This window comes from Shewanella waksmanii, from assembly GCF_043643685.1.
In the GTDB taxonomy this organism is placed as follows: domain Bacteria; phylum Pseudomonadota; class Gammaproteobacteria; order Enterobacterales; family Shewanellaceae; genus Shewanella; species Shewanella waksmanii_A.
Window position 1 is genome coordinate 115,344 of sequence record NZ_JBHZSN010000009.1, and the last position, 57,671, is coordinate 173,014.

At 44.4% G+C, this 57,671-nt stretch carries 42 protein-coding genes (2 of these 42 cut by a window edge); 22 read left to right on the forward strand and 20 right to left on the reverse strand.

The window, feature by feature from the left end; all coding sequences use genetic code 11:
* The 5 genes from ACHUFW_RS14655 to ACHUFW_RS14675 all read left to right on the forward strand — a co-directional run.
* On the forward strand, nucleotides 1-817 hold the 3' portion of the coding sequence (locus ACHUFW_RS14655) for an MFS transporter (protein ID WP_394204081.1). 344 nt of this gene lie to the left of the window's left edge; the window shows 817 of its 1,161 coding nt (coding positions 345-1,161); the start codon falls outside the window, past its left edge; the stop codon is at nucleotides 815-817.
* 30 nt (nucleotides 818-847) lie between these two features.
* A complete protein-coding gene (locus ACHUFW_RS14660; protein WP_394204082.1) occupies nucleotides 848-1,984 on the forward strand; it encodes an ATP-NAD kinase family protein in 1,137 nt (378 codons plus the stop codon).
* Between the two features lie 45 nt (nucleotides 1,985-2,029).
* Complete coding sequence (locus tag ACHUFW_RS14665; RefSeq protein WP_394204083.1) at nucleotides 2,030-2,305, forward strand: YfcL family protein; 276 nt, start codon at nucleotides 2,030-2,032, stop codon at nucleotides 2,303-2,305.
* A complete protein-coding gene (locus tag ACHUFW_RS14670) occupies nucleotides 2,305-2,856 on the forward strand; it encodes an RNA methyltransferase (RefSeq protein WP_394204084.1) in 552 nt (183 codons plus the stop codon). Before ACHUFW_RS14665 ends, ACHUFW_RS14670 begins: the two co-directional genes overlap by 1 nt.
* An 867-nt stretch (nucleotides 2,857-3,723) precedes the next feature.
* Nucleotides 3,724-4,416 carry a DUF3313 domain-containing protein gene (locus tag ACHUFW_RS14675; protein ID WP_394204085.1) on the forward strand — a complete coding sequence of 231 codons (693 nt, stop codon included), beginning with the start codon at nucleotides 3,724-3,726 and terminating at the stop codon, nucleotides 4,414-4,416.
* Nucleotides 4,417-4,502: 86 nt separating this feature from the next.
* Here the strand turns inward: ACHUFW_RS14675 and mnmC1 are convergent, their stop codons facing one another.
* Nucleotides 4,503-6,434, reverse strand: a complete 1,932-nt coding sequence (gene mnmC1 / locus ACHUFW_RS14680) for an FAD-dependent 5-carboxymethylaminomethyl-2-thiouridine(34) oxidoreductase MnmC1 (RefSeq protein ID WP_394204086.1) — start codon at nucleotides 6,432-6,434, stop codon at nucleotides 4,503-4,505.
* A gap of 217 nt (nucleotides 6,435-6,651) precedes the next feature.
* Between mnmC1 and fabB the strand changes: the two genes are divergently transcribed.
* Complete coding sequence (fabB, locus tag ACHUFW_RS14685) at nucleotides 6,652-7,863, forward strand: beta-ketoacyl-ACP synthase I (protein WP_394204087.1); 1,212 nt, start codon at nucleotides 6,652-6,654, stop codon at nucleotides 7,861-7,863.
* A 110-nt stretch (nucleotides 7,864-7,973) separates the two neighbouring features.
* Here the strand turns inward: fabB and ACHUFW_RS14690 are convergent, their stop codons facing one another.
* Nucleotides 7,974-8,711, reverse strand: a complete 738-nt coding sequence (locus ACHUFW_RS14690; protein ID WP_394204088.1) for a YciK family oxidoreductase — start codon at nucleotides 8,709-8,711, stop codon at nucleotides 7,974-7,976.
* A gap of 259 nt (nucleotides 8,712-8,970) precedes the next feature.
* Between ACHUFW_RS14690 and ACHUFW_RS14695 the strand changes: the two genes are divergently transcribed.
* The 5 genes from ACHUFW_RS14695 to ACHUFW_RS14715 all read left to right on the forward strand — a co-directional run bounded on the left by ACHUFW_RS14695 (nucleotide 8,971) and on the right by ACHUFW_RS14715 (nucleotide 19,059).
* Nucleotides 8,971-11,466 (forward strand): VolA/Pla-1 family phospholipase, encoded by a 2,496-nt coding sequence (locus ACHUFW_RS14695; protein WP_394204089.1) that lies wholly within the window; start codon nucleotides 8,971-8,973, stop codon nucleotides 11,464-11,466.
* 156 nt (nucleotides 11,467-11,622) lie between these two features.
* Entirely contained in the window at nucleotides 11,623-12,654 is a 1,032-nt protein-coding gene (gene sohB, locus ACHUFW_RS14700; protein WP_394204090.1) for a protease SohB, read from the forward strand.
* 642 nt (nucleotides 12,655-13,296) lie between these two features.
* Nucleotides 13,297-14,679: a TolC family protein gene (locus ACHUFW_RS14705; RefSeq protein ID WP_394204091.1), complete on the forward strand. Its 1,383-nt coding sequence runs from the start codon at nucleotides 13,297-13,299 to the stop codon at nucleotides 14,677-14,679.
* Complete coding sequence (locus ACHUFW_RS14710) at nucleotides 14,672-15,916, forward strand: efflux RND transporter periplasmic adaptor subunit (RefSeq protein ID WP_394204092.1); 1,245 nt, start codon at nucleotides 14,672-14,674, stop codon at nucleotides 15,914-15,916. The genes ACHUFW_RS14705 and ACHUFW_RS14710 overlap by 8 nt, the downstream gene beginning before the upstream one ends.
* Nucleotides 15,913-19,059, forward strand: a complete 3,147-nt coding sequence (locus ACHUFW_RS14715) for an efflux RND transporter permease subunit (protein WP_394204093.1) — start codon at nucleotides 15,913-15,915, stop codon at nucleotides 19,057-19,059. The genes ACHUFW_RS14710 and ACHUFW_RS14715 overlap by 4 nt, the downstream gene beginning before the upstream one ends.
* Nucleotides 19,060-19,246: 187 nt before the next feature.
* On the opposite strand, the gene ACHUFW_RS14720 is transcribed toward ACHUFW_RS14715, so the two are convergent.
* Nucleotides 19,247-19,900: a methyl-accepting chemotaxis protein gene (locus ACHUFW_RS14720; RefSeq protein WP_394204147.1), complete on the reverse strand. Its 654-nt coding sequence runs from the start codon at nucleotides 19,898-19,900 to the stop codon at nucleotides 19,247-19,249.
* On the opposite strand from ACHUFW_RS14720, the gene ACHUFW_RS14725 reads away from it, so the two are divergent.
* A complete protein-coding gene (locus tag ACHUFW_RS14725; protein WP_394204148.1) occupies nucleotides 19,899-20,138 on the forward strand; it encodes a helix-turn-helix domain-containing protein in 240 nt (79 codons plus the stop codon). The two genes, ACHUFW_RS14720 and ACHUFW_RS14725, sit on opposite strands and share 2 nt — an antisense overlap.
* Before the next feature lie 64 nt (nucleotides 20,139-20,202).
* Nucleotides 20,203-20,592, forward strand: coding sequence for a VOC family protein (locus tag ACHUFW_RS14730; RefSeq protein WP_394204094.1), 390 nt, complete (start codon nucleotides 20,203-20,205; stop codon nucleotides 20,590-20,592).
* Nucleotides 20,593-20,661: 69 nt separating this feature from the next.
* Here ACHUFW_RS14730 and ACHUFW_RS14735 read toward each other — a convergent pair whose 3' ends face one another.
* Nucleotides 20,662-22,455, reverse strand: a complete 1,794-nt coding sequence (locus ACHUFW_RS14735; RefSeq protein WP_394204095.1) for an aryl-sulfate sulfotransferase — start codon at nucleotides 22,453-22,455, stop codon at nucleotides 20,662-20,664.
* Nucleotides 22,456-22,768: 313 nt separating this feature from the next.
* Here ACHUFW_RS14735 and ACHUFW_RS14740 point away from each other — a divergent pair, with 313 nt between their 5' ends.
* Nucleotides 22,769-23,800, forward strand: a complete 1,032-nt coding sequence (locus ACHUFW_RS14740) for a helix-turn-helix transcriptional regulator (RefSeq protein WP_394204096.1) — start codon at nucleotides 22,769-22,771, stop codon at nucleotides 23,798-23,800.
* Nucleotides 23,801-23,821: 21 nt separating this feature from the next.
* Here ACHUFW_RS14740 and ACHUFW_RS14745 read toward each other — a convergent pair whose 3' ends face one another.
* From ACHUFW_RS14745 to ACHUFW_RS14760, 4 genes are all read right to left on the reverse strand, one after another.
* Nucleotides 23,822-25,015 carry an SO2930 family diheme c-type cytochrome gene (locus ACHUFW_RS14745; protein WP_394204097.1) on the reverse strand — a complete coding sequence of 398 codons (1,194 nt, stop codon included), beginning with the start codon at nucleotides 25,013-25,015 and terminating at the stop codon, nucleotides 23,822-23,824.
* A 69-nt stretch (nucleotides 25,016-25,084) separates the two neighbouring features.
* The gene (locus ACHUFW_RS14750) at nucleotides 25,085-27,739 is read right to left on the reverse strand and encodes a parallel beta-helix domain-containing protein (RefSeq protein ID WP_394204098.1); all 2,655 of its coding nucleotides are present in this window, start codon (nucleotides 27,737-27,739) and stop codon (nucleotides 25,085-25,087) included.
* Nucleotides 27,740-28,075: 336 nt separating this feature from the next.
* Nucleotides 28,076-29,182, reverse strand: coding sequence for a DUF481 domain-containing protein (locus ACHUFW_RS14755; RefSeq protein ID WP_394204099.1), 1,107 nt, complete (start codon nucleotides 29,180-29,182; stop codon nucleotides 28,076-28,078).
* A gap of 132 nt (nucleotides 29,183-29,314) precedes the next feature.
* A complete protein-coding gene (locus tag ACHUFW_RS14760; protein WP_394204100.1) occupies nucleotides 29,315-29,965 on the reverse strand; it encodes an arylesterase in 651 nt (216 codons plus the stop codon).
* On the opposite strand from ACHUFW_RS14760, the gene ACHUFW_RS14765 reads away from it, so the two are divergent.
* Nucleotides 29,928-30,647: an ABC transporter ATP-binding protein gene (locus ACHUFW_RS14765; RefSeq protein ID WP_394204101.1), complete on the forward strand. Its 720-nt coding sequence runs from the start codon at nucleotides 29,928-29,930 to the stop codon at nucleotides 30,645-30,647. The genes ACHUFW_RS14760 and ACHUFW_RS14765 overlap by 38 nt on opposite strands.
* Entirely contained in the window at nucleotides 30,647-33,103 is a 2,457-nt protein-coding gene (locus ACHUFW_RS14770; RefSeq protein WP_394204102.1) for an ABC transporter permease, read from the forward strand. The genes ACHUFW_RS14765 and ACHUFW_RS14770 overlap by 1 nt, the downstream gene beginning before the upstream one ends.
* A gap of 65 nt (nucleotides 33,104-33,168) precedes the next feature.
* Here the strand turns inward: ACHUFW_RS14770 and ACHUFW_RS14775 are convergent, their stop codons facing one another.
* Nucleotides 33,169-34,077 carry a TIGR01777 family oxidoreductase gene (locus ACHUFW_RS14775; protein ID WP_394204103.1) on the reverse strand — a complete coding sequence of 303 codons (909 nt, stop codon included), beginning with the start codon at nucleotides 34,075-34,077 and terminating at the stop codon, nucleotides 33,169-33,171.
* 149 nt (nucleotides 34,078-34,226) lie between these two features.
* Nucleotides 34,227-34,601: a dihydroneopterin triphosphate 2'-epimerase gene (gene folX / locus ACHUFW_RS14780; protein ID WP_394204104.1), complete on the reverse strand. Its 375-nt coding sequence runs from the start codon at nucleotides 34,599-34,601 to the stop codon at nucleotides 34,227-34,229.
* A gap of 75 nt (nucleotides 34,602-34,676) precedes the next feature.
* On the opposite strand from folX, the gene ACHUFW_RS14785 reads away from it, so the two are divergent.
* Nucleotides 34,677-35,762 carry an AI-2E family transporter gene (locus tag ACHUFW_RS14785; RefSeq protein ID WP_394204105.1) on the forward strand — a complete coding sequence of 362 codons (1,086 nt, stop codon included), beginning with the start codon at nucleotides 34,677-34,679 and terminating at the stop codon, nucleotides 35,760-35,762.
* A gap of 32 nt (nucleotides 35,763-35,794) precedes the next feature.
* Complete coding sequence (locus tag ACHUFW_RS14790) at nucleotides 35,795-36,703, forward strand: class I SAM-dependent methyltransferase (protein ID WP_394204106.1); 909 nt, start codon at nucleotides 35,795-35,797, stop codon at nucleotides 36,701-36,703.
* A gap of 13 nt (nucleotides 36,704-36,716) precedes the next feature.
* Here the strand turns inward: ACHUFW_RS14790 and ACHUFW_RS14795 are convergent, their stop codons facing one another.
* The 4 genes from ACHUFW_RS14795 to ackA form a co-directional block, all read right to left on the reverse strand.
* On the reverse strand, nucleotides 36,717-36,941 hold the full coding sequence (locus ACHUFW_RS14795; RefSeq protein ID WP_394204107.1) for a hypothetical protein: 225 nt from the start codon (nucleotides 36,939-36,941) through the stop codon (nucleotides 36,717-36,719).
* Nucleotides 36,942-37,602: 661 nt separating this feature from the next.
* The gene (locus tag ACHUFW_RS14800; RefSeq protein WP_394204108.1) at nucleotides 37,603-38,034 is read right to left on the reverse strand and encodes a hypothetical protein; all 432 of its coding nucleotides are present in this window, start codon (nucleotides 38,032-38,034) and stop codon (nucleotides 37,603-37,605) included.
* Nucleotides 38,035-38,423: 389 nt separating this feature from the next.
* Nucleotides 38,424-40,565, reverse strand: a complete 2,142-nt coding sequence (pta, locus tag ACHUFW_RS14805) for a phosphate acetyltransferase (protein WP_394204109.1) — start codon at nucleotides 40,563-40,565, stop codon at nucleotides 38,424-38,426.
* Between the two features lie 95 nt (nucleotides 40,566-40,660).
* Nucleotides 40,661-41,857 (reverse strand): acetate kinase, encoded by a 1,197-nt coding sequence (gene ackA, locus ACHUFW_RS14810; protein ID WP_394204110.1) that lies wholly within the window; start codon nucleotides 41,855-41,857, stop codon nucleotides 40,661-40,663.
* 183 nt (nucleotides 41,858-42,040) lie between these two features.
* Here ackA and yfbV point away from each other — a divergent pair, with 183 nt between their 5' ends.
* A complete protein-coding gene (gene yfbV, locus ACHUFW_RS14815) occupies nucleotides 42,041-42,484 on the forward strand; it encodes a terminus macrodomain insulation protein YfbV (protein ID WP_394204111.1) in 444 nt (147 codons plus the stop codon).
* Nucleotides 42,485-42,503: 19 nt separating this feature from the next.
* On the opposite strand, the gene pflA is transcribed toward yfbV, so the two are convergent.
* From pflA to focA, 3 genes are all read right to left on the reverse strand, one after another.
* The gene (gene pflA / locus ACHUFW_RS14820; RefSeq protein WP_394204112.1) at nucleotides 42,504-43,244 is read right to left on the reverse strand and encodes a pyruvate formate lyase 1-activating protein; all 741 of its coding nucleotides are present in this window, start codon (nucleotides 43,242-43,244) and stop codon (nucleotides 42,504-42,506) included.
* Nucleotides 43,245-43,333: 89 nt separating this feature from the next.
* Nucleotides 43,334-45,616: a formate C-acetyltransferase gene (pflB, locus tag ACHUFW_RS14825; protein ID WP_394204113.1), complete on the reverse strand. Its 2,283-nt coding sequence runs from the start codon at nucleotides 45,614-45,616 to the stop codon at nucleotides 43,334-43,336.
* Between the two features lie 38 nt (nucleotides 45,617-45,654).
* Nucleotides 45,655-46,527 carry a formate transporter FocA gene (gene focA, locus ACHUFW_RS14830; RefSeq protein ID WP_394204114.1) on the reverse strand — a complete coding sequence of 291 codons (873 nt, stop codon included), beginning with the start codon at nucleotides 46,525-46,527 and terminating at the stop codon, nucleotides 45,655-45,657.
* A 649-nt stretch (nucleotides 46,528-47,176) separates the two neighbouring features.
* Between focA and yfcC the strand changes: the two genes are divergently transcribed.
* Entirely contained in the window at nucleotides 47,177-48,610 is a 1,434-nt protein-coding gene (gene yfcC / locus ACHUFW_RS14835) for a putative basic amino acid antiporter YfcC (protein ID WP_394204149.1), read from the forward strand.
* Nucleotides 48,611-49,020: 410 nt separating this feature from the next.
* On the opposite strand, the gene ACHUFW_RS14840 is transcribed toward yfcC, so the two are convergent.
* Entirely contained in the window at nucleotides 49,021-51,666 is a 2,646-nt protein-coding gene (locus ACHUFW_RS14840) for a TonB-dependent receptor (protein WP_394204115.1), read from the reverse strand.
* 787 nt (nucleotides 51,667-52,453) lie between these two features.
* Here ACHUFW_RS14840 and ACHUFW_RS14845 point away from each other — a divergent pair.
* Entirely contained in the window at nucleotides 52,454-53,101 is a 648-nt protein-coding gene (locus tag ACHUFW_RS14845) for a TetR/AcrR family transcriptional regulator (protein ID WP_394204116.1), read from the forward strand.
* A 62-nt stretch (nucleotides 53,102-53,163) separates the two neighbouring features.
* Here the strand turns inward: ACHUFW_RS14845 and cysK are convergent, their stop codons facing one another.
* On the reverse strand, nucleotides 53,164-54,132 hold the full coding sequence (gene cysK / locus ACHUFW_RS14850) for a cysteine synthase A (protein ID WP_394204117.1): 969 nt from the start codon (nucleotides 54,130-54,132) through the stop codon (nucleotides 53,164-53,166).
* Nucleotides 54,133-54,734: 602 nt separating this feature from the next.
* On the opposite strand from cysK, the gene ACHUFW_RS14855 reads away from it, so the two are divergent.
* Complete coding sequence (locus ACHUFW_RS14855; RefSeq protein WP_394204118.1) at nucleotides 54,735-55,982, forward strand: diguanylate cyclase; 1,248 nt, start codon at nucleotides 54,735-54,737, stop codon at nucleotides 55,980-55,982.
* Nucleotides 55,983-56,052: 70 nt separating this feature from the next.
* Here the strand turns inward: ACHUFW_RS14855 and ACHUFW_RS14860 are convergent, their stop codons facing one another.
* On the reverse strand, nucleotides 56,053-57,671 hold the 3' portion of the coding sequence (locus ACHUFW_RS14860; RefSeq protein WP_394204119.1) for a carbohydrate binding family 9 domain-containing protein. 736 nt of this gene lie beyond the right edge of the window; 1,619 of the gene's 2,355 nt are visible here — the last part of the coding sequence; the start codon falls outside the window, past its right edge — the gene reads right to left on this strand; its stop codon occupies nucleotides 56,053-56,055.

Sequence of the window (57,671 nt, forward strand, 5' to 3'; positions counted from 1 at the left end):
ATTAGCTCAATTGGAAGTGATCACACTGGAGTCGCTAGGCAGTAATACCGGAGGTTATGGCAAAATACGTAGCTTTGGCAGCCTAGGATACTTAGTTTTTGTTGTTGGTGTTGGCTTTGCCATTAGTGCATGGGGCACCGAAATCTTACCCTATGTTGGCTTAGGTCTTTTTTTAGGGCTACTCGGCTGCGCGTTAGCTCTGCCCAATACGCGGGCAAATATAGACAGAAATGAGCCAGTTAAACCGCTAAAAATTGATAAAGCGATTTTTTGGTTTTTATTGTCGGCGGTGTTATTGCAGATGAGTGCCGGGCCATTTTATGGCTTTTTTGTATTGTATTTAAAACAGGTTGGTTACAGTGAGTCTGCCGCGGGTATCTATGTTGCACTCGGAGTACTAGCAGAGATAGTCATGTTTATGTATGCTCCGCGATTGATGGGGCGTTTTGGCGTAAGGCGTTTGTTAGTTATCAGTATTGCAATGACCGCCATTAGGTGGTTATTAATGGCATTTTGTGTGGGCAGTATATGGTGGCTAGCGGTGAGTCAATTGCTACATGCATTCACGTTTGGTTTAGTCCATGCAGCCTCTATTCAGTTTGTGCATCAACATTTTGATATACGTCATCGAAGTAAAGGCCAAGCGCTTTATGCTAGTTTGAGTTTTGGTGTTGGCGGCGCTTTGGGCACTTGGCTATGTGGATTTATTTGGGGAGATGGCAGTATGGCTTGGCTAAGTTGGTTGGTAGCTGGGATCTGTGCGCTATTATCCATGCTCGCAGTATTTATGATACCCAAATCGGCAACACCTCAATAAGTTTTACCTAAGTAACATAAAGGATAGATAATGGCAGGATTGTTTAAGTTAGGCTTGATCATCAACCCGTTGGCAGGTTTAGGCGGCAGTGTGGCACTTAAAGGCAGTGATAATGTTGCCACACAGGCGCTAGCGTTGGGGGCGGAGCCCAAATCTGCACTGCGTATGGCCCAAGCGTTAACAGCAATCATGCCGTATAAAGAACGTGTGCAGGTATATACCGCTTCAAGTGAGATGGGGGAGGCGTTATGCAAACAATTAGACTTAAACTACCAAGTGGTTTATCAGTGCCCAGAAGTGGCTAATGAAGGGCAATATACACAAGCTGCTGACACTCAACATGCTGTAGAAGCGTTACAACAACACGGGCTAGACTTACTGATGTTTAGTGGTGGTGACGGTACTGCAAGAGATGTACTGCAAGCCTTGAAAACCGATTTACCCGTGTTAGGTGTACCTGCTGGTGTAAAGATCCATTCCGGCGTGTACGGTATCACTCCTCAAGCTTCAGGCTTGGTACTAAAAATGCTGTTAGAAGGAGAGTTGGTAAGTATCATGTCGGCGGATGTAATGGATATTGATGAGCAAGCATTTAGACAAGGTACCGTTAAAGCGCGTCGTTTTGGCGAGATGTCGGTACCTGCTGAACCACGATATATTCAAGCCGTTAAGATGGGTGGCAAAGAAAGCGATGAATTGGTGCTTGCAGACATGGCCGCTGAAGTTATTGATTTGATGGAAGATGAGCTATTTATTATGGGCTCGGGTAGCACTGTCGGTGCGGTGATGGATGCGCTTGGTGTTGAAAACACACTGTTGGGCGTAGATGTGGTCGAACAACAAGCATTGGTCGCTAGCGACCTAACCGCGGCACAATTGCTAGAGCTGATAGCCGACAAACCTGCAAAATTGGTGATCACTTTAATAGGTGGGCAAGGCCACATATTCGGACGTGGTAATCAGCAATTAAGCCCTCAGCTTATCCGCCAAATTGGAAAAGATAATATTATTATCATGGCGACCAAAACAAAGCTAAAAGCACTTGAAGGTAGGCCATTAATCGTGGATAGTGGCGACCCAGAATTAGATAGAGAATTATCTGGCTATTATAGAATCGTAACGGGGTACCATGACTACGTGATGTATCAGGTAGCCAACCCGCAATGATAGTCGACTCAAAATTTTAATGATGACAACAATGTTGGAGAAGTCATGTTAGAGCAGTATGAAGTAGCGTTAGATGAATGGATTGCCGGTATTGTTGCATCAGGAGATGATGATGCATTGTTTGCCAGTGGTTATTTGCAAGGCCATTTTGCCGTAGTGCTTTCTCAACTAGAAGGTCAGCAACAGCAAGATTTTGCAGCGTTGGCCGCTAAAATGGATGAATGTCTAGCAACGGCTGATACCGAATTAGCGCCAGCGGATTATCAGTTAGTTGCTGATGCATGGTCACAGTTAAGTCAACGAATTCAATCGGCAAGCTAATGACTTCAGCAGTCAAATCCTCAGCATTGCAACAATCAATGGTTAAAATTGGTTTGCTTAATCCCAAAAGCCCGACCAATGTAGGTGGTGTGATGCGTGCTGCGGGATGTTACCAAGCTGATGCAGTGGGGTATACCGGTAAGCGATATGCGCTAGCTGCCAGCCATCGAGGTGAGCAATATAACACCGATACCAAACGAGCTGGCGAACGTATTCCGTTACAGCCGTTTGATTCGCTCACGAGTATGTTAGAGCCAGGGATGAAATTGGTTTGTGTCGATCTTGTTGAAGGGGCGATTCCATTGCCACACTATGTGCATCCTCAATCTGCTCTATATGTATTTGGTCCAGAAGATGGCACTCTAGATCAGGGATTAATAGATCAAGCCGACGATGTGGTTTATGTCCCGACTGTTGGTTGTATGAATCTCGCTTCATCGGTGAATGTGTTGCTTTACGACAGACTGGCAAAACAAAGTGATATTAAAGCCAGTGATGAACTTATTCGTCAAAGTCGCGACACAAACAACCGTGTCAAAGTAAAATCTTAAAAAATGCCACTTTCAAAGTGGCATTTTTTCTTCGTTTTAATTGATGAATCATCCGTTTACGCTTGAGTGGATTTATACCACTCGGCATAAGAAAGTGATCGACTCAGAGCTATTTTGGGCAAACGAGTTCGAGACGAATAACTTAAGTAATAGTGGTTCTATTGGGAAGTTATTCAACGAAGGAGTAGGCAGCCAAAAAAGCGCCCAAAGGGCGAGTTTTAGCACTTCTGATCCTGTGTAAACGAACTTGAACCTAGGGTAACTATGCCCTTCATTGGTTGCAAGCCACATGGATGTGGTGAATGTCATTAATGCACGACTATAGGGATATAGGAGGTAGAGTAACGCAGGAGCAGTTACCGAGGAGCATTTAATGACCTTGTCTCAGAAGCGCTAAACTCTCGCTGAGCGATCACATCTTTATGCCGATTGGTATTACACTATTTTTGTAAGTTTTTTAGCGAGTGTTAATGTTACTGCTATAGTCTATTAAGCTACTGCTAATTCAAATAAAAGTGTTGTAGTTATTTGCTTTAGAGCGTGTTGATGTTTCACTATTAAATTTATTCGAGATGCAAGCATTTTAATTGCGACGAGTGGCGGACGGCGAGTTGTTTGGCGCCTAAGATGCTAAGCAAATAGTATGATAAGCAAATTGTATGCTAAGTAAATTACCGCTCAACAAAGGGTAAAACGCTTGTCGCTGACCCCTCCGGGCAGCGTTTGTGGCTTTTTTACATCGTTATCGGCTTATCAAGTAGCGGGCTACATATCAAAGCCTCTGCCTTGTTTAAATAACTCACAAACTGCGGCAAAAATCAGCTCGAGAGATCAACACGCCCCAGATAGAGTAAAAGGAGATTTATCATGTTCAAGCAATGTCTATTAGTTGCTGTCGTAGCCACTATTTTGGGGGCTTGCAGTAGTCAGTCGCCGCAATTACAGCAAGGACCAAATGCTGAAAAAACCAAAGATGGTTTGGTAAAAGTCGAACACTCAAAACTCGATCTATCATTTGTTAGACCCGATGTTGACTGGGCGAAATATACTAAATTGTACTTTGAGCCGGTACAGGTAACTAACGATCATCCTGCTGATTATCGCCCTCCTAAAATCGATAGGCGTGCTGATGGTCTAAACGCAACCTATGAATTACCAAAGGCCATACTAGATAAAATGTCGGCACAATTTGCGGTAACCGTTGATGATGTGTTTAATGCCGAACAACCTTTTGAGCTCGTCACAGAAAAGGGGCCAAATACATTAGTTATCGAAGCGGCTGTTACAGATATAAGACTAACAGCCCCAATAGAATCAAGTCGTCGCAGTTTTAACTCGATGGGCCGAACTTATACGGAAAGCTCGGGGTCGATGATGTTGTTGGCCGTGATCAAAGATGGTCAGACTGGTGAGGTATTGGCTAAGGCCGCGGATAGAGGGCAGGGGTTTAACCAATGGCGTCAAAATACCCAAGTGTTTAACTGGGGGGATGTAAAAACCGTTTATCGTCGCTGGGTTAATGATTTCAAAAATGCCCTGATGAATGCCGCAGCCCAATAACAATTGATAAACGTTGATTAGTCGCGCCCTGATCTGTAATCGAACCTGTAGGTCGTTAGCTTGTATAAAAGGTCAAATGTTTGCTGTTACTCGTTCGAGCTAGCCTCCAAGGCTTTGCCTTTTAGCAGCTTTCTCATCCACATTCGATTGGGGTTAAGCATTTTTAAGGTATCAATGTCTGTAGGAATAAGCTCATCACAAAGTTGCGCAGCTAATATTTCAGCTGCCAGTGGACCAGAGGTTAGTCCGCGAGAGCCCAATCCACCTAGTACAAATAAGCTGTCATGAACGGGAGCCGGTGTATTTTGCCAGTATTGGATGCTCTGTTTGCTATGCTGGTGGCGCTCATAAGCTTGCAATATCTTGTTGTAATCTGGGGCGCAGCCCACCATAGGTGCATGGTCTCGCGTCACCATCCTTACTCCGACTCGTGCACTATTGTCACTGATATCAACATCCTCAACCCAAGGACTATTAGGATAACTCTGTTGCAGCTTGGCTAAGTTTTGCTGCTGCTCGTCGGCATTGAAATTCAGATCTTGGGGGTTTTTGACATAGCTGGCACCGGTACAATGGGACTGTTGATGGCTTGGAGTTAAGTAACCGTGGGAGCATAAAACCGTTTGTAGTTGACTCAGTTGGCCCTGACTCGGTATGTGGCTAACTTGGCCACGAAAGCCGCTGACAGCAAGGTGCTTAGTTTGCGCAAATTGGGTTAAATTTCGGCCATTGGCCACAACTAGATTTCGGTAAGGCCCGAGGTTTTTTGTTGTTCCGTCAGGCAGGCGCTGCAGTAGTAACCAGCCATTTGGGTGTTTTTCTATGTCTATAATTTGGCAGTTAAAGTGAGCGCTTATGTCAGTCAGTTGCCTGGCTGAGTCATATGCCGCTTGAGCATACTGTTGTGGGGCGACCCAACCTGATTGCGGGTAATAGATCCCCGCTTGATCAATAGCAATATTGGCAAGGATATTGGCTTGTTCAGCGTCAACAGCTTGAGCCATATTGGACGGCCATGGGAAGCCTTGGATGATTTTTTGTAAGCGCTGACGACTGCGCTCATCATGACCTGTTTGCAGGACACCACAGAAATCATGGCTAATGTTGAATCCCTGTGCGGATAATTGACTGATCTGGCGTAGTGAAAACAATAGCCCTTGCTGAAAAAATTGGCTGAGAGGACCATTATCTGGTGTCAGGAGCGGATATATCGCGCCCTGTTTGTTGCCGGAGGCTTGTTGGCCTAGTTTCTCATCCATACAGAAAAAGTGAAGTGACTTGTTTCTTTGGGCTAAAGATAAACATAAGGTTGCAGCAGCGATCCCCCCACCAATGATGGCGATTTCATCATTTGCAGTTTTCAACGGTAAATAGGCCAGATTGCTTGCTTGTTGAGTTCGAAGTGCCTGCCGTTCACCAATCGCGATGTCGGCATCTAGGTGACTTGGTTGCGTATTTTGCACGCACTGCCATGCTTTTGGGTGGTTATCCTGTGTAAGCAACAAGCATCTAAAACCACTCTGATTGAGAATGTTAAAAAGCTCAGTGTTTGTATCTGTACTATTTTCAATGGCATCGCACTTAGTGGTGCGGGGCAGGGACGCAGAGTCAATTGACACAGTGCAATCATCACCACTTAAACTTGCCATGGACCAAATACAGGCTTCAGTGCTTAGCGGCGCAGTGTCGCTAATATGCCAGTAACTTATCCGTTTAGATGACGCGCATACCTGTTGTTTCAACAGCGTATTGGTGTCTCCGAGATAGATATCTAAGTTAAAGTTTTCAAGAGTAAAGCGATGACAACCATGAATATTTTTGATCCCATTTAACTGACTGTGCGTACTTTCTGGACACAAAGCCAGCAGGTGAAGGAGATTGTCATTGATAGGTAAGAAAACTTTGATAGAAAAGGGCTCCTGAGTGCGATTAAGGTGACTAAAGTGAACAATCGTGTGAGTAATGTCGTCGCACAACGGGCCGATAATCGCTATCGACACCGGCGCAGCGTTTGTCATGTGCTTAGCTAAATGGTTAAAAAGTGGATGGCTTTTGCACTTATTTGCCCGATTTAGCACATTTTCTTCACGTTCTTTAGTCAATGAATTTACTCTCAGTTCAATATTGGGCATTATTTTAGCCGCGTTTATGGAAAGCTGACCACTTAAAAGATCTAAAAGCGATACTATTGGCGCAGCAAAATTGGTACTAGATGTACGGAATGGATAGTTAATAATGAAAAGAGTCGTGATCACCGGACTTGGTGTAGTGTCAAGTATTGGTAATAACAAGCAAGAAGTTACAGAGTCACTAAAAGCAGGTCGTAGTGGCATTACACATTCTGATCAATTTGAAGAAATGAAGCTTCGAAGCCATGTCTGGGGCGATATCAAATTAGATCCAAAAGAACATATTGACCGTAAAGCGTTACGCTTTATGGGAGATGCTGCAGCGTATGCGTACATCGCAATGCAGCAAGCGATTGAAGATGCCAACCTAACAGAAGAGCAGTATTCTGATCCGCGAGTAGGGATTGTTGTAGGAACTGGTGGTGCCTCAAGTGCTAACCAAGTTCAAGCCGCAGATACATTGCGTGCTAAAGGCGTTAAACGCGTTGGTCCTTACATTGTGCCGCGCATCATGGCGAGTACCGCAAGTGCTTGCTTAGCGACTCCGTTTAAGATTAAAGGCATGAACTACTCAATCAGTTCTGCTTGTGCAACCAGTGCCCACTGTATCGGTCACGCGGTTGAGCTTATTCAAATGGGTAAGCAAGATATGGTGTTTGCTGGTGGTTCTGAAGAGCTTGATTGGACGTTGACCATGGGCTTTGACGCCATGGGAGCATTATCGACTAAGTATAACGACACGCCGGAAAAAGCGTCACGTACTTATGATGCTGATCGCGATGGCTTTGTTATCTCTGGCGGTGGCGGTATTTTGGTGGTAGAAGAGCTAGAACATGCGCTGGCTCGTGGTGCCAAAATCTATGCAGAAGTTGTCGGTTATGGTGCATCTTCTGATGGATACGACATGGTTGCTCCATCGGGCGAGGGGGCTGTACGCTGCATGCAGATGGCATTGGCAGATGTTGATACCAAAGTTGACTATATCAATACCCATGGTACATCAACACCAGTGGGAGATATGCGTGAACTTGAAGCGCTAAAAGAGACCTTTGGTGATGAGCTTCCGGCGATTGCTTCAACTAAGTCGCTTACTGGCCATGCCTTAGGTGCCGCGGGTGCCCATGAAGCGATTTATAGCTTGATTATGTTAGAAAACAACTTTATTGCGCCAAGCATCAATATCGATACTGTTGATGAGCAAGCACAAGGTATGCCGCTAGTAACAAAGTACACTGAGACAGAGTTAAATACAGTGATGAGTAATAGCTTTGGTTTTGGTGGCACTAACGCAACGCTAGTGATGCGCAAATATAAGTAGCAGTAAATCATCATCAGCAGTGCCTAATCTAGCGTACTGCTGGAATACCAGAGAAATTAAAAGGGGAAGCCATATGGCTTCCCCTTTTTACTGTTTGTTATACCGCCTTATTACTGTGCATTAAGCTGTTGGCCGTTGATATCTTTGGAATCATCGCCCATTAAGTATAGATAGGTTGGCATGATCTCAGCTGGGGTTTTCAATGTTTGTGGGTTTTCCGCCGGGTAAGCATTGGCACGCATACTGGTGCGGGTGGCACCCGGATTAATGCTATTGGTGCGTAAGTTAGAGTCTTGGAATTCATGGGCAATCGATTGCATCATGCCTTCAGTGGCAAACTTAGACATTGCATACTCTCCCCAAAAAGCACGGCCTTGGCGGCCGACACCGCTTGATGTGAATACAAGCGACGCTAACGGTGCTTTTTTCAATACAGGCAGTAAGGCTTTGGTTAGCATAATTTCTGCAATCACATTGACTTTCATGACCTCTTCGACAGAGCTCATTGAGATATGTTCGAACGGGCCAAGCACACCCAATAAACTGGCGTTGTGTAGCAATCCATCTAAGTGACCAAACTGCTGTTCGATGGTTTCCGCCATGTCGATGTAGTTTTGTTCAGTTGCACCTTTTAAGTCCAGCGGAATAATCGCTGGCTGAGGGCCGCCAGCTTGCTCTATTTCATCATAAACAGCTTCAAGCTTTTTCACCGTTTTCCCGAGTAAAATTACGGTGGCACCATGGGCAGCAAATGCCAATGAGGCAGCACGACCGATCCCGTCTCCGGCACCGGTAACCAAGATTGTTTTGTTTTTTAGTAGATTTTCTGTTGCTTGATATTCCAACATGACGTCGTCATTCCTTCTGGCGGAAAAGCCCGCTACTGCTGTGATTTCTCGGGTATCTAACACTTGTTTTAAACAAATGATTGATTTTTGCTCATTTAATTCGCTTTGTTTGTGACAAAATTGTAGCTAACTCAATAATTTTACGTTAACTTGAACTAAAATTAAGGCCACAAATGTCCTTAGGTCACACCTATTATCGACTATTGTGACCAATTTTTGGGGAAAACAAAATTATTACAACAAGATTTGGGGAAAAAAGATGAAAAGACTCTTTTTGGGTGTTGCTATTGCATCTGCGTTAGGCCTGAGTGGCTGTAGTGAGGATAGTGTAAATGAAGTGGCTGAAAAAACAGAACCACTCATTCCACTATCACAGATGGTATTCGATCCTGCAGCAGGTGATGTCCCGCTACCAAACGATTTATTATTTAACGGCACGACTGATGGTACCATTGCCATACCAGGTGAAGCCGCTGACGGTAGTAGTGACTATACTGACCCAAGTATGGCGCTAGGCGCGCTAGACGGTTGGTCTACCACGTCTCCAATTACGATTACGGTCGCTCCCGCAAAAGATCATGACGGCAGTATGCTAAGCTTGGCCGCAGCATCTGTAGCGCAACCAGGCGCAGTACGGGTATTTGAGGCAACCGTAGGGGGTGCACTTTCAAGCGATCCTGAATGCCAAACTGCAGCTGATGTAACAGCGTGTAAAGTGGGTGAAGAGTTACAATACGGTGTTGACTATATCTCAACAGCTTCTGGTAACACGATTGCGATTGTGCCACTAAAACCGCTTAAATTTGGTCAGTCTTATATTTATGCAACGACCAATTTAATCCAAGATTCTGAAGGCCGTGCCATCGCCCCGTCTTCAACCTATGAGCTACTTAAACTCGATATTGATACTAAGCCGCTAGAGACGCCTGATCAGTTAGCATTGCAAACGATGGTCAATAGCTATGAAAAAGGCATGGCACAAGCCCATGGTGTTGATAGTGAAACCATTAGCTACTCTGGTATTTTCACCACTCAGTCAGTAGCCGACGTATATGAAACGACCAAACTTTTGATGGCGCAACCAGGCTCGCCCTATGGACCGAGTTTTTCAGTGCCGCCAACGCCAGCAGGTTATACCGTGGCGCAAGCTGCTGGGTTAACCCCAGCCGATGGTTTAGCTTATGTATTGTCTGATTTAGCCGACGTCTTTTTTGCCGAGCTTGAGTTACCCCATTATGGTGATTGCTCTCGTAATGGCTGTTTAGATGCCAATTTACAACCAACCATTAATGGTCGTTGGATCGCACAAGGTGATAGCCCTGTTTCGGTATTATTGGCGCTTCAGGCAGGCACCATGAGCCAAGAATCTTATGCGATGCAAGCTGTTGCACAAGGGGTTGAAGATCCTGCTGCAGCGCTTGCTAATCCAGCATTACTTGCTGGTAAGACATTCCTATTAGACGATGGCACTGCGGCGGATAAAAGCAAGCATTTAACCAAATTTAATCCGATCCCGAAAATTAAGAGTTACGAGAAAGTACCGGTAATGATTGCGTTGCCAAACGCCGCTAAGTTACAAGCTTTCAATGAAGGACAGGGTTTACCTTTCACTCCACCTACAAATGGCTGGCCAACTAATATCGCGTTACATGGTTTAGGTGGCGGTAAAGAAATGGCGCTGGCTTTTGCAGGTACCTATGCCGCAATGGGTATTGCGACGATTGCTATTGACCAACCATTACATGGTGCACGTTCATTTGATGCTAACGGTGATGGTGTCTACGAAGTTTCTGCCTCTGATCCTGCCTTTGGTGAAGTTGTTGGTACGCCAGAAGCCTTTGTTAATGGTAACCCACTTGCCTTTGTTAACGTAGCAAGCACCTTGTCGGTACGTGATAACTTCCGTCAAAGTGTGGTTGACCATCTCGGTCTACGTTTAGCGTTAACTGGTTTGTCATTGCAGTTGGCACAAATGGAACTACCGCAGATTTTCGATATTGGTAAGATTAGCTCTCAAGGTCTGAGTTTAGGTGGCATTGTAAATACTAACTTCGCAACCTATGCGTCAACAGGGCTAACCGATCCAAGTTCTGGTACCGCATTACCTAATGTTTACGCGGTCAACGCTGCATCACTTGTGGCACCTGCAGGCGGCTTTGCTGGCACCTTTATTGGCTCTGCAACCTTTGGTCCAATTCTGTTTGACACCATTGTGGCAACAGAAGATTTCCAAGCTCTAGTGGATGAAGCAAATACTGAAGGTTATGAGCCTGGTACGCCTGAGTACGCGGCATTAGTACAGCAAGTTTACGCGGCCTTCTTGCCAACGTTTGCTTTCGCTGTACAAACTGCAGTTGATAGTGCAGATCCCATTAACCATGCTGCGATGTTAAAAGCGACAGGTCTACCACTACACTTAGTTGAAATGGTGGGTGATGGCGGTGATCATCTGCCTGACCAAGTCCTACCAAATAGTGTAGAAGGCTTCCCTGTATCAGGCACTGAGCCACTTATTGCTAACCTCGGCTTAGCGTGTATTGATCGCACGACAGCAAGTTCTGGTGCTGTTCGCTTCTCGAAAGGTCACCATAGTTCGCTATTAGGCCCTAACGAAGTGGAAGGCTCATTAGAGGCAACAGTGGAGATGCAGCAGCAGGTGGCGGCGTTTGCGTTAACAGCAGGTAAAGGTTCAGCTACCATTTTAATTGATGAAGAAAGAAAGGACGTGATTCGTCCTTGTCCTGAGACTAACTAATTTGCGCTTCTAAGTGGATAAAATGAAAAACCCAGCATTTGCTGGGTTTTTTTATTGCTTTGGCCTGATAGAATGTCACGCAATTTTAATTCTTTAGCCTTGTGCCTGCTTGTAGATTTAATGGCCTTTGCTGATTGACCCCCACGGGAGAACATTTTGGAATTTTTATATGAGTATGGGCTGTTTTTTGCTAAAGCCATTACGGTTGTATTAGCCATTGGCGCAGTCGTTATTCTGGTGGTGGCCTCTGCCGCAAAGCAAAACAGTGACAAAGGCGAACTAAAACTGACTAACATGTCAGAGAAGTTAGCTAACTTAAAACATCACCTTAAAGAAGAGTTACTTGATAAAAAGCAGTTTAAGGCTTACGAAAAAGAACAAAAAGCCGCGGAGAAAGCCAAAGAAAAAGCTGACAAAAATGGTCAAGGGGAAGATCCAAAACCACGGGTATTTGTTATCGACTTTAAAGGCAGTATTGATGCCAATGAAGTCGCTTCTCTTCGAGAAGAAGTCAGTGCTGTGCTCGCGATTGCAGAGCCGAAAGATGAAGTTATTGTCAATGTTGAAAGCGGCGGTGGTATGGTGCACGGATATGGCCTTGCTGCTAGCCAGCTTGACCGTTTGCGTCAAGCAAATATCCCGTTATCTATCTGTGTTGATAAAGTCGCAGCGAGTGGCGGTTATATGATGGCGTGTGTTGCCAACAAGGTTTACGCAGCCCCCTTTGCAATCGTTGGCTCCATTGGTGTGATAGCGCAAATTCCTAACTTTAATCGTTTGCTGAAAAAGCATGATATTGATTATGAGCAGCATACCGCCGGTAACTTTAAGCGTACCTTGACGGTGTTTGGCGAAAATACCGATGAAGGCAGAGAAAAGTTTCAAAAAGAGTTGGAAGAAACTCATGTACTGTTTAAAGACTTCATCGCCAATTACCGCCCGGATGTAGATCTTGAGAAAGTGGCGACTGGTGAACATTGGTATGGACAGCAGGCGATTGATTTAGGTCTGATTGATGAGATCTCGACCAGTGATGATGTGATCATGAAGCTAGCGGAAGATAAAACGGTGATTAAACTGCGCTATCAAATTAAGAAAAAACTTGCTGATAAGATTGCCCATGGTGCCAGCTTGTCATTCAATGCCATTTTTAATCGCATTGCTGAGAAGAATCAGCCATTGAAATAATCGGTGGCGGTCATAGACAACCGCTTGGTCATTCTTGAAGCGACAATCATTATGATAACCAGCAGCAGCTATTGATTAGCTCTGCTGGTTTTTACTGTCTGCATCAAGGTAAATCATTACCTTTTTTTATTGACCTTGAGCCAGCACCTGACTCAGCCCATGAGCCTTCTTAATTCAATCCTTGTTTTATCGCTTTTTTATTCTCTTAATTTAAGACTCTAATTCATCATTGGTATCTGTATTGAGTTGTCGCAGGTTTAATGTCGCCCGTTGACGGACGTAAAAGGGGCAGGAATAAGCGCTAGATGTCGTGATTATCATCCAGTAAGTTTTGTAAACTTATCTATTGACTCTGTAAGTGAATATTTCTTTTCTTTATCATCGCTCTTTGGTGATCGTTTTTTACGCTTCCCACGTAATAACTGGCATTAAGCTTATGTTTTATAGTTGTTTTCTATTCTAGTAGTGCTGATGTTTAAGTTGATAATCAGTCTGTTAAACCACTAATCGGACGTTATTTGTACTGGTTAAAAATTGCGACTTTGTAAAACCGTGCAAAGACGCGGGTTTACAGTATTATTTTTTAGCTTAACTCATTAACATAATTAGCATAAAAATAATGACGTCTTGGGATTTTACTCGATGAGTTATCGCCTCACTAAGTTAGGGGTTGTTCTATCATTGTTTATGTTCAGTGGTTGTAGCAGTACAACCTATATCGATGAAGAACAGGTTACCCCAGAATTGCCACCTAGCTGGTACACCAGTGCACAAGCCTTAAAGGAAAATCAGCCGTGGGTAAAAGCCATTGCCACTCCACAGTTACTCGAACTGGCCACTATTGCATTAAACCGTAATCAAGCGTTGATTCAACAGGCATTAGATGTCGAGATTAAGCAGCAACAACTAGTTGTTAATGATGCTAATTTTTGGCCAGAGCTAACAGGCTCTTTAAATTCGGGCAGAAATGGCAACAGTGACACGCAAACCAACACCAATAGTTTGAGCTTTGATATCAGTGTTGAGTTGGATATTTGGGGCAAACTATCAGACAGTGCTAAAGCGGCAAAGCTCGATTTATTAACTGCACAAGCTAATTACCAGCAAGCACGTGACACCTTGGTTGCCGATGTAGTTAGTGCCTACTACAAAGTGGTGACTTCACAAGAGTTGGTGAAGCTTTATGAGCGGCGTACTGAGAATGCCAGAGTCAGCTTTGAGATTATTGAATCGGGTTATGTTCAAGGGCTAAACGCCGCATTAGATGTCTATTTAACCCAAAATGAATATTACAACGAGCAATCTAATCTACTTGGACAGCGTAATCAGCTCAACGCCGATGTTCGTCAATTGGAGCGGTTGTTGGGTGGCTATCCTGCAGCGAAGTTATTAGTCGATGCCAAACTCCCTTTGTTACCAGAAGGAATTAAAGTGGGCGTTCCCAGTGAGTTGGTGAAACGCAAACCCTCATTACAGAGTGCTTGGTACCAGTTGCTATCTCAAGATGCGACTGTGGCCTATACCCAAAAACAGCGCTACCCTTCGTTGCGTCTTGGCGGCTCTTTAGGCAGCAGCGATAGCGACTTTGCCAATTTGTTTGACGGTGATTTTAGTAGTTGGTCAGTATTTGCTGGGCTAACGTCACCTCTGTTTAATGCTGGGCGTTTAAAAGCACAGACCGAGCAGCAAAAGCTGGTGTTAAAACAGCAAGAGCAACAATATCTCAGCACGTTATTTACTGCGTTTGAGCAGGTGGAGAATGCCTTAGATCTTGATGCCAGTTTACAACAGCAATATCAAGCAACCCTCAAGTCACAAGAAAACGCCTTACAAGCCGAAACCCTGTCGTTTGAGCAATATCAAGCGGGGTTACAAAGTTATACCACAGTGTTAGATGCGCAAACCCGATCGTTTGTGGCACAAACCTCAGTGATTAATCTCAAGAACCAAATCATAGCCAATCGAATTCAATTACACCTAGCTTTAGGTGGTGATCTTGATGCGGGTGTTAGTCAATATGAATAGTCTGATGAATAAAAAGTACCTTGTCCCTGTCGCCATTGTTATTACCGTGGTTGTTGTTATTGCGGTTATTGTTAGTAATCCTCCAACCTCCAAACGCGGTGCGCAGAAACCCGCCAGTAAAGTGATCGTTGAAACTCAGTCAATACAGCCAGCTGACTATCAAGTTGAGGTCAGTAGCTTTGGTGTGGTTAAGCCACGAACCCAAAGTTCATTAGTCACTCAAGCCTCTGGACAGATCTTGTCAATTAGCCCAAATTTCCGCGAAGGGGGCTTTTTTAACAAAGGTGAAGTGCTGGTGCAGCTCGACGACCGAGACTATCTTGCGGAAGTGAAAATAGCCCAAGCAGGGATATTACAAGCTAAACAAAGCCTACAAGAGGAACAAGCGCGAGTTGAGCAAGCATTAATTGATTGGAAGCGATTAGGTAATGGTCGAGAGCCTAATGAGCTGGTATTACGTCAACCACAATTAGCAGCCGCTCAAGCTGCAATGCTATCGAGTGAAGCCCAGCTAGATAAGGCCATGTTGGCACTTGAGCGTACCAAAATTGTGGCGCCTTTTGATGGTCGTATCTTAGAGAAAAGTGTCGATGTTGGCCGAGTGGTGTCCACCAATGCACAGCTGGCAACCATTTACGCTACCGACTATGTTGAGATACGTTTACCCATCAATAACCGAGATTTAGCCTTAGTTGACTTACCTGAACCGGGTAAGCTAGCTGTTGCCCCAGTTGCTTTCCAATCAGACTTAATAGGCAAGCAATCATGGAAAGGTCAATTAGACCGCACTGAGGGGGCGATTGATGATAGCTCACAGCAATTGTATGTGGTAGCGCAGATTGATGAGCCCTTTGGCTTGCAGGATAACAAACAATCACCATTGAAAATTGGTCAGTACCTTACCGCACGAATTCAAGGGAAGCAGTTATCAAGCGCCATCGTGATTCCTACCCGCGCTATCTACCAAGGTAGCTATGTGTACCTAGTTGAAGACGGCAAACTTTTGCGCACAGAAGTAGCAATTTTGTGGCAAAACAGCCAAGACGCCGTGATTATTCAAGGCCTAAAAGCAGGTGATGATTTAGTGACGACCTCGCTTGGGCAAGTTAGCTCTGGTACGCCCGTAGCGATAGCCGGTGTGGACAGCCCTAAAAGGCCATCTGCACGCAATAAGCAGCAAGATGACAAGGCGGCTGCGGGGAAGCAGGTTAAGCCTAGTGCGGAGGCACAACTATGATAGCTTGGTTTACGCGAAATCATGTTGCCGCCAACCTATTGATGTTGTTTTTATTGGTTATCGGTCTGGGATCATTATCAACACGTATTCCGTTAGAAGTCTTCCCCAGTGTTGATTCCGAAGTGGTGTCTGTCAGTATTTCACTACGAGGCGCTACACCGGAAGATGTCGAGCAAGGGGTGACCATTCGGGTTGAAGAGGCGGTTCAAGATCTGGAAGGGATCAAAAAAATCACCTCAAACTCTTCAGAGTCATCTTCAAATGTCAGCATTGAAATCGATAGTGGCTACGATCCAAGGGAGCTACTGACTGACATTAAGAGCCGTGTTGATGCAATTAATACCTTTCCGGTTGATGCTGAAAAACCCGTTATCGCCCTTGCTCAGCGTAAACGTGAAGTGATCGCAGTGACGGTCACCGGTAAATACAGTGAGAAAGAGACCTTAGAGTTTGCCGAGGTAGTGCGTGATGAACTGTTACGTCTCGATGGTGTTACCCAGCTAGATTTAAGTGGGGTGCGAAATTATGAGGTAACACTCGAGGTGCCGCAGGACAAGTTGCAGCAGTATCAACTGACACTGAGTGAGATTGCGCGCGCAATCAATGCGTCTAGTACCGATATTTCTGCAGGTAATCTGAAAACCCAAGGTGGTGACATATTACTGCGCTCAAAGGGGCAAGCTTACTATAAAGACGAGTTTGCCAATATCGCCATCAAGACCGCCGCCGACGGAACGATTATCCGTTTAAGCGATGTGGCCAATGTGATTGATGGGTTTGAAGAAACGCCTGTACGAACCCGCTTTAATGGCGAACAAGCTGCGTTTATCGATGTATACCGTATCGGCCAACAAAGCGCCATTGATGTTGCTGACAAAGTCAAAACTTATATCAATGCAAGGCAAGATAGTTTGCCAGCAGGGTACACTTTAAGTTACTGGGATGATGATTCTGAAATCGTTAAAAACCGTATTTCAACCTTAGCGGGCAGTGCGCTTCAAGGTGGCATCTTGGTCTTACTGTTACTCACGTTGTTTTTACGCCCATCAATCGCCTTTTGGGTTTTTATCGGTATTCCGGTGTCATTTATGGGCGCGTTTATCTTTATGCCGTTTTTCAACGTGTCGCTTAATGTCATGAGCCTATTTGGTTTTATTCTAGTGCTAGGTATCGTGGTGGATGATGCGATTGTGACTGGAGAGAATATCTACAGCCATTTAAAAACCGCCCCCAGTGGTGAAATGGCGGCAATTAATGGCGCCAAAGAGGTTGCTGCGCCAGTGACGTTTGGCATTTTGACCACCGTTACCGCGTTTCTGCCGATGTTGTTTATTGAAGGCACCCGTGGTGCGATTTTTGCGCAAATCGCCATTGTGGTTATTCCGGTGTTGTTGTTTTCACTTATCGAGTCGAAGTTTGTTTTACCAGCGCACCTTAAACACATTAAATTGCGTCATGAGAGCCAAAAGCAAAATCGGTTTGAAAAATTTCAACAAAACTTTGCCGATGGTTTTGAGCGAGCGATTATTAAGTTTTATCAACCGTTTTTGCGTATCGCGTTAAAGAATAAAACCGCCACATTGAGCTTATTTACCGGGGTGCTGCTCATTATTGCTGCGCTATTGATGACAGGTTGGACCAAGTTTACCTTTTTCCCTCGTATTCCCAGTGAAACGGTGCGACTAAATCTGACTATGCCTGCGGGTACACCGTTTGAGGTGACCAACCAACATATTATTAATATTGCGGCTAAAGCCAAGGTGCTGCAGGACAAATATATCGATGAAGCCACCAATGAAAGTATTATTCTCAATATTTTGGCAACGACAGGCGGCCGTGGTGGCACTTCAAACGCTGGCGGAGTGCGCTTTGAAATCACGCCGCCAGAAAAACGTGAGTTAGCGATAACTTCAGGCCAATTATTATCTGAATGGCGGCGTATGGTGGGCGAAATCCCGGGGGCTGAGGCGGTAACTTATCGCGCAGAAATAGGTCGAAGTTCAGACCCCATAGACGTGCAGCTCAGTGCTAACTCATTGGAAACTTTGCGTGAAATTGCGGATCAAGTGAAACTGCACTTAGGGCAGTATCCAACGGTGTTCGATATTTCTGATAGTTTATCTAACGGTAAGCAAGAACTACTCATTGAATTGACAGAGCAGGGGAAAGCCTTAGGCTTGACTCGAGAAGAGGTAACCAATCAAGTTCGTAGTTTCTATTTCGGATCACAAGTACAACGTATACAACGAGGACGCGACGATATTCGTGTCATGGTGCGTTTACCCCTCAATGAACGTCAATCTCTGGCTGACTTAGAAAAGTTATTGATCACTACATCCCAAGGTGCGCAGGTGCCGCTAGGCCATGTAGCGAACATGACATCAGGCAAAAGTCCATCGACCATTAAACGTATCGATCGCTATCGGGTGTTGAATGTCACAGCAGATGTAGACAAAGACAATACGAATATGACGGTGTTACAGGCCGAACTGAAACAATATCTTGATGAATTAGTGGCGCAGTACCCCGGTGTTCGTCATTCCTTAGAAGGTGAGGCGCGAGAACAAAGCGAGAGTTTTGGCTCGTTGCAGTGGGGCTTAGTGTTTGTATGTTTTATGATTTATAGCTTGCTTGCCATACCGTTTAAATCTTATGTGCAGCCTTTTATTGTCATGAGCGTCATACCATTTGGGTTAATTGGCGCCGTGATTGGTCACTGGTTGATGGGCTCGCCGCTGACGATTTTCAGTATCTTGGGTATGTTAGCCCTAGTGGGTGTGGTTGTGAATGACTCCTTAGTATTGGTTGACTTTATCAATAAGAAGCGTGCTGAAGGCATGGCCTTGGTTGAAGCGGTACTTACAGCCGGTGCTAAACGCTTTAGACCGGTGATGTTAACAAGTTTAACTACGTTTATTGGCTTGATGCCGCTATTACTTGAACAATCGACTCAGGCGCAATTTTTGATTCCTATGGCTATTTCTTTGGGCTTCGGTATTATTTTTGCCACCTTTATTACACTCATTTTGGTACCTGTAAATTACATGGTGGTTGAGCGTATTAAGGGCGTTCGCGTCGCTGAGTCCGAGTTTGATAAAGACTATGGCGACAGTTTCGCTGTTCCTGTGGTGAAAACTTCATAAATGACCAATATTGACAAGCCATTTATGAGTGGATTAGTTGAGCCTACCAACTCGGTTAAGAAGCGGGATTTAGTAAGTTCTCAAAAGTGCCGACTGGGGGAATAATTAATTGAAAGCCACGATCACCCTTTGTGACTCTATGATCGTGGCGCGAGTAGCTTTGGCAGAGGTTTAACACAGTGGCTGCTTACATTTTAAACTGGTTAACCGTTTGCTTTAGGGCCTGTGATAGTGACGCTAAGCTGTCACAGGAGTTGATAGTGTCCATCATTTTTACATAGTTGTCTTGTGAGATACTGTTGACAGCTGCCATGCTACTATTCACTTGTTCTGTCGCAGCACTCTGCTGTTCCGTCGCACTGGCACTTTGGGTGTTCATATCATTTATTTTCGTGATTGATTTAGTTATTTCTGAAAAGGCACTCCCTGACTGGTTGGCAGAATTGATGCTAGCTGATAACAGTTCGGTACTTTGTTGCATACTATTGACCACATCTCTAGTACCATTTTGAATGCTTTCAATCAGGTTATGGATCTCAGTTGTTGATTGCTGTGTTCTTTGTGCAAGCACTCGTACTTCATCAGCAACAACAGCAAAACCACGACCTTGTTCACCGGCTCTAGCAGCTTCGATGGCAGCATTTAGTGCCAATAGATTTGTTTGTTCAGCAACACCACCGATCACATCTAGAATTTTACCAATATTATCTGTTTCCTCAGCAAGACTGCTTATTTGTATAGATGTTTGTTTGATTTCAGTATCAAGTTCACCAATATGATTGATGGTGTTCTCAATTGTTGAAAAGCTGGGGTTAGATATCTTAGGTGAATCTGCGTTTATGTCGCGATTTCATTATGTGAGGATGTTTCAACTGGTTTATGGGGTAACACCGAAACATTACCTGCGTGATCTGCGAATTGAAAAGGCAAAGCGGTTGATTGTTAAGGGGATGCCAGTGACCCAGGTTTGTTTTGCTGTGGGTTACGAGAGCTTATCGACATTTTCAAATGTATTTAAAAAAAGCACAGGTCATTCCCCAAGTGCCTACCAGCGTTTGCATAAAAGCAATTTAGAATAAGTATTTCTATCTGTGTCTCGCTATGCTTTACGCATACCAACATCTTCAACAGGGTATTGACGAAATGATTAAGATATCTATTTGCAGTGTGCCAGTGACAGAACAGGATAAAGCGCTTGAGTTTTATACCGAGGTGTTAGGGTTTGCGAAGAAAAAAGATGTGCCGGTTGGGGAGCATAAATGGCTTACTGTGGTTTCGCCTCAAGAGAAAGCAGGTGTTGAGTTATTATTGGAGCCTATGGCCTTTGAACCAGCACAAGTTTATCAGCAGTCCTTAAAAGAAGCTGGCATCCCATGGACATCTTTTACCGTTGATAACGTGGATGAACAATATCAGCGATTAGTGGATATGGGGGTAGAGTTTTCAGTTGCACCCACGGAGGTTGGCAATGTCAAAATTGCCGTACTTGACGATACTTGTGGTAATCACATTCAGTTAATGCAAGAACTGTAGCGATTTCAGCATTGAAGTGTCTCGATTGTCAGTTTTTATAGAACTGACAATCGAGGTTAATGGGTTTGATTATTTAAGCATTAACGCCGGGCGGATAACTTGAGCTCGATATCCGGTGGCAAATAGGTCGTGGCTATCAATGTGGATTTTTACCGCTGGCTTGGTTTCACCATAGCGATGTTCCACCAAAATCGATTTCACTTTACCGGTTGTTTCATCCATTTTTAGGTTGCCATAACCTCCGCCAATGCCGAATAGACCTGCCGAGGCGAAATAGCTCATCATACTGTCTTTGTCAGCCTGATATTTGACAATCGATGTCACCGGTGAGTAGCCAGCGTAACCGAGTTCGTTTTTACCGTACTGCCAAATCTGCTGGATAGTCATTTTGTTTTCATCGATTTTGTACTCTACCGAGCGAGAGTACTTATTCATTGCAAACATCGGCTGGCTGAGGTGGCGACCATCACCGTTATCAAAAACGGTATAGGTGCCTTTTTGCGGCACTTTATAGGCGGTATGCGGGGTATAACTAAAATCAAAATCACTGCCGCTACATAAGCCTTTAGCGGTGCATTCGATGGGGTTACCGCTTGCATCTACAGGTTGAAGCAACTTGTCAGCAAATCGTTCTGACCAGCCTTCAGTTGGGCTGATAATCCATTTGACCTGTTTATCTCGCCCGATTTTAATTACGGCCGATTGATGACGGGAGCTAATGATAATGCTGTCATCAACTGGGTCGTAATCAACCGAATTCGCATGCAGCCAGTTGCGGCCAGTTTCAACACCATGAATATCACCAAAAGGTGCGTTCTTTAAATCCTCTGCAGTCGTTTGGTGGCCAGCTTGGTCTATATCTATATTGAGACATACTGCGCCGGCATCTAGCGATAAAAGCGCAGCATCGCGCATTGGATCTAGTATTTGGTTTAGATCCCAATAATCAACCAGTTTACCTGTGCTGTCGACTTCGATAATTTGATCGCGGATGGTATTAACCACTTTACCATCGGGGCGATGATAGTCTTTAGCGGCAGCGCGAATAAAAATGTTGCCGTTGGCACCTTCAATACCTTCGTGGGAAGCATCAATAAAGTGCCCCGGGAGGTTATGTTCTGAGATCATCCTGCCCATCAGCGACATTTTTTTCCATGTTTGACCTTGCACCCATACCATGTTGCCATCTTGGGTGACGTTCATGCCCATGGCGTATCCGGCGGTGTCATAGTTTTTGGAATTATGGGTGGTGTATGGATTCATATACCAGCGAATATCACCGGCCGTATCTATGATGAAAAAACCAGGTTTACCATCCCATGAAAACGCCCCTGGCGCAGTTGGGTTGTTGTGCATTAGCGGGCTAGATTTACCATCAGGGTTGGTCCAGTTCAAAAAGTAAAGACGCGCTTTAAAGTCTTTGTCGACATGCTCGACGTGCACTTTTGGCGCTTTGGCCCACTGGCTTTCAGAAAACCCCATATCAATGTCAGGTGTCAGCATTTGGTATAAGTGACTATGTGGCTCGCCATTTTCCATCCAATTAACGGTAAATTTATTCATCAGGGCCGGGTAAAGGCCAAATATGGGTACCCCGCCTTCGCTCATTACACGCATATCGCTGACCGGATAATGAATATCTACGCCAGTGTCATCTTTAGCGTGAACGGTCACTGTTACATCGGAAATTTGATGCCCATTTAGCGTGACTAATGCAGTTAAAGGTGCATTTTCATAGGGATTATGGATAAGGTAGCCCAGTGGGGCATTGTCTACCGGAAAAGGTTTCATGCCGTTCGGATCAGCGTGAAGAGAAAAACTAAGCGTCGCGATTAGTGCGCTAACAATAATGGATTTGAGCATGTTGATAGTAATTACTCACAGGTCAATGAAGTGACATCATTATAAAAGAGCGCAGTAGGCAAATATGCTAGCTTGTTGGCAATGGCTGACAATTATTTAAAATTTGCTTATCGGTTCACGTATTTGGCCTACGGCTTTGAACCAACGCTGTGCTAGGTGGTCGATGGGTCTAGTGCAGTATGCAAAAGACTTCATTGAGGTGGATATAGAAGAGGCTAAATTTCACCAATATGCTTACTCACTAATTTCTACTTCCCTTAGTTACTGAAATCCGTTACAAATATGCTTATTGTTTCTTCAACTTAAGGTTCGCATGGGATTTCAGATTGGCTATCAATCAACACTCAGGGTTGGTGATCAACCTTGCTCAGCCAGTGGAGTTCAGCGAATTATTGCCCACCTGCAAGCCAAAGAGGGCGAGCAAGCGGTAGCAAAGTTAAACGCCCATTTAGGTGTAGCTTTTTCCAGTGCTGTTGCCCATCAATTTGTGCCGATGTGGCAAATTGAGGCGGCCTTAGATTATTTACAACAACATTATCCCAGTTTAGTGGCCATCTCATCACGTTTAAGCCCTAACTGGGTGGATGATTTAGCCAGTTTACTGGCTAATTTTGATAATCTAGAACAAGTGATCACAGCATTAGTTAATCAACAACTACCCGTAGCACAATTTGCCGATACCGTGGTCATTAGCCATGACAGTTTTGTGCGTATTATTTGGATTAATACAGGGCGCTCTCCTCTTGATAGTTTGCACGTCCAGTTTCAGCACAGTATTAATATGATGTGCTCAGTGGCCGAGCGCTTGCTTGGCGAGCCTTTTTTGCCGTTGGAAATCGCTTTGGTTAAACAACCTGATGCAGATTGGTTACAAAACATTCGCTGTCAAAATATCCGCAGCCAGGCACCTTTTTATAGTTGGACATTATCGCGCAAACAACTGCAACAACCACTCAATGGTCAAATCGATGCCGCCCCTTTGGCGCTGCAGAAAATTCAGGACTCATTTGCAGAACAAGTGATTGCGGCGTTACGTCAACGTTTCCCCCAATTGCCAACGATGGAGCAGATGGCGCAGTGCCTTGATGTTAGTGATCGAACATTGCGGCGAAAATTAGCAGCAGGAAAAAGCCGTTATCAAAACCTTATTTATCAAGTCCGCTGCCAGCATGCGTTGCGGCAACTGGTGACTGAGCGCGCCGATGTGGCAAGTCTAGCTGAACAAATGGGGTTTAATGATGTGAGCCATTTTCGCCAAAGCTTTAAACATTGGACAGGCTTTGCACCGGGAGACTTTATGAATGCACTGGACAAAGAATGTTTTTTGCCCAGTGATAATTCATAGAATAAGATTTAACTTTAGCGGTCAACTTTGGCAGTCACCTAGCGACGGCGACATCATATCTATCCACTGGCGGATCACATTGACCGCTTCTTGATGCACCATGGCTCGTCCAATTGGAGGCATTCTATCTTTGGCGCCATTAAGCTCTTGGCGATAGACCATGATTGAGTGTTCAGCATCACCCGGAATGATATCGTAAGATAATCCCTTGGCACCGCCGTCCCAACCCGGTGGTTGCTTACATACACCATACGGGTAACTTGTATGGTCAACGTGAAAGCCTAATCGCAGTCCTGAGATACTGGCAAAGCCCTCGGCTCGGTGACAATGGGCGCAATTAATATCAATATAACCTTTGGCTCGCGCCGTTAAATCACCGCTCTGATCTAAAATATTAGGCGCATGGGGAATGGTGCTGGCATCCGGTAAGCCTGCAATCATGCCTAAAGTCTGCCAATGACTTAACTGGCTAAGCCCTTGACTGGTGTCGATGCTGTGGTTGAGCAGTTGCGCCTTTAAACCGATAGGTGAAATGCTACTGACATCATTTTCATTAAGTTGATGGCAGAGTTTGCATTCTGCTCGGCTAGGAACATGATAATCGAAGCTAATTTGTTGGCCTTGATGGTTGAATGTGTGGGGAATATCGGCGCCTACCACATTTAACTTGGCCTGACCTTGCTGCCAAACATAGGCTAAAGTTGTCCAGCCACTTTGACGGTGAATCAGCAGTCGAGTTTCGATAAGTGTCTGGTGTTCGCGTCCGCTTAGTTGGGTATCTGACGGTAAACTAAAGGTTTTACTTAAAACGCTGCCAACTGGCAATGTAAAGGTATCTTCGGCCTGATAGCTGATTTGTTGGCCATCGGGTAAAAACAAAAAACGGTACTTTTGAGCATAGTTAGTAAACAGCTCACTGGATAGCGCATAAGCAATGCCATTGCCGACGGGATGCGCGGTAGGATCTTGGCTGTCAGCAAAAAGATTATATTGTGATAAATCCTCACAATCTTCATTCATGAGCGCTTCCCAGTTAACCCCCGTTGGGTTGAGCGCGCAAGCACTGTTAGGATCGGTATTATTATCAGCTGGTGGTGTCGTCGAGTCTGGTGGCGTTGTTGGTGCGGGGTCAACTTGAGCTGTTGGGCTACTGTCACCGCCACCACCACATGCTACTAAACCAAGCAACAATAATAGGGTAAGTTGTGTTCGCATGATGGATTGCCTGTTTAAGCACGTGAAAACAACAAGGCCGACATTATCATGTCGGCCTTGATTAACTTGTTACTCGGAACAAGAAGCTGCGGGTAAGCGCTTAATCCACTCGTTAATTAATGCGACCCCTTCGCCATGGCTGAGGCTACGGCCGATTTCAGGCATGCGGTCCCCTGGCTCATTGGTTGCCATTCTAAAGTGCAGAATGGATTGTTCAGGCGAACCCGGCACAATATCAAAGCCGAGTGAACCACCACCGTAGGCAACTGGTGACTTACAGGTACCGTGAGAATATCCGCCATCTTCGTCATAAGCGCGGAAGTACTCTAGTTTCAAGCCAGTGTTTGAAGCGTTACCTTCAGGGCGATGACAGTGAGCACAGTTGATGTCCAAATATCCTTTTGCGGTGTTCATCAGCTCAGTGTCTGACATTGAAGCAACATTCACTTCATCACCATCCATAAAGCTTGGCACTGTGTCGATGGTGTTGATGTCAGGCGTGCCTTGTAAGATACCGGCAGCTTGCCATTTTAATAGCTGGTTCATATCGCCATCATGGTAGCTGTAGGACTTGTTTAACTGACGCGCCTTAGGCCCGATAGGAACAAACACTGCGGCGCTGTCAGAATCAGCTTTGAACTGATGACACTGCTTACATTGGTTCATGCTTGGTACGACATAATCAAATGTGAGTGTTTCACCTTGATGAACGACAGATTTCCCTTGAATCGCTCCCGCCTTAGCTAACACTGCATCGGTTTTTTGTGCATTATGAACGTAAGGTAGTGCAGACCAGCCGGTTTCACGGCGAATCAACAAGCGAGTTTCTATCAGATCTTCATTGTCTATGCCACGCTGTGCGGTATTCGCTGGCAAAGCAAATGCTTTGGTGATCACGGTTCCTACGGGGAAGTCGAATGTTTCACTATCATGGTATTGTGCGACCTTGCCTTCAGGCACAAATACAAAACGGTATTTAGAAGCATAGTCAGTGAATAGTTGCGTATTGAGGTCATACGGCATACCACCTGAATTTGCTCCTGACGTCGGATCTGTGGCGTCAGCAAAAAGATTGTAATCTGACAGGTTAGGGCAGTTTGCACCCAGTAAAGCATCCCAATTGACACCTGTGGCCGTAGATTCACATAGGCTTAAATCACCATCGCCAACCAAGCCGCCTTCACCTTCACCAATGGAGCCACCTCCGCCAACTAGGTTACCACCGTCACAGCCTTCAACGTCATCGTCTACACCACAACCAAAGATTTGGTCGCCAAAGGTGACGGTGTGAACAGGTAAACTGACTTGAGCACAATTTAGTAGTTGATCTTGGGTTTTCTCAAATAGCACATCGGCGATATTAATATCGGTATTGCTGTTGGCATAGAGACGGCCAAATGACACATCACCGTTGTTTTGAGCACAGACGTTGTCACTGCCATCTTCTGCAAATGGCAATTCTTGCAGACCAAGGTATGCCGCTGTGCCGTTATTTGACAGCATCTCACCTAAACCATCATATAACACACCAGGGAATTCACCGTGGGTAAATAGGTATGCCTTGATGATGTCGTCAATCAAGTATCCGTTTGGTTGTTTACCATAATCGGTGATGACATTGTCATGAATATAAATATTGCGTGGTGTTGGGCGCCAGCCATCTTCAATGGACTGATCAGGTTGTCCATAGTTGGCGACAAAGGCATTCATGTCTGGTTCCGCAATGAAGAAACTAGAAATAGTTACACCCATGGTGTCATGGTTGGTTACTTCATTGTTGAAAATTTCGACATCATCCGTTGATAAGATAATCATCCCTGTACCTGGCGGTACGATATGAACCCCAGCTGGGTTGGCCGAAGCGTTGGCAAAGTTTTTGGTATTGTTATCATAAACTTTGTTATTAAAGATACGCACGCTAGAGCCATATCTGTGGTTATTGATGGGTAAGTCAAATACTAAGATACCACCGGTATTTCCCATTGCTTCGTTGTTATATACGTCGGCGTATTTAGAGTTTTCAATTTCAATACCCGCGACGTTTTCTTTAGCGATATTACGGCGTACCACAATATACTCTGACTGACCTACATAAATACCAGCATCGGCGCTACCGCGGACATAGGTATCTTCAATCAAGATGTTCTCACATTCAACGGGATACAGACCGTAGGCGCCATTGCCTTCATCCAGTTCGCCTTCCCACACGGTGGCGAGACGACGCAAGATAATGCCGTTAGTATTTTTAAGTTTAATACCGTTGTTTTTAGCTTCATTAACCGACAAATCTTGAATAATGACGTTAATAGCATTTTGAACAAAGATACCATCACCGGTGATGGACTCTGAAAAATCCAATACGGTTTCATTCATGCCGTAACCCATGATGGTGATATTTTTTGCGTAGGCACCATCACCGTCAACGTCACCATCAAACAGTAAGGTTGATTCTATTTTGAAGTTACCTTTAGGTAACACAATAACATCGTTACTTTGGGCATTAATTAGCGCTTCTTGAATACGCAGTGTCAGGTTTTCACCATCTTCAATTAATATGGCACCTTCCGGGAAGTTGTCTGCGGGATCTGTTGGTGGGGTGACCACTGGGGTCTCTTCTTCTACAACAACCTTGTCATCATCGTCCGACGAACACGCACCTAAACTTACCGCCACTGCAGTGGCAACCAATGTTGGGATCAACCAACTGGGCTTCTTGTTGAACATAGCGTCTCCTGCTTATTTTTATTATTCACTTCTTAGATTGCACGGACGTACCAGATATTCAATGTGAAATCCGGCCAACATTGTTGTAACAAGTTGATATCATATGAGAGTTTTTACTTATTCAAACGACTGTTTATATATTTTTGTATACAAAACAATACTTAGCATAAACTCTTAAACAGGCGTTTCTTGTATTGTTGAAGCTTAAAAAAAACTTAAAAATATCCATGGATTTTATAAGGAAAGCATTTTTGGTCAAACAATAACCAAAAAGCCAAACCCGTAGGTTTGGCTTTGTTTCGTTAATTTGACTTAATTATGCCGCTCGGTATTAGATTATAAATCGATACCAAATCCGACGATAAATTGGTAATCATCTTTCTCTGGCGTATTTCCGTCGGCATCGTCTTGAGGGTTGCTAATGTGGTCCCATACGAAAGAAAGGTCTAAATCAAATATGTCGGTGAGCTCAATGGCAAAGGCAGCAACGGCGTGATGCGAGTATCCACCAGAGTCTTGACTGCCGTAGTTAACTCGATAAAGTGCATCGAAATCAATATCATCTGTGATTTCCCACTCATAGATAGTTTCAACGACTACCGCAGCACTTCCTTCTGATTCGGTTTCACCCTCCAATACTTTATCGTACTTTGTGTAGGTGTATGCGGGACCGCCACTGACACTCCAAGTCACCTTTGAAGTATCAATCACATCATAACCGAGACCAAAACCGACTGTCGCTTTGTAGTCGATGTTTTTAAATTTATCTAAGTAGACTTCGCCAAATATGGGGCGAAGATAAAACTGTCTGGAAATATACCAGTCAAAATTGGTATTGAGACGGTGGTTATCAATGGTATTGGTGTCATCCACATTTGAATAGTTACCTAAGTAATCGATATGGTAACGAGATTCGGTTGTGCGACGATTGGCATTGGCGATGGCACTGTAATCGACTTGCTTGGTGTTACCAGAGCGAAAGTTTGCCCCAAGGGATATTTTACTCGACCAATAATTGGACTCTTGCTGGCCTCCGGCGATGATAGTGAGGATCTGACTACGATCAAATTCCACGCCGTCCAAATAGCTTTTACCATCCTTGACCAATAGTTTACCCGTTTTGGTTGTCAGATCGGTAAAGCCGATACTAACTAAGCTATGGCTTTGCAGCAGTTTGACATCTTCCCAGTCTATATACAGGGTATCTAAATTATCGCTTTCAAATTCTAATTTATCGTCATACAGGTTTTTTATCTCGCCTTTTAAGAGTTCATAGGACGTGAGCTGCAACCAATCGTACTTGCTGTCTTTGGGAAGCGTGATTTTTTCTGGATCGAATGTGCTAGCTTCACTGGCAAATGTGTTGATACTCAAGCTGCTGGTGATGGCGAATAAAAGACTTAACGTAAGGCGAGACACTTTAGTGGTATGACGGTTTTGCATAAGCCTGCTCCCTGCAAATGCTTGTTGTCGGCAAAATGATGTTATTTATTGTAAACCATTATTTTAAAGCGGTTAAGTTATCTTAACCGCAAGACTTTAATGACAACCGACTTAGGCAAAATCTGCAGCAAGTTACAGTGCTTTATTGATCCAAGGGTAGACAAATTCCGTAATGATGGGTTGAGCATCAGCGTTGGGATGGATGCCATCGCGCTGCATTAAATTGGGGTCAACCGCGACAGGTTCCATAAAAAATGGCATCAGAGTGATGTCATACTCTTTAGCAAGTTCATGATATACAGCGGTAAATTGGTTTGCGTATCGTGGACCATAATTGGGCGGCACCATGACTTCGCTGAGCAGCACTTTGGCGCCTTGGGCCTGGGATAGTTGAATGATTTTTGTAAGATTTTCTTTCAACTGTTTTGGTGGGAATCCGCGTAATCCGTCATTACCGCCCAGTTCAACCACCACCAGTTTTGGCGTGGCAGACTCAAGCAGGGCGGGCAGTCTGCGCAATCCGCCTGCTGACGTTTCGCCACTCACTGAGCCATTGATAAAGGTATGCTGGGGCATTTTTTGCTGCAACAGGTTGACCCAACCTTGCTCTGGAGACACACCATAACTGGCGCCAAGGCTATCGCCGAGGATTAAAATCGGGGTAGCATAGGCACTTGAGAATGATACGCATAATAGTAAGACAGCACTTAAGCCAGCGCGAAGCTTGGCGGATAAGAGGGATAATATGGCAGAGCAGAATGCAATCACAGTAAATAATCTCATCAAAAAAGTTACGACCCAAGAGGGAGAGCTTACTATCCTCAATGGCATCTCTATGGATGTCAAGTCGGGTGAGAGTGTTGCGATTCTTGGTCCATCGGGTTCGGGTAAATCAACGCTATTGGGGTTGCTTGCCGCGCTTGACTCGCCAAGCTCTGGTGAGATTTTTCTCGATGGCAGTGCGTTGCATGGTTTAGATGAAGAGGGGAAAGCGCTGCTTCGTAAAAAGAAGGTTAGCTTTATTTTTCAGTCTTTTATGCTAGTTGATACACTAAATGCACTTGAGAACGTGATGTTGCCTGCTGAGCTTGCAGGAGTCACAGATGCCAAGCAAAAAGCAGAAGCGATGTTAGACCGGGTCGGTTTGTCACACCGTTTAACTCACTTACCCAACCAGTTGTCGGGGGGAGAACAGCAACGAGTCGCTATTGCTCGCGCGTTTATTTGTGAACCTAAGGTGCTGTTTGCTGATGAACCCACCGGTAATTTAGACGGCGCGAATAGCCAGCGGGTCGCTGATATGCTGTTTGATCTGAACAAAGAAAGTGACACAACTTTGATACTGGTGACCCATGATCTGCAGCTTGCCCAGCGTTGTCAAAGGCAGTTGATGATGAATTCAGGCGTGTTGACTGAAGCGGTAACAAACGAAAGCCCTGAGCTGGATGCCAAGGAGGCGAGCTAATGGAGGGACGTTTAGCTTGGCGACTATTTATTAGGGAGCTATCCCAAGGCCAGTTGATGCTAATCATCTTGGCTATCACCTTAGCGGTCATGTCAGTCACTGGTTTAGCAAGGGTCAGTGACCGATTACAAATTGCGATCAATGGGCAAGCTTCCAAGTTTATCGCAGCAGATAGGATCATTAACTCTCCCGTTGAAATTGACCCTCAAATTCTCGTCGAGGCTGAAAACCTCGGACTGCAACAGGTTCGCAGCATGCAGTTCAATTCGATGGCATATGCTAATGATGAGTTTCAGCTCATCACAGTCAGAGCCGTCGCAGAGGGCTATCCTCTCAAGGGCACCATTGAATTAAGTGATGGCCCCGCACAAGGTTTACCAGCACCTGGTAGCATTTGGTACGAAACGCGTTTAGGCGGTATTTTAGGCTATCCCCAAGCGTTAGAGCTGGGTAATAGTGAATTTAACCTGTCTAAAGAGATAGCTCGCTTACCTGATGCCGGCTTTAATCCGTTTGCATCATCTCCTGTGGTGTTAATGCGCATTGAAGATGTGGCCAAAACGGGCATCATTCAACCCGGCAGCCGAGTGACTTACTTGTATCAATTTGCCGGTGACAGCTCAGCATTATCACAGTTTGAACAGCAGGTTAAGCCGCTGCTAAACAACAGCCAGCGTTGGGTCGATGTACAATCGGGAGACTCGCCTATAGCAGAAGCGGTTAAGCGTGCTGAACGATTCCTGTTACTCGCCAGCTTGTTGGGTATTGCGCTGGCTTGCGCTGCAATCGGTATTGCTGCGCAGCGATACTGCCAGCGTCACTTTGATGTGGTGGCGATGTTGAAAACCTTTGGCGCCTCTCGTAAACAGATCCGTATTTTGTTTGGTTTACATTTATTGCTGGTAACCATTCTTGGTGTCGTGTTTGGTTTATTAGCTGGGTTAGCGCTCGATGCCGTGATCACCAGCTACTTACCAGAGAGTATTGCGGCCTACGGTGCACCGTTTGCCCGGCCTGTGTTGTTAGGTATTGCCACAGGCTTAATCAGTGCGTTTATGTTTTCTGCGTATCCATTACTGCGGTTATTAGCAATTCCGCCATTACGGGTATTGCAGCGACAGCTGGAAGGGCTGCAGTTAGGTATGTGGCTGCATTTAACCTTAAGTGTTGCGGCAATGGGCTTACTGGGATATCTGTATTCAAAAAGTATTGCGCTAACTTTGACAGTGGTTGCCGGTGTTTTACTACTGGGCGTGCTTTTGAGCTTATTTGGTTTTGCGCTGATCCGCGCGGGACACAGTGTTGGAATGAAAACCACCAACCCATTCCAATTGGCGTTAGCAGGGCTGAGACGTCGGGCGCGTCAAAATGCCATACAGTTAGTTGGGTTTAGTGCCGCATTGGTACTGCTACTGACCATTGTCGCCTTGCGCCAGGACTTGTTAAACGAGTGGCAAAAGCAGCTACCTGCTCAGTCCCCCAACTATTTTTTGGTCAATATTGCACCGGACGAGTCCGCACCGTTAACGGAGTATTTTGCTAGCCATGATATTAAGGCAACCGATATCTATCCGGTGATCCGTGGGCGATTAACCCAAATAAACGGAGAAACCTTGATTTCATCAGAGCAAAGTCAAAATGGTGAGCCTGGGAGAGTGGGGATCTCTCGGGAGCTTAACCTCACGTGGCGAAATAGCTTACCAGAGAATAATCAAATTATTGAAGGCGAATTCAATACTGATGACTATGATGTTTCTGTCGAGTCTGAAGTGGCTGAGCGCTTGGGATTGAGCTTAGGCGATAAGTTAACTTATGTTATCGATAACCAAGAGCTAACGGTTACCGTAAAGAGCTTTAGGGCGGTGCATTGGGAAACCTTGCAACCAAACTTCTTTATGATTTTTAGTCAGAAAGCCCTTGAGCCATTTGCTTACACATCGATGGCGAGCTTTTACTTGCCTGAATCCCAGCGTAGTCTTGTGATTGAGTTGATTCAAGACTTCCCCACGGTTTCTATTATCGATGTTGGGGCGATGGTGGCGCAACTAAGGCAGATTATCGATCAAGTGTCTTTGTCACTCACATTGGTGTTGGTATTGGTGTTGGCGGCCAGCAGCTTAGTGTTGGTGGCGCAAACAGAAGCGGGGATGGCGACAAGGCAGAGAGAGCTCGCGGTATTACGCACCTTCGGTGCATCAGGCTGGTTATTGCGTTGGTCAACCGGGTTGGAATTCGCGCTATTGGGGGCGATAGCTGGGTTTATGGCCGTAGTGGTCGCCGAGTTCACCCTATATTTGCTTAAAACCCAAGTGTTTGAGCTTAACGTCTATATGCATTGGCCATGGTGGGCTATGGCGCCGCTGGCTGGCGCAGTCATCGTCGCGGCGCTGGGTACTTGGCGCTGTAGAAGTTTATTGCAGCAGTCTTGTTCGCAACTACTTAAAGCACGTGCATAGTACTGGGAGTTGATAAGCATCAATAGAAAACGGCGCCATTGGCGCCGTTTTTTTAGATGAAGCCATTAGTGATGGAGTATGTCTGCTAATGCAGGTCCTAGGTGAGGGTATTTATAGACAAACCCTGAATCTTGGGTTCGTTTTGGCAGCACAAATTGGCCTTCAGTTAGCAGCTGTGCCATTTCACCTAATGCTAAGGTCAATATTTTTTCCGGCGCTGGGAAAATCGTTGGTCTAGAAAGTGTTTTTCCTAACTGCTTGGTAAATGTGAGGTTGTCCACAGGGTTGGGCGCGGTGCCGTTGTAAATGCCTTGGCATTGCTGTGACGTTAATAGATACATAATCAAGGCGGTTAAGTCATCAATATGTATCCAGCTCATACCTTGGCTACCGCTAGCAATCTTACCCCCTAAACCGAGTTTAAAAGCCGGTAGCATTTTCGCCAATGCACCGCCTTGGCTACCTAGCACCAATCCTATTCGAATAATAGAGACTCTGGTGTACTGTTCTGCGCTTTGAGCAAGCTCTTCCCAGCGAGCACAAACACTATGGGCAAATTGTTCATCGGCGCCCGTTTCACTAAAGCTACATAAACTGGTTTGTTCGTCAACGCTTTGGCGGCCATTGCCATATATCCCAATAGCAGAAGCACTGATAAAGCAGCTTGGTGGCTTGCTACTTTGGCTAAACAGTTCGCTTAGTCTTGCGGTAAGGTCCCAACGGCTTGAACAAATCTTTTGTTTGTTAGCGATACTCCAACGCTGGGCAATTGGTTCTCCTGCGAGGTTTATCACCGCATCAAATCTATCTAGATCGGTTAATGCCCCTAAATTATTGAGGTATTGATGCTGGCTACCTAATATTTTTTGGGCATTGCCTGGCGAACGAGTCACGATTGTAAGCTGGTGGTCGTCTAATTGTTTAATTAAATGTTGGCCAATGAAGCCGGTGCCACCGGTGATCAGGATATGCATAATCTGCCCCCGCTTATCAAGGTAAAATTTATTGCTCTATTAGGTATATACAGAAATATGGGATAAGTCGATCAGTTTTCAAAAAGGATAACAAGAGGGGGGAAGCCGTGCAGTACATAGTACTGCACTAATGGGATTGGTTTTTGGGATTAGCTTTGCTGTTTTTTGTCGTAGCAAAGCTGCAGTGACACAGAGTCTGCAAACCGCAGTGCATGAGGCTTATCAATTTCGACACTGGCAAAATCTACCCAGGGGTGTTCTTTGGTAATTTGTAAAACCTGGTCAGTGAGATGCTCCAATAAAGAAAATCGGTTGTTTTCCACTAAAGCAATGATTTTTTTTGTAATCGTGCGATAATTCAGGGCATCATCCATGTTGTCACTGTCCCGTGCTTTACTGGCGCAGTAGTGGATTTGTGCGTTAATAGTGACATCTTGTTTATTATTTATTTCATCATCTTTAATACCGATGTAGGTACGTAGGCGCAGATTTTTTATTCGAATGATAGCGATTTGAGGATCCATAAGCTGATGTTTTTAGTCGTTAACATATCTTTAGCCTATCAACTATAAGGTAATTCTAGAAGGACTTTTATTAATATGGGTCGGTTTGAGAATCAAGGCGTAGCATTCAAAGGCTTCGCAATTATGGCATTCATTGTCGTTATTCTAGCCGGAATTAAAGCGGCAAGTCCGATTGTCGTGCCGTTTGTGCTGTCCGCTTTTATCGCAGTTATTTGTAACCCTGTGATTGATTGGTTGGCTCGTTATCGTGTACCTCGCGGACTCGCCATTATGGTTTTGATGGTCTTTATTGTCTTAATGGGTTTATGGTTAGCATCGATTGTTGGTAGTTCAATTAATGAATTTAGCCAGCAATTGCCCCATTATCGTGATCAGTTGGTCGAGCAGTTCTCTTGGGTATTAGGCAAGTTACAGGCTTTGAATATCAGTGTGTCTCGCGACCAGCTGTTGGCCTATTTTGACCCAGGCATCGCGCTGTCTATGACGACAAATATGCTGTCAAGTGTTGGTGGGGTGATGGCGAATCTATTCCTGATTATTTTGACCGTGGTGTTTATGCTTTTTGAAGCACAAACATTACCCAAAAAACTGCATTTTGCGCTAGATGATCCTGATATGCGTTTAAAGCAGATTGATAAGTTCCTTCATTCTGTTAACCAATATATGGTGATCAAAACCTTAGTGAGTTTAGGTACCGGCTTAATTGTCGGCATCGGCTTAGCTATTATCGGGGTAGATTATGCCTTGTTATGGGGCGTAGTCGCGTTTCTGTTTAACTATATTCCCAATATTGGATCAATCATTGCGGCAATTCCTTCTGTGTTGTTGGCGTTTATTCAATTGGGCCCCGCGGCTGCCGGTATGACAGGGTTGTTATATCTTGGTACCAATATGGTGATGGGAAATGTAGTCGAACCTAAATATATGGGCCGCGGTCTTGGACTATCGACGCTGGTGGTATTCTTATCATTGATATTTTGGGGCTGGTTACTCGGCTCAGTAGGGATGTTGTTATCAGTTCCGTTGACGATGATCGTCAAAATTGCGCTTGAATCAAGCCAAAGTGGTGGCTGGTTAGCCATCTTACTGGCCGATGAAGTCTCTTTACCGTCGGGTTCGTCAGGCGATGATGAAAACAGTAGCGCTGACAAGCAATCATAGTCACCCGTAGATAAGTGGAATAAAAATTTATTATGCAGTTATTTTTAGATGCGGTTTCGACCTTTGAATTTTCTGAGGAAGTGACGCGACTTTTTCACGGACGTGGCGGCTGTTTTCCGGGAAGTGAACATATTAATGTGGATTACTACCCGCCAGTTATCTTGCTGACAAGCTTTACCGATTTGGCTGACGATGAGTTACAACTTGCATTGTCGACCATAAAGAACCACTGGACAGAGACGGTTGCTGATAAGCCATGTAACTTAGTTTACCAATACCGCCATGGTGGGCAAACCCAAACACGGCTGCTCTGTGGTGAAGTGCCCGAGCCCCACGTAGTAACAGAACACGGTTGTCAGTTCCAAGTGCATCTGTTGCGTGGTCAAAACCATGGGTTGTTCGTTGATATGCGCAATGGCCGTCATTGGGTAAAACACCATGCTCAAGACAAGAAGGTGCTTAATTTGTTTGCCTATACTTGCGGTTTTTCCGTGGCGGCCATGCAAGGCGGTGCAGTGAGCACGGTGAATATCGATATGAGCAAAGGTGCGCTAGCTATTGGCAAGCAAAACCACCTGCTTAATGGTTTTGATCAGCAAGTGAAGTACTTAGGGCATGATATTTTTAAATCATGGGGTAAATTAACCAAATTCGGTCCTTATGATCTCATCATTGCTGATCCGCCGAGTAATCAGCGCGGTAGCTTTGTGGCGACAAAAGACTACGCTCGATTACTTAAACGATTACCGAGTTTATTAGCCGAGGGCGGTGAGGTACTTTTGTGCCTTAATGCACCAGAGTTAAGCCTTGATTTCCTCAAGTCGCAAGTGGCACAGTACAGTCCAACTTTAGTGTTGGTTGAACAAATTGCTAATCCGCCAGTATTTAAAGATATCAATCCTGACAAGGCGCTCAAAGTGCTGCGATATCGACAAACATAGTCCGAAACGAGCATTAGTAGCCCAAGCGGTCACCCAGTGATGAGTGGCCGTGGGATTCGATAACTTGGGCTATTTTGTTCGAGTCTGGACGGTTTAGTGAGGCCATTTCTGAAAGTAGCTGTCCTTGAATATCAAAGGGAATGTTCATTCTATCCATAAACAGTTGTACTTGTAACTCATCACCTTGGGCAAGCAAGTCAACCAGTACCCCAGCTTCATATTCTACCAATGTGTTCATCTTATACGCTCATGCTCTACTGCCATCTACTAAGTTTTGTTGCATTTTTGCAATAACGGTAGATTTTTTTGTTGTAAAAAATGGTGTTTTTATCGTCAAGATGGATTAAAAACTGAAAGTCTTTCATGTTGATTTACTTTTTTGGGTGTTTTTTAACCGTAAAATGGTCTCTTTAGCTTTTGAATGAAACTTTTTTGAAAGTTTTCTGTAAGTTTTGCTTTTGAAGTTGTATACTGTGCTTATGAACTTTGCTGGTTTGGCATAGATTCTAATAATGGCAAAAATGCAGACCTAAATAACAAGCATGCCTCGTACCCTACTATTAAAATTTGGAGTTGTTATGGAATTTCGTGAATACGAAAACGCATATTATCAGGTACAAGATGACGTGATTGAATCTTTGCCGGTGGAAAAGGACGAAGAAGCGTTTTTGGATTAAAGGAAGCTAAACAGCACGCCTGAGGCAAGCGGGGTAAACTGCTAAATATGCAGTTGCCAACATACCTCAAAAAAGACCTCAATAAAAATAGCAATCATTAGATTGCTATTTTTTTATCTAAATTCTATGCAAATGAATCAGTGCAAGGTGAGTCTGCTCTCGATAACACCGGTTAGCGACTCATTAATCAGTGTTAATACTGACCTAAAAGGTCAACTGTTATTAATTGATATTGCCTTTTTCCGGCAGGACTTCGACAATAATCCAACGTTTCTTTTCTTTGTGTAGGCGAAGCGTGCGATCGTCTATCCAGGGGCTGCCACCACGTAAACCGGTCATTTTCACAATCACGGTCACGTCGTCGGTGAATTTACGGAAGAAGTCGATGTTGATTTCTTCAATTTCCATCGTGACTTCGGTCATCGACAAGTTCAGTACGTGTCTTTGCACCGCCGATGCAATGTAGTAATGGGCTAGGATCTTTTGCATGGGCTCACTGACAAACTGTTTAGCTTTTTCAACATCCCTATCAACATAAATTGCCTGAAAGAAACCGAGTGAGACTTGTTCTGGTGTCAGTGGTTTTTGGCCGACTTCCGAGTCTGGGCTGCAACCAATGAGTAGGACGAAGACAAACAAAAGTAGTTTTTTCATTTGATAAACTGAGACTTCCTGTACAGATGATAATGGCAGCTTAACTGAGAATGGCTTTATTTGGTAGTCAGTAACAGAAATGTTGCTAGTATGGCGTGATTGGCTGATTATTCAGCGATCGAACTGACTTGGCTTGACGTTTTTGTAAAGATCAGTCATATCTTAATGAATAACTGATGACGGTTATCCACAGAATCTGGGGATAACTATGTTGAAGACTGCATGCATAACTTCTAAGTTACTGATGTTTAGTTATAATTTATGCTGGTTATTTTTTGACGGTTTGTGAACCTTTGTGGTTTTTACCGTATCTTCGTCTCCGTATTCTTTAAGCTACATAAACAAAAGCCTGTCACAATGGACAGGCTTTTTTGATCTTATTATTGGCGTTATTTGCTTTGGGAAGCCTGAATCGCAGTCAGGGCGATAGTGTAGACAATATCATCGACTAATGCGCCTCGAGATAGATCATTAACTGGCTTACGCATCCCTTGCAGCATCGGGCCGATAGAGATTAGGTCAGCACTACGCTGCACGGCCTTATAGGTGGTATTACCGGTATTCAAATCTGGGAATACGAACACGGTAGCTTGGCCTGCCACAGGGCTATCAGGAGCTTTAGATTGAGCTACGTTAGGCATCACAGCTGCATCGTATTGCAATGGACCATCAATGACTAAATCAGGGCGCTTCTCTTTGGCAATACGCGTTGCTTCGCGCACCTTATCAACATCTGATCCTGTTCCTGAGCTACCGGTTGAGTAGCTGATCATCGCCACTCTTGGCTCAATCCCAAATGCAGCAGCAGATTCAGCAGATTGGATTGCGATATCCGCCAATTGTTCTGCATTAGGATCTGGGTTAATCGCACAGTCACCGTATACTAATACTTGGTCTGGCATCAACATAAAGAAGATTGAAGACACTAAGCTGGAACCCGGTGCAGTCTTAATTAGCTGTAGCGGTGGACGAATAGTATTGGCGGTGGTGTTAACGGCGCCAGATACTATGCCATCGACTTCTTCTTGGGCCAGCATCATGGTTCCTAGTACCATGTTGTCTTCGAGTTGTTCCCGTGCCACAACCTCAGTTAGGCCTTTATGGCGTCTTAAATCAACCATTGGGGCGACATAACGCTCGCGTGCTGCTTCCGGTTCAATGATTTCCACACCATCACCAAGGGAAACTCCTTGTTGAGCGGCGATACGTAAAATCTCTTCTCGATTCCCCAATAACACACATTTGGCGATGCCACGTTCGGCACAAATTGCTGCCGCTTCGATGGTTCTTGGCTCATCACCTTCAGGTAGCACGACCGTTTTTCTCGCCGCGCGCGCTAATTCAGTTAACTTGTAACGGAAAGCGGGTGGTGATAGTCGGTGTTCACGTGGCGAGTCCTTGGTAATGCTTTCAACCCAGTTTTGATCAATATGACTGGCGACATACTCTTGGACTTCTTCGATGCGCACCGCATCATCGACAGGGACTTCATGATCGAAGCGTTGAATATTGAGCGATGTTTGCCATGTATTGGTATCAATCAAAAATACCGGAAGGCCGGTATCGAACGCTTGTGCGCACAATGCCATGATTTCAGGCTCAGGCTCATAGCTACCGGTTAGCAGTAGTGCACCAACTTTCACGCCATTCATAGCTGCCAGACAGGCGGAAACAATCACATCTGATCTGTCTCCTGAGGTCACCAGCAGTGAGTCAGTATTGATGTGGGTAACCATATTGGGAATACTGCGCGCACAAAAAGTCACTTTGCGTAAACGGCGAGTGTTCATTTCACCAGCATTGATGATTCGAGCACGAAGGTGTTTGGCTAAATCCGATGCGCGTGGTGCAACTAGGTCTAAGTTATAGGGCACACTGCCTAAGATGCGCAGTGGGCTCTTACCAGGCAGTTGGAACATGTGTGCTGCATCTGAACGCTGGATATCTTGGTGATCAAAGACTTCTGAAAGATCAGGACGTGCGCGACCTTCGCTATCTACAGGTGCGCCAATTTTGTTGATGATGGCGCCAATTAGGCGTTTATTTTTATTGCCACCCCAACTGTTATGGGCGATTTCCAAACGGTGCATTAATGCCGTCGCTGTTTCATTGCCCGGTGTGGCCACAAAGATAATATCTGCATCAAGGGCTTTGGCGACTTGATAGTTGATATCGTCGGAAAACGGATGATTGCGAGTTTGTACTAAACCTTCAACAATCAAGGTTTCAGATGGGCTAGCTTGTTCAGTTGCACGAGCAATGATTTGCTCCATAAGCACATCTGTTTGATCCGCGCGAATAAGGCTTTCCGCATGGGACATGTCAAACGGCTCTAAAGGGTTAACCGTTGGTGATTTACTTAAGATGGTGGTTGAGCGTTCAGGACCTGTATCTGTTGGTCTGAGCTGAGCAATCGGCTTGAAAAAACGCACTTTCACACCATGTCGCTCTAAAGCACGAACCATACCTAGACTGATTGACGTTAATCCCACACCAGTACCGATAGGAATTAGCATTATATTACGAGACATAAAAACCTCTTAGTGACGATCTGCAGGCTGTACAATGGCCTGCGGTCAAATGGAGGTAACCAGTTACCTCCAACTAAATCTGTTAGCTGTTAAAACTAGTTAAGTAGTGCAACGGCATCTTCAGCAATCACCCACTCTTCATTCGTGGGGATAACCAAAGCAACGGGACCGTTATCTGTCGAAATTTGTCCTTGCTTACCAAAACGTGCCGCTAAGTTACGGGCTTTATCTACTTCAAAGTTAAATATAGATAGTGCGTTAAGGACTTTCTCGCGAATAACATCTGAATTTTCACCAATACCACCGGTAAAGACGAGCGCATCTAAACGTCCAAGTGGAACGGTATAAGAAGCAATGTATTTCGCTAGGCGGTAACAGAAGATCTCAAGTGCTAATGTGGCGCCTTTATGACCTTTTTCATAACCCTCTTCAATACCGCGACAATCGTTGGTGAGTTCAGATATGCCCAATAGGCCACTTTGTTTATTCATTAAGTTATTCACTTCTTCAAGCGTATAACCTAAGCGGTCGACAAGGTGATAAATGATAGATGGGTCAAGATCGCCACAGCGTGTGCCCATAACTAGACCTTCAAGTGGTGTTAACCCCATAGAGGTATCGACACTTTTGCCGCCTTTAACTGCTGTTACTGAAGCACCATTACCTAAGTGTGCGCAAATGACATTGGTCTGTTCTAGTGGTTTACCTAGCGCTTTTGCTGCCTCTCGGCTTACAAATAAGTGGCTTGTACCGTGCATGCCATAACGGCGGATGCCATGTTCACGATAAAACTTATAGGGTAGGGCATAAACATAAGCTTCTTGCGGCATTGTTTGGTGGAAAGCGGTATCAAATACTGCCACCTGCGGCAGTTCTGGGAACGAGGCCTGCGCTGCTCTGATGCCGATAAGGTGCGCTGGATTATGCAGCGGTGCAAGTGCAGCACAATCTTCAATGCCTTGGACGACGCTCTCATCGATAACCACTGAGTGAGTAAACTTCTCGCCGCCGTGCACGACGCGATGACCAATGGCTTGGATTTGGCTGGCGATGTCAGGGTATCCGGCGAGGATGTTGTCAACGATGTATTCTACTGCTTCACGGTGAGCAGTAAATGCGCCTAAACTTGCGTCAAACTTATTGCCATCTACTTTCCATTTAATTCGTGAATCTTCAAGGCCAAAGCACTCTGCTAGACCTGAGATTTGATCTTCACCGGTTGCTGCATCAATGATGGCAAATTTTAAGGAAGAACTTCCACAGTTAAGAACCAGTACCAGTTTGTTTGACATGTTTAAAACCTTATACAAAGTAAGAATTTGTGTTGATTCATGCTGGTTTTCAATCGTTGCGCTAGCAGACCGAATAACTCCAATTGAATCGTCTTTGCTGCTTTACCAAATCCCTTTAGCCTTGGGGCTTCACGGCGGATTGTGCTAAGGTATAGGCAGTCTTTTAAAAGTTAGGTGCCGTTTTTGACCATTAATGTGTTTAAGACCATTGGCATGGGTCGTCGATATATGAAGACTTGGCCTATGGTGCGACAGCTAAGTTTCTACTTCCCTGAATATCGGGTGGTGCGCGCAACGCAGTTATCGATGCGTTTAATGCCGTTATTGGCAATTTTTGCCGCAGCTAGCCAGATTTATATTCATGGTTGGGCGTTTCTGCCTCAAGCTATCACTATCGCGTTATTTTTTATCAGTTTACCTATTCAAGGTTTACTCTGGTTAGGGTGGCGTGCTCAGCACCCGTTACCGTTAACTTTGTTTGACTGGTGTAACCAGTTGTCTAATAAGCTCAACACGATGGGCGTTTCAAGCAAACCTCTTGGGGCAAAAGCTTGTTACTATGACATGGCCATCGTATTGAAAATTGCATTTGAGCGCCTCGACAAGAGTTATTGGGAAGAGCTCTAATCTTATTTGTTCATCAAGCTTAGTAAATCGCTTCAATACCTGCATCGACAAAAACTTGTTTTATCGCTGCCATCGTTTCGCTGCTTGGGGGCGCGATATTATTTAACTGATATTGTTCTCCCATCGCTTCCCATTTATGTTTGCCTAATTCGTGGTAGGGCAGGAGTTCTACTTTTTCAACATTTGTCATTGGCTTAACTAGGTTGGCTAAGGCTTTGGCTGATTCAATATCATCCGTAAACCCACCGACAACCACGTAGCGTATCCACGTTTTTTGTTGGCGTTGGTGTAGATAGTGAGCAAATTGAAGGGTACGTTGATTGCTGACTTGTGTCAGTGCAATGTGCTTAGCATCATCGACCTGCTTTATGTCGAGTAAAACTAAATCGGTGTTATCTAACAAATCATCAATGGCTGGGGTGTACTTGCGCACAAAGCCGTTGGTATCTAAACAAGTGTGGATACCTTCCTGTTGGCAAGCTTTAAATAATTCGGCAACAAACTCAGCCTGAAGTATGGCTTCACCACCACTGGCCGTGACACCGCCGCCGCTGGACTCTAAAAAGGGTCGATAGCTGCGGATTTGATCCATCAATTCTTCAACTTCGACTTCGCGGCCGCCGTGAAGATCCCATGTATCACGATTGTGGCAATATTGGCAGCGCATCAGGCAGCCTTGCATAAAGGTGATAAACCTAATGCCTGGGCCATCAACTGTACCGAAAGACTCAAGGGAATGAATCCGACCTGTTACTGCCATTTTTACTCCAAGGTTTTAAAAAAGTAGGCTGTCCTAATTTAGATGACAACCTACTTTATTGCTACTAAAAGTCTAAGGTATTACTGATTTTAGAGCCCTTGCGTAAACGTACGTGTGATCACATCTTTTTGCTGTTCAGCGGTTAATGAGTTAAAGCGAACGGCATAACCTGATACACGAATGGTTAACTGCGGGTACTTGTCTGGATTAACAATCGCATCTTCAAGCATTTCGCGGTTCATCACGTTAACATTTAGGTGTTGTCCGCCTTCACGACTATCGCTATGGGCAAAATAACCATCCATCAATGCGGCTAAGTTGGCACGGCGACCGTCTTCATCTTTACCAAGTGCATTAGGTACGATTGAGAAGGTGTAAGAAATACCATCTTGTGCGTGGGCAAACGGCAATTTGGCTACTGAGGTTAATGAAGCCACAGCGCCTTTTTCGTCGCGACCATGCATTGGGTTGGCACCTGGGGCAAATGGCGCGCCAGCTGGGCGACCATCTGGGGTAGTCCCTGTTTTCTTACCATACACAACGTTTGATGTAATCGTCAGAATTGATTGCGTTGGAATCGCATCACGGTACATCTTCATGTGACGGATTTTACCCATGAAACGTTCAACAAGATCACTGGCAATGTCATCAACGCGTGGGTCATTGTTACCGAATTTAGGGTAGTCACCATCAATGTCAAAATCAACGGCAATGCCATTCTCATCACGGATAGGTTTCACTTTCGCAAATTTAATTGCTGATAGTGAATCGGCCGCAATAGATAAGCCAGCAATACCACAAGCCATGGTACGGCGCACGTCTCGGTCGTGCAGTGCCATTAGCGCAGCTTCGTACGAGTATTTATCGTGCATGTAGTGGATTGCATTTAGCGCAGAAACATACTGGGTTGCTAACCAATCCATCATTGAGTCTAGGCGGCCCATGACATCATCATAGCTGAGGACTTCATCGGTGATAGGTGCTGTTTTAGGACCAATTTGGGTTTTTAACTTTTCATCGACACCACCATTGATGGCATAAAGCATCGTTTTGGCCAAGTTAGCACGTGCGCCAAAGAACTGCATATGCTTACCAACAACCATAGGGCTAACACAACACGCAATGGCATAGTCATCTGAGTCGAAATCTGGACGCATTAAGTCGTCGTTTTCGTACTGGATTGAGCTGGTATCAATTGACACTTTTGCACAATACTTTTTAAAGCTGAGGGGGAGCTTCTCTGACCAAAGAACAGTGATGTTTGGTTCAGGGCTTGGACCCATGTTGTATAAAGTGTGTAGGAAACGGAAGCTAGACTTTGTCACCAAAGTACGACCGTCTAATCCCATACCAGCAATAGACTCAGTTGCCCAGATTGGATCGCCAGAGAACAATTCGTCATATTCTGGCGTACGTAAGAAGCGAACCATGCGTAACTTCATGACGAAATGGTCAACCATCTCTTGTGCTTCTTGTTCGGTGATTACACCGTTATTAATATCACGCTCGATATAGATATCTAAGAAGCTAGAAGTACGGCCAAGCGACATGGCTGCACCGTTTTGGCTTTTCACTGCGGCGAGATAACCGAAATAAGTCCATTGAATCGCTTCTTTCGCACTGGTTGCAGGTCCTGAAATATCAAAACCGTAACTCGCAGCCATCTGTTTCATTTGACCTAGTGCTTTATGTTGCTCGGCAATTTCTTCTCGAAGTTGCATGGTAGCACTAAGATCTTCGCCTGCTTCAAAACGTGGTTGTAGTGAACCAAACTGAGCAAACTTTTCCTGCATCAGGTAATCAATACCATAGAGTGCGATTCTGCGGTAATCACCAATAATACGACCACGACCATATGCATCTGGCAAACCGGTTAATACGCCAGATTTACGGCAACGCATAATTTCAGGGGTGTAGATGTCAAATACCCCTTGGTTGTGAGTTTTACGTAGCTCTGAATATACGTATTTAATGTTAGGGTCGAGTTCGCGGCCATAGGCAGCACAAGAACCTTCAACCATGCGGATACCGCCGTTAGGTAGCATTGCACGTTTTAGTGGCGCATCAGTTTGCAGACCAACGATGGTTTCTAAGTCTTGATTGATGTAACCCGCGTCGTGGGAAGTAATGGTAGAGACTTTATCAGTGTCAAAGTCGACAGGAGCGTGGGTACGGTTTTCCTGTTTGATTCCTTCCATCACTTTATCCCAAAGTGATGTCGTAGCAGGTGTTGCCTCAGCCAAAAAGTCTTCATTACCTTCATATGGCGTGTAGTTCAATTGGATAAAGTCACGAACGTTGACTTCTGTTTTCCAATCACCAGCGGCGAAACCTTCCCATGCTGCTAAAAATTTTTCAGTATTTTCGCTCATAGTATAAATACCTTAAGTTAAGAATTGGGTTACTACTGTTAGGCGTCGGAGCCACGTTTTTGCGTGGGGCGACGGTAAACAAACCAATAAGTCAAACCGACAAACAATGCACCACCAATGATATTACCAATGGTGACAGGAATGAGGTTAGCGAAGACAAATTGGCTCCAAGTTAAATCGGCGAATTGTGCTGGTTCGATACCAGCATGCGCCCAAAATTCAGTTGTTGCCACCTGCTTAGTGATGATGGCCATTGGAATAAGAAACATGTTTGCGATGCAATGCTCAAAACCTGCTGCAACAAACATGGCGACTGGTAAGATAACAGCGATAACTTTGTCGGTAACGCTTCTTCCTGCGTAACTCATCCATACCGCGAGACAGACCATGATGTTACACATGATGCCAAGGGCGATGGCTTGGGTAAATGAATGCTGTAATTTGGCTTGTGCAGTAGTGAGGTAGCCTAAGCCAAGTAGACCATGACCACTTTCATAATGTTTGGCCGCTATCATGAGTGCCACGAGTAACATCGCACCGATAAAGTTTCCAATATAAACGAGTCCCCAGTTTTTCAACATGGCGGCAAGGGAAACCCGATGACTTAATTTGGCGGTTAACGTGAGTACGCTAGAGGTGAATAATTCGCCCCCGAGGACTACAACGAGGATTAAACCAAGACTAAAGCAAAGACCGCCAATCAGTTTGTTTAGACCATAAGGTAATGACTGACCGCCTGCGGTGACAACCACATAGAAAATGAAAGCAAGCCCGATAAACAGTCCGGCGGTCATCGCCAACACCAATGTTGATGTTGTGTCTCTATTGACCTTAACGACAGCCGTATCTTCAACTTTCTGTGCTGTTGTTGCAGGTGTAATGGCGTCAAACGGGCTTGGACTGTTTTGCATCTCTAACCTTTCTCGTCCTTATTAATTGGTTTTATTAACCAATATAGATTTGATCGTTAGTTAAAGAAACCACTTAAAGTGTAAAGGGCTTCTATAGCACGCTAGTATAAATAAAATGTAATTTACTGTCGTGATCCTGATCACTTTAACGTGGTTATTATCACTTTTAATGTAATTAAATTACAATTTGAATTAACTGGCACACGCTGTAACATTAAATTGGTAAGACCAATTTACCGAGTAAATTCTAGCACACCAAGCATGCAGATACATCATTTTGTGTCGCTTAAATGCTCATCAAAATGATAAATTGAGAGCAAGGTAACATTTGTACAGTGTTGACTAATAAACATATCAGTTAATCGTGATGATCGCGAAAAAACACCATTGCTTTTGTCGGCGCGTATTAGTTGATATTGGGGGCGGATACCATCAGGTTGTGATTGAAAATAATCACTGCCAGGACTGGGATTGCTGGCATCAATGCTTTATATTTTGCGGTAAAAATAACACTCATAAAATCAATATGCCTACAACAACTCCAAGTAGTACGACATCGAGTACAAATTACAACGAAAAAAGCGCCACAACGCGTCAATTTCAGCTTCCTGATACATTGGTGATTATCTTTTTCGTGGCGTTACTTGCCATGATCTTGACTTATTTTGTGCCGATTGGTTCATTTAATATCCAAGAGGTTCAGTATGTCACTGATGGTGTTGAAAAAACTCGTACCGTTGTTGATCCTAGCTCATTTAGTTATCAAGTTGATGAGCAGGGTGAGCCAATCACCGAGCCTGTCTCGCTGTTTGCGGGTGGGGGCGGCATAGGCTTTTTTAACTTTGCATTTGAAGGCCTTGTATCGGGCTCAAAGTGGGGCAGTGCCATTGGGGTGATCATGTTTATGCTGGTCATTGGTGGTTCATTTGGCGTCGTTATGGCTACTGGTACGATCAATAATGGTATTTTAAAGCTTATTGATCGCACTCGTGGTAATGAGGCTGTGTTTATCCCTGTGCTGTTCAGCTTGTTTTCTTTGGGCGGGGCCGTATTTGGTATGGGAGAAGAGGCGATAGCATTTGCAATTATTATCTGTCCGTTAATGATACGCTTAGGTTACGATGGCATTACCACTGTTATGGTGACATATGTTGCTACTCAAGTCGGCTTTGCCAGCTCCTGGATGAACCCATTTAGTGTTGCCATTGCTCAAGGTATTGCGGGCGTTCCGGTATTGTCTGGTGCTGGCGTGCGGTCGTTAATGTGGGCCGGTTTCACCTTGATGGGATTAGCTTTTACTATGCGCTATGCCGCTAAAATAAGACGTGAGCCGCAATTATCCTACAGTTACCACAGCGATCAGTATTTTAGAGATAACCAAGACGATGCCGATATCAGTGCTCGATTTAATTGGGGCGATAAACTTGTCCTTGCCACGATCACATTGACGATTGCTTGGGTGATTTGGGGAGTGATTGCCCATGCGTGGTTTATTCCCGAGATCGCCAGTCAATTTTTCACGATGGGAATCGTGGTTGGCATCATTGCAGTGCTGTTTAAGCTCAATGGCATGACAGCAAATAAAGTTGCAGTCAGTTTTAAACAAGGTGCGGCAACCATGCTGGAGCCTGCAGTTCTGGTTGGTTGCGCGTCGGGAATCTTGATATTACTTGGTGGTGGAGATGCCACCCAGCCTAGCGTACTGAATACCGTACTGAATTCAGCCGGGCAATTTATTGGTCAATTGCCAGCCGTTTTTTCAGCATGGTTTATGTTGTTATTTCAATCAGTGTTTAATTTCTTTGTCACCTCAGGCTCAGGGCAAGCTGCATTAACTATGCCTTTGATGGCCCCATTAGCAGATATTGTGGGTGTGACGCGCCAAGTTGCTGTGCTCGCATTTCAATTAGGTGATGGCTTTACCAACATCTTGGTACCGACATCGGCGTCACTAATGGCGACATTAGGGGTGTGTCGTGTAGATTGGGGTGACTGGTTACGTTTTATTTGGCGCTTTATTCTGGCATTGTTTGTTGTATCGAGCGTGGTCGTAGTGAGTGCCCATTATTTGGGATTTGTATAGCAAAGCTTATTTGACTGAATAGACGGTCTTTGGCGATGCAAAGGCCGTGAATTGCTTGGGATTTGCTGATTCAACGCTTAATAATAAAAGTCACGAGGCTAGCAGCAAGCTGTTCAATTTTGGCTGCCAACTTCTTCGTTGAATAACTTCTCAATAGAACCACTGTTACTTAAGTTATTCGTCTCGAACTCGTTTGCCAAAAATAGCGCTGAGTAGATCACTTTCTTATGCTGATTGGTTTAACAGAAATAAGCGTGATTCTAACTAAACGTAACAGTCTATAAGTGGCGAGAGTATACAAGCGCAATAGTAAATAGCTTCGAGAGTTAGGCATCCGCTAACAAATGTTGCAAATCACGCAAAAAAAACGGCATCAGAAGATGCCGTTTTTATTTTTTAGATAAGTGAGGTTAGAACTTCACTTCACCTTCTAAGAACCACTCACGACCGCGAGCGTTATAAACTGAACGCTGGTAATGTGGCCAAGAAGTGATTGTTGGGTCAAAGTTTGGACCGGCATCAAACAGATTCACTACACCACCTTTTACAACGATTGAATCTGTGATGTTGTAACCAGCAGTTAGGTTCCAAGTCGTTTGAGAAGCAACTTCACCTTTAATAGACTCATAGTTCGCACCATGCATACGCGCAGTGTGGTAGGCACCAAGAGTCGTTTCTAGATCCTCAATGAACCAACCGACAATTAGGTTAGCACGATACTGAGGTAGACCACCGTTATCGATATCATCTTCTACTGGATCAGTTGGCGATAATTGGCTTTCTGATAACAGGATATATGTACCGTTAAAGTTAAGCTTTAGTTCACCAAAGTTGTTGAGGTCAAAGTTGTAACCAGCAGTTAAATCAATACCACGTACTTTTTGGAATGCTAGGTTTTGAGCAACAGCGTTCACATGAGTAATTGTGCCTTCAGCATCACGAGTTAGCATGTTTTCATACTGTTCGTATTCACGAGCTGCTTTGCTTGCGCTGATGTCACTAACCATGTCATCAAGTTTCCACTCCCATAAATCGAATGAAGCATTGAGTGAATCACCACCCCATACTGCACCGATATTCGCAGTGTAACCAGTTTCGGCTTCTAGCTCTTTGTTTGCACCTGTGGTTGTGTCGATGTGCAGCTCGTTACAGATCTCATTGATTTTTGGATCTGGGTGAGTCACACCTGGGGTTCCGCCAAGGGCTTGACATTGCTTGTAGTCAATTACTTGGGTAAAGCCATTAGTTGCATCGCCGTATACTCGGTGCATATCTGGCGCACGGAATACACTAGTCGCTGAGGCACGAACAAGTAGTTCATCCACTGGACGGTATTGAACAGTAACCTGTGGTGAAACGTTACCACCAAAGTCGCTGTATCTGTCATAACGTAATGCAGCATCAACAGTTAGTACGTCAAGTACTGGCATGCTTAGTTCAGCGTAAGTCGCCCAGTAAGAACGCTCACCAGCACCAGAAGAGCCACCAGTTGTTAGGATATTGCCTTTCGCTGATTCAGAATCTGATTCTGTTTGGTAATCTTGCTTAGTGTACTCAGCACCTGCTGCGAACATAACGTCACCTGCAGGCAGTTCAAATGCCACCCCGGTAATATTCGCTTGTACGTTTTTCTGAGTAGACTGTGCTTTTTCAAATGGCGTGTAAGAAGCGGCTTCAACGTCTTCTTGGCTCATGTTTTTAAGCAGAGAGTTACCATTGTCACCAGCAGTGATGTAGTCAAACATGCCAGCAACAGTTGCATAACCACCACGGAAAACATCTACATTGGTGCGACCATAGTTGATTGATGCATCCCAGTCATACTCTTCAGCAATAACGCCTTCAAGGCCAGCAGTAAAGAAGTAGTTGCGGGTTTTGGTTTCGCCCATACGATTGCTAAATTCGTGTAGACGGCGCACGTAGTAGTAGTCACCATCTTCTGCGTTAGCAAAGTCTCCGCCTAAAGCGGTTGATTTATCAGTGAAGGTTTTGCTTAAATCGCCAGCAGATACAGTAACATTATTGCCATCAACATTGATGTCATAATCGTTAATCGCCATTGGCTCAATACGAGTTGTTGATTTCGCTTCAGCAAAGTCTAAACGACCTACGAAGTTAATGTCATCGACAATTTCATAATTAAAGTTGGTTGAGCTGATGAAGCGCGTGCTTTCTGGTTGAAGGTCACGCCACTCTGAACGGTCAAAACCACAGATGCTACGCGCGCTATCCCAGAACCAACCGCCGGCTGTACACTCTTCAGCAGTTAGAGAACGAGCTCCGCTACCACCAGCAATACGAGCACCGTATGAGCTGTACTGCGAGTATTCACTGTGTGGTACTTTATCGGTGTGTAAACCGAAGTTTTCACGATCAGTCGCTTTTAGTTGCTCGTTGTCAGTAAATTCGATGAAAGTTGACACGTTACCACGATCAGATGAGGCACCTAAAGATAGCGCGATACGATCGCTTGCGCCGCCGCCGTTAGTGGTATCACCGTGACGGTATTTAAGTGCAACACCTTCAAAATCTTTCTTTAGAATGATGTTAATTACACCACCAACCGCATCAGCACCGTATACAGCTGAACCACCAGATTGTAGTACTTCAATACGTGCAACAGCTTCCATTGGAAGGTTAGCGGTATCAACGAAGTTATCGGTACCACCAGCAGGTTTCGGATATTGATTTAGGCGTTTGCCGTTAATCAGCGTTAGAGTACGACTCGCGCCAGCGCCCCGTAAGCTGATTGAAGATGCAGCAGGTGTAAAACCGTGTACAGACTGAGTAGTCATAGCACTTGTGGTAGAAGTTAAACTTTCTAGTGCATCTTGAATAGTGGTGAAGCCTTGCTTTGCCATATCGTCAGCGCTTAGTACGGTAACTGGCGTAGCGGTTTCCATGTCAGTACGTTTAATACGTGAACCGGTCACTTCAATGCGTTCTACGCTATCTTCTTCGGCTGCAATAACCATTGGTGAACTGAGTGCTGCTGTTGCTGCACCGCCAATCAACGCAAAGCGAACTGCTTTTGCTAATACAGAGTTGGACTGCATGTTTTCTCCCTGACACTTATTAAGTGTTCAATATGTTTATTTTTATATAGGTAAGAATCATTATCGTTACAGTTTGATAATAACTTTTACCAGGGGATCGATATAACCACACAGATTTGATTGCTGCAACATGGTGTTCACAGATGTATTGGTATTGCATTTAAATAAAAATAAAACATTATTTTAACCAAAATAATACAAGTGAACAAAAGTGGAGCAAATATGTTTAAAAAAGGTTTCAATTGTTAGTTGGTTGTTTTTATAATGTCGATACAAGTTGTATCAAAATGCATCTTCCTGTATCAAAAGGCGGGCACTATGTTGCACTAAAGTTGCATAAAAAAGTTGTTTTTTTTGTTTTATTGGTTAATAAGTGAGCTATTTTGGTGTTCTATGTCTCACAAATTGTATCTGGTAATACTAAATGCTGATTGGTGTGCGATGTGGCTTTTGTCCGTTATTGTTAATTTATTGTTGAAATGGGAGGGTTAAATACTGAGTCTTGTTATTTTGAGACTGAATGGTAATACGGCTATTCTTGAGAGTAGGTGAAACTAATTAATGGGTAATTTTTATCCGTTGCTGTTTTTTTTAATTATTTAGCTTTTATTGTTATGAGTTGAATTTAGTATTTTATCGGCTCTTATTGTTAGGCTTGTTGGTTAATTTGTTGGGTTGGTTGTTTGAACGGTTTAAATGCCTATCCCTCGTTTATGGGAAATGATTCTAGCCTAAAATGATAAGAGAATGTTATCTTAGACGCTCAAGCTAGCGTAAAGGGCATACTGTGGAACACGGTTTACAATACCTTGGTAAACAAACATCGAGAAGTGATGGTGAGACGCGTCGTATTGCGATATTGGAAGCGACATTACGTATTGTAGTGCGTGAGGGCATTCGAGGAGTTCGGCATCGTGCGATAGCAAATGAAGCCCAGGTTCCGCTGGCGTCGACGACTTATTACTTCAGTGATATCAAGATCCTCATCAGCGATGCTTTGACGTACTTTGCAGAAAAAACGTTGTGGATGAACAAAGCGCTTGAAGAAAGTGCATTTGCGATGCTGGATGGGCTTGAAGAGTCTCCTAATCAAGTGAGCAAAGAGCATGTTGTTGAAGCATTGAGTCAAATGATTTGTACTCATATTATTGAGCAAGTGAATCACAGAGATGACAGGATTTTAGAGAGCGCCTTTCATGAGGAGGCGTTGCGCAATAAACAGTTGGCCGATGCGATAAAAATTCTCGATGATAGCTTTATCGGCACCATAGAAAAGTTTTTTGTGCAGTTAGGCTCACCAGAGCCTCTGGCAGATGCTCATCAAGTGTTAGCGATTATTAAGCTAACTGAATATCAAGCGATTACCCACCGAGCATTAGACGCTGCGCTGTTGAATCAGGTGGTGACAAGAACATTAAGCAATATTCTAAACTGACTGTAATATAGATAGTAAAAAGCCCTGCAAGTGCAGGGCTTTTTTATCTAAACAAGCTTTGTTTATTGAACGTTCTCAGCGTCACCAAACTGTCCTTGGAATAGAACAGAAGAGAGATAACGTTCTGCTGCAGATGGTAAAATAACCACAATGTTTTTATCAGCAAACTCTGGTAGCGCCGCAATACGGTTAGCTGCAACCACAGCTGCACCTGAAGAGATACCCACTAAGATACCTTCTTCTTTCATTAAACGTTGCGCCATTTCGATAGCATCTTCGTTGCTCACTGCTTCTACGCGATCAACCATTTCTAGATCTAAGTTGCCTGGAATAAAGCCTGCACCAATACCTTGAATTTTGTGTGGTCCAGGTTGTACTGTTTGACCCGCTAAGGTCTGGGCAATGACGGGAGAATCTACAGGCTCAACCGCAACCGAAGTAATTGCTTTACCTTGTGCATTCTTGATGTAACGGCTAACACCAGTAATTGTACCACCAGTACCAACACCCGCTACAACCACATCAACGCTTCCATCTGTGTCATTCCAAATTTCAGGTCCGGTTGTTTTTTCATGAATTTCAGGGTTAGCTGGGTTATCAAACTGCTGTAATAACACGTACTTTTCTGGAGCTGATTGACGAATTTCTTCAGCTTTGTCGATAGCACCTTTCATTCCTTTAGCACCGTCGGTCAACACTAAGTTAGCGCCCAAGGCTTTAAGTAGTTTACGACGCTCAAGACTCATGGTGTTTGGCATTGTAAGCGTTAATTTGTAACCACGTGCAGCAGCAACATAGGCTAGTGCAATACCAGTATTACCTGAAGTAGGTTCAATAAGCTCTTTACCTTGAGTGAGTGTGCCTTTTTTCTCGGCATCCCAGATCATATTTGCACCGATACGACACTTCACACTAAAGCTTGGGTTACGTGCTTCGATTTTTGCTAATACATTGCCATTGCTGACACGGTTAAGTTTAACAAGAGGGGTATGACCAATCGTGTGTGAATTATCTTCGTAAATTTTGCTCATGGGTTGCTTGCTCCTTTTTTGTATAGCTAAATCATAGTTCGGTTTAAGCGCTTGAGAAATGCTAGTTTCATCTTCTTTATTCCATTTAGTTATTAACACATGCATTTCTATTAACAATCTTGACATTTCAGCTTGCAGCTTATACTTAAGGTATTGTTAATATTGGGAATGCCTAGTCTTATTTCATAGGCTTGAGCGAGTGTTTGCGGTGCTTCGGTAGCTTTAATTTGCCGGTTTAACTGCTATATGAAGCTTAAATAACAAAGGTGCCTCCAATTGGAATTTTTGTTCATTCATAGGGAGGTGATTATCCGAACTTAACCGGATGTTTCTCTAACAATGAGGTGCGAGGTAAGCCGTGACAAAATTAAATCATGTTGATGTTACATTTTTTGGTTAGAATCATTGCTCTATGTCAATCAACTGCTGGTGAAAAGTTGATTTAGTGATACAATTTAAGCCATTAATGGCGCGATGTTATTCGCACCTAGTGACCAGTTGGTTTGTCGATAAACCGTTTGGGGTTAATTGCATCAGGGCGAGGTAAGCCTTTCAATCCTCAGGATGTGATCCGTTGGTCTGTGGGGGACTAGGAGATTAATTTGCGAATTTTAGTAGTAGAAGACAGCAAAGTCGTGACAAGAATATTGCAGCATTTGATTACGCAGGAGTTAGATTGCGAAGTTGATTATGCTGAGGATCTTGCCAGCGCTAAAAAATTGCTGCAACAACACAATTATTTTGTGGCTATCACCGATCTTAATTTGCCCGATGCTGCCGAAGGTGAAATTGTTAAACTGGTATTGGCTCGTCAAATTCCGTGCATTGTGTTAACTGGAAGCCTAGATGGCGAGCAGCGAACCCGTCTATTGCAGTTAGGTATTGTCGATTACATTTTAAAAGAGAACCGGTTTAGTTATGAATATGCGGTGGCGCTAGTTAAGCGTCTACAGCGCAATCAGCATGTTAAAGTGCTTGTCGCTGATGACTCAATGGTGAGCCGTAAGTTTGTTCGTAGCCTTTTGGAGCAACACCTTTATCAAGTGATTGAGGCAGACGATGGCAAGTCCGCATGGGAAATATTGCAAGATCAAAGAGATATTCAGCTACTTATTACCGATTATAATATGCCCGGTTTAGATGGGTTTGGTCTGATCTTAAGAGTGAGGGAACAATTTAGTCGCGAAGAGCTTGCGATTATCGGTTTATCCAGTGACGATGACCAGAGCTTGTCAGCACGATTTATTAAAAATGGTGCCAATGATTTTCTGCAAAAACCTTTTGTTCATGAAGAGTTTCATTGCCGCGTATTAAATACGCTCAACTCTTTAGACATGATCCGCAAATTGTGGGAACAAGCGAATTTAGATTATTTAACCTCTACCTATTCTCGACGCTATTTCTTTAACCATTTTGAAGAGCAGTTGCCGCAAATTTTGCAAAAACAGACAGCATTGTCTGTAGGGTTATTAGATATCGATTTTTTCAAACAAGTTAATGATACCTATGGACACGATGTTGGTGATGAAGTGTTGGTGGAGTTTGCTGCAAGACTGCGTCACTTCTTTAGTCAACACTTTGTGGTTGCGCGCTTTGGTGGTGAAGAGTTTACGATTGCGTTTAAAGGGTTAACTGCTGACAAAGCCTTCGTGTTATTAGATAAGTTCCGGGCGCAGTTAGCAGAATTGCCTATTCGTACATCTGCGGGTGAACTAGCGGTTACAGTGAGCATTGGTATTGCCGAACTAGTTGATGAATCGGTTGATGCCTTGCTGCAACGAGCAGATAAAGCCTTGTATGACGCTAAAGAATCCGGACGCAATTTGGTTTGTTTGGCCTCTGAAACTTAAGTTTAATAAGGTGTTCCGTTTTAGGGCACAGGATACAAAAAAGGTGAGCATTATCTGCTCACCTTTTTTATTATAGTAACCAAGCGTAACTGACCTTCATAAAATAAGTCCGCTCATTATGGGTAAGCTTATCGATATCATCATTACTGACGAGGCCGTCAGAATACCCTAAGTAAAACACACTTTGCGGGTTTAACTTGTAACCATATAACACTTCATTACCAAGCTGGCTAAATTTTGCTTTAGGCTGATGGTAGAGGTAAAGAGAAGGGTCGCGCTCTATTTGAGTATAGATGCTTGATACCCGGATAAAGTGGTTAAGGTTTAGATACCAGTTAAGTCTTAAATCGGTGAGGTTAGCGTTAAACAGTTCACCACCGTCGACATTTAAGTTTTGGTAAATGTGTGAGGCGTCAAGACTAATCGCATGGTTAACTTTCCACTCTACCTCTGGGTTTATCATAAACTCTTCCCCTAGGCGGTTATTTGAAAAGTCGATCGCATCGCCATAGTTAATATCAAGTGCCAATTTAAGTGGGCTAATTGGTGTAAAGCTTGAGTATAACCAGGCTAGCTTTTCGGTAAATAAATCGGTATTGCCTTCGATTGCCAATGAGGAGCTATCTATACGCCGTCCGACTCTATCACGATGAACGTATCCCATTGCGGTATAACTTTGTAAGTCGCCTTCCAACTCGAGCTTTATTTCAGACTCGCGTTCAATCATGGCGCCATTTTGATTGTGGCTAATATCCCAGTCACCGCTTAACTCTATTCTGTGCAGTGGCTGCTGCTCCGGATACCAAATATAACCGCCGCCAACAACAAACTTGCTGATATCAACTTTATCAATAAAGCCTAGGTCGGCACGAAAATCTTTACCAGCTGATTGATATTGCGATAACACGAACCAGTTACGGCGTTCGTGGACATACCTAATTTTATAAAAGTCGTCTTGGATTTCATCATCGTGTTGGGTACGTAATACGCGCTCATTGATACCACAATCACTTAAATCACAGCCAATATTGGGTAAACAATCGTCGTTTTCACAAAACTGCTGGTAAAGCTCTTCTGGGTAAAGGGTATTAGAAAACACATACTGTGCGGTTAACGTATCTTGTGGTGTAGGTTGGTACTTTAGATCAGCGCTGGCGACATAGTTATGGTAATTGTCACTTTTCTTTCCGGTAATCAAGCTACCTATGGATAACTCATTGGATATATCTGCTCGATAACGCCCCACTAAATTGATACTTTTATCATTGAGTGTCGCGATATCTGAGCTTAAGTTGCCGGGCACTAAAAAGTTGGTTTCAGTATCATTGGTCAACATTAAACCAAAGGTATGGTTATCAATTTTACTTGTTAGTTTTGCGCCGAAATCTGGCGAAACGATATTGCGGGTATGCAGCAAATTGACTTGAGTATCAAAGTAGTCTTTATTGTCGAGGAAAAAAGCCCGTTTTTCAGGAAAAAACAGCGCAAAGGTACTGTTGATATTGAGCTGGCCTGCATCAGCTTCTACTTGAGAAAAGTCAGGGTTAATGGTTGCACTTAGCAAGGTGCTTGGCGTGATCCCCCAGCGAACATCCAGTCCAGCTTCAATATTGTCTTCATCTTGCCAAGGCTGGGTTGGATTGAGTTCGCGCTCACTTTGTCGGTTAGCCACGATAGAGGGGGTTAATT

Excerpts from the sequence above, each read along its gene's own strand:
- ACHUFW_RS14660 (WP_394204082.1), top strand. The coding sequence starts at position 848 with ATGGCAGGATTGTTTAAGTTAGGCTTGATCATCAACCCGTTGGCAGGT.
- ACHUFW_RS14665 (WP_394204083.1), top strand. The coding sequence starts at position 2,030 with ATGTTAGAGCAGTATGAAGTAGCGTTAGATGAATGGATTGCCGGTATT.
- ACHUFW_RS14670 (WP_394204084.1), top strand. The coding sequence starts at position 2,305 with ATGACTTCAGCAGTCAAATCCTCAGCATTGCAACAATCAATGGTTAAA.
- ACHUFW_RS14675 (WP_394204085.1), top strand. The coding sequence starts at position 3,724 with ATGTTCAAGCAATGTCTATTAGTTGCTGTCGTAGCCACTATTTTGGGG.
- mnmC1 (WP_394204086.1), bottom strand. The coding sequence starts at position 6,434 with ATGACAAACGCTGCGCCGGTGTCGATAGCGATTATCGGCCCGTTGTGC.
- fabB (WP_394204087.1), top strand. The coding sequence starts at position 6,652 with ATGAAAAGAGTCGTGATCACCGGACTTGGTGTAGTGTCAAGTATTGGT.
- ACHUFW_RS14690 (WP_394204088.1), bottom strand. The coding sequence starts at position 8,711 with ATGTTGGAATATCAAGCAACAGAAAATCTACTAAAAAACAAAACAATC.
- ACHUFW_RS14695 (WP_394204089.1), top strand. The coding sequence starts at position 8,971 with ATGAAAAGACTCTTTTTGGGTGTTGCTATTGCATCTGCGTTAGGCCTG.
- ACHUFW_RS14705 (WP_394204091.1), top strand. The coding sequence starts at position 13,297 with ATGAGTTATCGCCTCACTAAGTTAGGGGTTGTTCTATCATTGTTTATG.
- ACHUFW_RS14710 (WP_394204092.1), top strand. The coding sequence starts at position 14,672 with ATGAATAGTCTGATGAATAAAAAGTACCTTGTCCCTGTCGCCATTGTT.
- ACHUFW_RS14715 (WP_394204093.1), top strand. The coding sequence starts at position 15,913 with ATGATAGCTTGGTTTACGCGAAATCATGTTGCCGCCAACCTATTGATG.
- ACHUFW_RS14725 (WP_394204148.1), top strand. The coding sequence starts at position 19,899 with ATGTCGCGATTTCATTATGTGAGGATGTTTCAACTGGTTTATGGGGTA.
- ACHUFW_RS14730 (WP_394204094.1), top strand. The coding sequence starts at position 20,203 with ATGATTAAGATATCTATTTGCAGTGTGCCAGTGACAGAACAGGATAAA.
- ACHUFW_RS14735 (WP_394204095.1), bottom strand. The coding sequence starts at position 22,455 with ATGCTCAAATCCATTATTGTTAGCGCACTAATCGCGACGCTTAGTTTT.
- ACHUFW_RS14740 (WP_394204096.1), top strand. The coding sequence starts at position 22,769 with ATGGGATTTCAGATTGGCTATCAATCAACACTCAGGGTTGGTGATCAA.
- ACHUFW_RS14745 (WP_394204097.1), bottom strand. The coding sequence starts at position 25,015 with ATGCGAACACAACTTACCCTATTATTGTTGCTTGGTTTAGTAGCATGT.
- ACHUFW_RS14750 (WP_394204098.1), bottom strand. The coding sequence starts at position 27,739 with ATGTTCAACAAGAAGCCCAGTTGGTTGATCCCAACATTGGTTGCCACT.
- ACHUFW_RS14755 (WP_394204099.1), bottom strand. The coding sequence starts at position 29,182 with ATGCAAAACCGTCATACCACTAAAGTGTCTCGCCTTACGTTAAGTCTT.
- ACHUFW_RS14765 (WP_394204101.1), top strand. The coding sequence starts at position 29,928 with ATGGCAGAGCAGAATGCAATCACAGTAAATAATCTCATCAAAAAAGTT.
- ACHUFW_RS14760 (WP_394204100.1), bottom strand. The coding sequence starts at position 29,965 with ATGAGATTATTTACTGTGATTGCATTCTGCTCTGCCATATTATCCCTC.
- ACHUFW_RS14770 (WP_394204102.1), top strand. The coding sequence starts at position 30,647 with ATGGAGGGACGTTTAGCTTGGCGACTATTTATTAGGGAGCTATCCCAA.
- ACHUFW_RS14775 (WP_394204103.1), bottom strand. The coding sequence starts at position 34,077 with ATGCATATCCTGATCACCGGTGGCACCGGCTTCATTGGCCAACATTTA.
- folX (WP_394204104.1), bottom strand. The coding sequence starts at position 34,601 with ATGGATCCTCAAATCGCTATCATTCGAATAAAAAATCTGCGCCTACGT.
- ACHUFW_RS14785 (WP_394204105.1), top strand. The coding sequence starts at position 34,677 with ATGGGTCGGTTTGAGAATCAAGGCGTAGCATTCAAAGGCTTCGCAATT.
- ACHUFW_RS14790 (WP_394204106.1), top strand. The coding sequence starts at position 35,795 with ATGCAGTTATTTTTAGATGCGGTTTCGACCTTTGAATTTTCTGAGGAA.
- ACHUFW_RS14795 (WP_394204107.1), bottom strand. The coding sequence starts at position 36,941 with ATGAACACATTGGTAGAATATGAAGCTGGGGTACTGGTTGACTTGCTT.
- ACHUFW_RS14800 (WP_394204108.1), bottom strand. The coding sequence starts at position 38,034 with ATGAAAAAACTACTTTTGTTTGTCTTCGTCCTACTCATTGGTTGCAGC.
- pta (WP_394204109.1), bottom strand. The coding sequence starts at position 40,565 with ATGTCTCGTAATATAATGCTAATTCCTATCGGTACTGGTGTGGGATTA.
- ackA (WP_394204110.1), bottom strand. The coding sequence starts at position 41,857 with ATGTCAAACAAACTGGTACTGGTTCTTAACTGTGGAAGTTCTTCCTTA.
- pflA (WP_394204112.1), bottom strand. The coding sequence starts at position 43,244 with ATGGCAGTAACAGGTCGGATTCATTCCCTTGAGTCTTTCGGTACAGTT.
- pflB (WP_394204113.1), bottom strand. The coding sequence starts at position 45,616 with ATGAGCGAAAATACTGAAAAATTTTTAGCAGCATGGGAAGGTTTCGCC.
- focA (WP_394204114.1), bottom strand. The coding sequence starts at position 46,527 with ATGCAAAACAGTCCAAGCCCGTTTGACGCCATTACACCTGCAACAACA.
- yfcC (WP_394204149.1), top strand. The coding sequence starts at position 47,177 with ATGATCTTGACTTATTTTGTGCCGATTGGTTCATTTAATATCCAAGAG.
- ACHUFW_RS14840 (WP_394204115.1), bottom strand. The coding sequence starts at position 51,666 with ATGCAGTCCAACTCTGTATTAGCAAAAGCAGTTCGCTTTGCGTTGATT.
- cysK (WP_394204117.1), bottom strand. The coding sequence starts at position 54,132 with ATGAGCAAAATTTACGAAGATAATTCACACACGATTGGTCATACCCCT.